Here is a 57,671-nt window from a genome sequence, read left to right on the forward strand (position 1 = left end):
GCCAAGAATGAAATCAAGAATGCCGACTTATCAGAAGCTAAGACTCTGATGGATAAGGCAGAACGTGATATCAAGTCGCTATATGATTTGATGGAAACTGAAATTGAAGCCAAAGACTATGTCAACAAGAACATCCAAAGTCTTCGTCGCAAAATTGATGAAGTGGCTGAAAATGGGCGTTATGCTGGCATTGAAGTAGACCGTATCGCGCAAAGCTATATTCTCCATGAGAATGAAGTGGATCAAATTGCTGATTTAAGCGATCAAATCCGCCATGAATATAACCGATTCAAAGACTTGGTGGCTGAGACTGAAGGGTCTGCAGTGGTTTATACTCAAGCTGAAGGTCGCATTAAGAAAATTCGCAAGCGTATCGAAGAAATTGATGAGCAAGTATTGGCAATTACCAACAAAATTGCTCAACTCAACACGCGTGAGAAGGATGCCAAGACTAACTTGGATGACTATGAATTAGCTCTACGCAATATTAAGCGTCGGATCGAGAAAAGTCATCTGCCTGGTCTCAGTGATTCCTTCTACGATCAGTTCTATCGTGTAACAGATCAAGTGGAGCACTTGGCTAAGCAACTCAACCGAGTTCGTATTGATATGGATGAAATTGAAAGCTTAGAAGATGAGTTAGAGCGTCACCTTGCTGCTTTAGAAGAAATGACAGAGTCAGTGGTAGACAGTGCTATGTTGACCGAATACATGATTCAACAGAGCAATCGATTCCGCTATGACTATCCTGAAGTGGATGCAGCAATCAAAGAGGCTCAATACCTCTTCCATCGGGAGTTTAAGTATCAAGAAGCCTTAGCGATTATTGAGAAAACCCTTAGACGAGTTGACCCAGATGCGCCGACTCAAGTACGTCGCATGTACCACCAAGAAAAGCGGAGCACTCAATTTTAGGATTGTTAAGTGCTAGATAGTTTAGAAACAAAAGGCCCAAGACACGTGTTGTCGGGCCTTTTTGCAAGAGGAGGAAAGTGATGATTTATCTGGATAACGCCGCAACTACCCGGATTCATCCCCAAGTCTTGGCTACCTATAGCCAGGTGGCTCAAGAATTTTTTGCTAATCCGTCGAGTGCTCATGGCCTAGGACGTAAGAGTCGACAACTTTTGGAACAGGCTCGTGCCCAAGTTGGTCAACTATTAGGTTATCATCCACAGGAAATCTACTTTACTAGTTCAGGCACTGAGGCCAATAACTGGGTCTTCCAACGGATTGTAAGCCAGGCCCACAAACGTCGGCCCGAGGCTAATTTGGTTCTAGTCAGTCCTTTTGAGCATCCTGCAGTTTTAAGCCAAAGAGACTATATCGAAAGTCAAGGTCTGACCTGGGCCACTTTGCCAGTGACTGACCAAGGGCAAGTAGATTTGGAAGCTATCCAGGCTAAGTTAGGACCAGAAGTTTTGCTGGTTTCCACCATGGCTGTCAATAATGAGATGGGGGCTTGCCAGCCTTTGGACCAGATGGCGCAAATCTTAGCAGACTATCCAAATATTGTCTGGCACGTCGATGGGGTTCAGGTAGTTACAACTGAATTGTCTCGGATTCAGCAGGCCAGAATTGATTGTTTGAGTTTGTCTAGCCACAAATTTCACGCGCCACGCGGGGTGGGGATTTTGGCCTGCCGCCAACGCGTAGATTTGGTTCCCCTTATGACGGGGGGAGGCCAGGAGCAGGGGCAAAGATCTGGGACTGAGAACCTAGCCGCCATTGTGGCTACTGCCAAGGCCCTACGTCTAGCCCATGGAGAACAAGGTCAGACACGTTCGCGACTTAAGGCCTATGGCCAGCAATTAGCTCAAGCCTTAAGCGCGCAAGGTTGGGTTATCTTTGCCCAAGAAACGGCAGCGCCTCATATTTTGTGCGCAGCTCTTCCAGGAATTCCTGGCGAGGTCCTGCTCAATGCCTTCGAGACCCAAGGTATCTATGTGTCAACTACCAGTGCTTGTTCCAGTCGAGTAAAATCTGACCATCACAGTTTGGCGGCAATGGGCGTACCCCAAAACTTAGCACAATCCGCCTTGCGCTTTAGCCTAGCAGCGGATACCAGTGACCAGGATATTGAAAAATGTCTAGTAGCCATTCCAAAAATTAGCCAACAATTTGAGAAAACACGAGGAAAATCATGAGTCAAAAACAAATTCTCATTCATTATGGCGAACTCTCAACTAAGGGTCGCAATAAAAAAATGTTTATTAATAAATTAGCTGAGCATATCCGTTACCGTACCCAGGATTTAGAGCGAATTAAGATTGTGCCTGAATACGACTTTATGCATTTGATATGGCAAGAAACGCCTTACCAAACAGTGATTGAACGGCTTGAGACAGTACCAGGTATTTCGCGCTTCGAGCCAGTCTATCGCGTGGACAAGGATCTGGACGCAATCAAAGCTCAAGCGCTGGCCTTGTTTGAAGAAGTGAAGCCAGCTGCTGGCAGTTCTTTTAGAGTCTTAGCCAAACGTTCTGATAAAACCTTTGCCTACGACACCATGGACTTACAGAGAGAAGTGGGAACTTGCCTAGGTTTAGCTTATCCAGATTTGGAAGTAGACTTCAAGACCCCAGATTACAAATTAACGATCAGTATCCAAAAGGCTGGCGCCTACCTAAGCCTCTTGTCCTACAAAGGGGTAGGGGGATTACCTTATGGAGCTAGCGGTCGCGCCTTACTCATGCTGTCTGGGGGGATTGACTCTCCTGTGGCAGGCTATCAGATGATGAAGCGTGGTTTGGAAATTGAAGCAGTTCATTTTGCCAGCCCGCCTTATACGAGCCCGCAAGCTCTGGAAAAGACCAAAAAATTAACGGCTCAATTGGCTCAATATGGTCGAAGCTTGACTTATCATTGCGTGCCTTTTACTGAAATTCAAGAAGAAATTAAGGATAAGGTTCACGATGATTTTTCCATGACCATTATGCGTCGTATGATGCTTCGGGTCATGGAGGCGCTAGTGAATCGTCAACAAGCTGATGCTATTGTGACGGGAGAATCCTTAGGGCAAGTGGCCTCTCAGACACTGAAGAGCATGCGGGCTATCAACCAAGTGACTTCCGTGCCGATTTTGCGGCCTTTAATTGCAATAGACAAGAACGATATTATTGCGCAGGCGGAAGCGATTGGGACCTATGAAATCTCCAATGAGCCATTTGAAGACTGCTGTACAGTTTTTGCTCCTAAATCACCACGTACCAAGCCCAAATTGACGTCCGTAATGGAGTTAGAAGCTCTCCTGGATGTGGAAGGATTAGTTGAGCGAGCGGTTGCAGGTACCCAAACTGAAGTTGTTGGCGCGGATTACGGCAAGGTAAGTAGCCCAGATTTTAGTCACTTACTATAGATTGTTTGATTGCAGCCTGGAGGTCTTGGACTTTCAGGCTGTGATTTTTATCTCTATGACACAAAGTGGGAATGTAAAGAGAAAGAAAACTTGTCCGTCTAGCTTTCAGTGACCCCAAAATACCCTTATGAAATGGGTCAGAATCATGACAAATTAAAGATAAGGAGATTAACTATTTCTTTTTCCATAGAACTTATGTTATCATAGTCTTGGACTTGAAGGAGTGATAGACATGCAGACGAGTGTATATGGTATGGCAGTACTATGTCTTCGTCTTATCATCCTAGGGATGAGTCTCCTCATTTTCCGGGGTGTGAACTGGAATCAGCTCATGCGCCAGAATGCTAAGCAAGGAGCCTACGCAGTTTATGTCATGGTTAGCCTTGCAGTGGGGCACTTAGTCGGGTCGTTTATGATTGAAATGACGGAATCCTTACAGAACTTATTGTTAGGTTTCCTTAAATAAGAGAGTGTATCCCTATTTGTTCGCTCCAAAACGAATAGGCGTAAGAATAGGAGAATTTTTGATGGAAGAGATTATTGTTCAAGGTGGTAATCGATTAGAAGGTGTAGTCAAAGTTGAAGGAGCTAAAAATGCGGTCTTGCCAATCTTGGCTGCGGCTATTTTAGCAGAAACAGGCAAGGTTAATTTGTCTAATGTGCCTGTCTTATCAGATGTCTTTACCCTTAACAACTTACTGACTGCAATTAACGTAAGTAATGAATTTGATCAAGAAAATAATGAAATGACTTTAGACGCAACCGGTCCTGTGTCAACCACAGCTGATTATGACTTTGTCAGCAAGATGCGGGCATCGATCGTTGTGATGGGGCCACTCTTGGCTCGCTTTGGTCATGCACGAGTGGCGATGCCAGGTGGCTGTGCCATCGGGACTCGTCCTATTGACCTCCATCTCAAGGGCTTTGAAGCTCTGGGGGCAAAAATTACACGCGCAGCAGGCTATGTCGAAGCACAGGCTGATAAGTTAGTGGGTGCGCGTATCTACTTGGACTTCCCAAGTGTGGGCGCGACTGAAAATATTATGATGGCAGCTGTCTTGGCAGAAGGTACTACCATCTTAGAGAACGTAGCGCGTGAGCCAGAAATTGTGGATTTAGCTAACTTCTTAAACCGAATGGGAGCCGATATTGTCGGCGCTGGGACGGAAACAATTAAGATTCATGGGGTCAAAGCCCTACATGGGACCTCCCATGATGTGATTCCAGACCGAATTGAAGCAGGTACCTTTATGGTGGCAGCCGCTGTGACCCAAGGCGATGTCTTAGTTGAAGGAGCTGTGTCAGAACACAACATGCCATTGATTAGCAAATTGCGTGAAATGGGTGTTGTATTCCATGAGTATCAAAATGGTCTTCGGGTCATTGGACCTAAGACTTTGCATCCAACAGATGTTAAGACCTTGCCGTATCCTGGCTTCCCAACCGATATGCAAGCACAAATGTCGATCGCCCAACTCTTAGCTGAAGGTTCAAGCTCCTTGACCGAAACAGTCTTCGAGAATCGCTTTATGCACTTTGAAGAGTTGCGCCGGATGAATGCCCACTTTACCATTGATCGCCAAAATGTGGTCATGGAAGGTCCTACCCAATTCTATGGTGCTAGCGTTAAGGCCACCGATTTACGCGCAGCTGCAGCCTTAATTATTGCAGGTTTAACAGCTGAAGGGGTGACCCGCGTTTCTGAATTGAAGTATCTAGATCGTGGCTACTTCCGATTCCATGAGAAACTCAAAGCCTTAGGTGCTAATATTGACCGGGTTAATAGTGCTCAAGTAGCAACGCCACAAAAGACTACGACTCTTGCATAGAGGGGGGTCTTAAATGGCTAAAAACGTCGGAATAGACTTAGGAACAACAAATGTTTTAGTGAATTTATACGGTAAAGGGATTATCCTGAATGAGCCTTCTGTCGTAGCCATTGATACACGCAGCCAAGAAGTCATTGCTATTGGCCATGAAGCCTATGAAATGATGGGCCGGACACCTGAATCCATTCAGGTTATTCAACCGCTAAAGGGTGGCGTCATTGCTGATTTTGATATTGCAGAAGCCATGCTTATGCTCTTTATGCAACGTTTGAATCTAACCTCTTGGTTTGCTAAACCCAATGTTTTAATTTGTGCCCCATCAAAGGTAAGCGAGATTGAACGCCTAGCCTTAATTGAAACTGTCGAACGTGCAGGTGGAGGGCGTATCTACTTAGAGGAAGAACCAAAGGTAGCCGGTGTAGGTGCCGGTATTGACCCGCTGAGCTCATCGGGTAGTATGGTCATTGATATTGGTGGTGGTACGAGTGACTTTGCAGTCATCTCTGCGGGTGAAGTAATTGCCAGTGAATCCATTAAATTGGCTGGCGATGACTTAGATCTAGCCATCATTCAATATCTCAAAGACAATTTCCACATTCTGGTTGGTGAACGTTCAGCCGAAAGCCTGAAGAAGGCGGTCGCGTCTGCTGTTCTCTTACCGGAGGAAGAAGTAGAAACCTATGATGTAAAGGGACGCGACCTCTTGACCGGCTTGCCTAAGTCAGTTAACGTCGATTCTAATATGATTTGTCAGGCTATTCGACCAATCTTGATTGAGATTGCCCGAGTAGCTAAGCGAGTCTTAGAAACAATCCCGCCTGAGATGGCCGCAGATGTTATGGAGAAAGGCATCCTCTTAACTGGGGGAGGCGCCTTAATCTATCACATGGATACCTTCCTGACAGATTTCCTTAAGGTCAGCGTCCTTAAGGCAGAACAACCCATGAACTGTGTGGCGATTGGGTCAGGCTTGATGTTAGATTTGATTCTCTCAGGTAAATTAGAACGTACCAACCCGACATGGCGCCAACGATTGAAGCGTCGCTTACAACGTATCAAACGTCGTATTTTAGGGTAGAAAGGAGTCCTTATGGCAGAAAAACTTATGAAAAAATCCGTCTGGGCCATTGTTGGCAAGACTTTATTACGGGTCATTATGTACCTGCTCTTACTTTTCTTGTTTTTTGTCATCGGGCTAATTATTGGCTATGCCATAATTGGCAAGGGCAACTTCTGGGAAGTGCTAAGCCAAGATACTTGGCGTCATATTATTGATCTAGTCATGAAATAAGACAGTCGTCCACTCCTTGGGAGTGGACGTTTTTGTATAAGTAAGCAAAGTAGTATTTCCCCATAGATGCCTATGTAGGGGGATAGGCAAGGATAGTATTACATGCTATAATAAGGGGAATGAGGAGGTGAAGTTATGTATCCATTTGATTGGCGGGAATTATTATTATATCTATTGCCAGTTATTTATGTTTTTTTGTTTGATCGTTTTTTCCGTGAAGCAATGTCCTCCTTTTCTTTTTACAAGTTTTCACTTGCTGAAATGCTCCTCCCCATGTGGTGGGTATTGATACATGGCTTCAGTAGTTTTATTTTTGGATTCAGTCTAGGACTTTTAACTCTCTATCTGACCTTGATTATTCTAGTAGTCCACCTCTACGACTACATTCGACGAATTGACGTTTTCAGTTACCGCCGCTACCTTCACCAGGCTAGTCGAGTCGTCTTCCTATCCTTTTCTAGCATGCTATTAGGGCTCATGCTCCTTCGCATTGCTAGCTTGTGGATCCTTTAGGGAAAATCCCCCACCTTTTTACCACTCCTTCCCACCTGGTAAAACCTTGATATAATAAGCTTTTTAAGCGCCGCTAGTTTTCTAGCGGGCTTTTTTTTATGAAATTTGCAAGAAGGAGTGGTGAAAAGTGGTGGAATGTGGTAGAATATGGGTAAGCTATCATGGGAGGTGTATGCAATCGTGTTAATTGGAGAATTTCAACATAATATTGATGCCAAAGGGCGATTGACTATGCCTGCTAAATTTAGGCCTGAACTAGGTGGCCAATTCGTGGTGACCCGGGGCTTGGATGGCTGTTTGTTCGGATATCCTATGGAAAACTGGGCCGTGCAAGAAGAAAAATTAAAGAAACTCAACCTTATGAAAAAAGATGCTCGGCAATTCGCCCGCTTCTTCTACTCAGCTGCCACTGAAGTAGAAATTGACAAGCAAGGTCGGATTAACTTGCCACAGACGCTTCTTGACTACGCTAAGATTGATAAGGAATGCCGTGTCATTGGTGTTTCTGATCGCATCGAAATTTGGAGCAGCGAACGTTGGGATGAATTTGTCGGTGACGCCGAAGAAAATTATGAAGCAATTGCTGAAGGTATGATGGATTTTGACCTGTGACGGAGTGAAGACAATGGAATTTAAACATGAGACGGTGCTTTTGCATGAAACCGTTGATGGTTTGGATATCAAGCCAGACGGCGTCTATGTTGATTGCACCTTAGGGGGCGCTGGTCATGCCCAGTATTTACTGGACCAACTAGGACCTCAAGGGCATCTCTATGCCTTCGACCAGGATATGACGGCTATTAACAATGCCAAACTTAAATTGGCTGACTATGTTGAAAAAGGCCAAGTTACCTTTATTCACCAAAATTTCCGTCATTTGAAGCAGGCTTTAGAAGAGCTTGGTATTGACCAAGTGGACGGAATTTACTATGACCTAGGAGTGTCTTCGCCACAACTTGATGTGGCCGAGCGTGGCTTTAGTTATGGACAAGAAGCCCGTCTAGATATGCGGATGAACCAAGAGCAGGCTTTAAGTGCCTATGAGGTTGTCAATGACTGGCCTTATGAAGACTTGGTGCACATTCTCTATCGTTATGGAGAAGAGAAGTTTGCCAAGCGTATTGCACGTGCTATCGAAGAAAGACGTGCTCAGCGACCTATCGAGACAACGACTGAATTAGCAGAAATTGTCAAAATGGCCATTCCTGCTGCTACCCGTCGTACGGGTGGGCATCCAGCAAAACGTAGTTTCCAGGCCATTCGAATTGCTGTCAACGATGAGTTGGGGGCGGTCGAAGATTCACTGGAGCAGGCGCTGACTCTTTTGAAACCAGAGGGGCGTATTAGCGTCATCACCTTCCATTCCTTGGAAGATCGTTTGGTTAAGCAATTATTCAAAGAAGTAAGTCAAGGGCCAGAAGTGCCTCGGGGTTTACCAGTTTTGCCTGGCCAAATGCAGTCGCCTTTTTGCTTGGTCAATCGCAAACCGATTGTAGCCAGTCCAGAAGAATTAGAGGCCAACAATCGTTCGCGGAGTGCTAAGTTGCGCATTCTCCGCAAGAATTAATAGAAAAGCAAGAATTAGAAACAGAAAGAAGGGATACCATTGGCTGAAACAGTAACAAGCGAACAATATTTTAAGCGCAGTTCCCAGGCTCGTTACCGCCAAGTGGCAAACCCAGAGCCGCCTTTAGCGACCAGTGCGGCAATTGATGACAGCCCAGCGTTAGGTGCGCCTGATTTAGTCAGTCGTCCTAGAGTGGGTAGTCAAACTAAAAGCAGAGTGGGTTCTTTGAGACTCAGTCCTTATGAGGTTTTCTTGCTCATGCTTACTTTTTTGGTTGTGGTGGGTAGTGTCTTTGTTAATCTCATGATGCAGTCCAAGACTCAATCTATTCAACGTTCTAGCCAAGAGATGATGCAACAAACCTTAGAGTTACAGAAACAGACAGATGTCATGCGTGATCAAATGACGGAACAATATAAATACGATAACATTAAACAAGCGGCTGAAAAGCAAGGAATGAAGGTCCGCCAAGATAGTGTGAAGGATTTGACCAAGCCATGAGTCAACCAAATAATCAAATGATTCAACGTAATCTCAGATTCTTGGCAATCCTCCTTGCTGGATTAGCAAGTATCGCGATTTTCCGTTTCGCCCAAATTAGCCTTTTCAAAACAAGTAATGGGCAGGATTTAACTGCCTACCATGAAACAGGGACCAAGAGAAGTAGTATTACCGAGGCAAGGCGGGGGAGTATCTTTGACCAACAAGGGAACCCTATTGCGATGGATACTACTTCTTATTCTCTTTTTGCGGTGCTTCGCAGCGATTGGGGCGACACTAACCTTGTCAAAGACCCTGATGTGACGGCAAAAACTTTGGCTAAGCATTTGGGCTTAGATCGCGATATGATTTTAGCTCAACTGACTCAAAACAATGTCTACCAAGTAGAGTTTGGGAATGCTGGTCAACATTTGTCATCTGAAACTAAAAAGGCGATTGAGTCCGAAAATCTACCAGGCTTAGTTTTTGTCAGCGAAACGACACGTAAATATGTTAATGATGTCTATGCATCTCACCTGATTGGCTATGCGACGGCAGCGGCTAAGGAAGAAGACCAACCTTTAAGTGCTCAAGTCCTAGAGGGTAAACTGGGCTTAGAAGCTGCCTATAATGTCAGTCTTAGCGGTCAAGATGGCAACCAGTCGTCGACTCGCCAATTAATTGGCAAAGATTTACATCTAACCTTAGACTCACGTCTACAAAACAAATTGGAAGAATTAATGACCCAATACCAAATGACTTACCAACCGGAAGCTTTGCAAGCCTATTTAGTGGAAGCCAAAACTGGTAAGCTAGTAGCAGCTTCCCAACGACCAAGTTTTAATCTCAATACTCGAGAAGGCATTGAGGCAGAATGGAAAAACTTGATGGTGGAAGAAGCCTATGAACCAGGTTCAACTATTAAGATTCTAACCATGTCGGTAGCTTATGATCGCCAACTCTATAAACCAGGTGAACTCTATCAATCAGGCTCTATCCAAGTCTACGACCAAGTGGTTAAGGACTATAACAAAGTAGGTTGGGGGCAGATTAGTTTTGAAGAAGGCTTGGCACGTTCTAGTAACGTGGCCATGGTCAATCTAGTTAACCGCATGGGAGACCAAGAGTGGGTCAAGAAGTTAGGCGACTTTGGCTTCGGTAAGGGAACTGACTTCGGTCTTGAAAATGAAACAACCGGTAACTTCCAATTTGACAACCCGGTTTCACGAATTATGAGTGGCTTTGGCCAAGGTTTCTCTGCTACGCCTATCCAACTCTTACAAGCCTATAGTAGTATAGGGAATCAGGGGCAAATGCTGAAAGTTCAAGTGGTTCAAGGATTGGATTCAGCAGGTGAATTCCAATCCCGAGTCTTAGGTAAGCCAATTTCCAAGGAAGCAGCCAATCATGTTCTCCAACTTATGGTGGACACGGTTGAGAAGCCCTATGGGACCGCAGTCTCCTTCCGTAACCCATATGTAAAAGTTGCGGCTAAGACAGGGACCGCCCAAATCGCAGATCCTAATGGTTCAGGCTATCTAACGGGAGCAAATGACTACTATCACTCAGTGGTAACTTTCTTCCCGGCAGATAATCCTAAATACATGCTCTATATGGCCATGAAGCGGCCGCAACAAGATCACGGGCTTCTTGGATCGCAGATTTTAGGTAAACTTTTTAATGACTATATCGAATATATTATGGTGAAACCATAAGAAGAAAGAAGGACATAGGATGCAAGTAGAAGACTTACTAAGAGCAGTTCCTAGTGGTCAATTGTATGGCCCAGAAATCAAAGGGGAAATCACGCAACTAGTTAACGATACACGTAACTTAGTGTCTGGTTGTGCCTTTGTTGCCATTAAGGGCCTACAATTTGACGGCCACACTGCTGTGGAACAAGTAGCAGCGGCTGGGGCTAAACTTATGGTGGTAGAAGTCCTGCCTGAAAATTGGCAAGACTACCCATTAAGCTTTTTCTTGGTTCCTTCAACTTTCCGAGCACAAGCCTTGTTAGCTAATCAGTTTTTTGGTCGGCCTACCGAGCATCTTAATGTGGTGGCAGTCACCGGGACTAATGGTAAAACAACCATTTCTAGTCTTATCAGTGATTTGCTCATGCAATTAGGGCATAAGACAGGGCTCATTGGGACCTTACATTATAAGGTGGATCAGACTTATTATCCATCCATCAACACGACGCCCAATGCCTTAGCTCTTCAGCAGTTATTTGCTGAAATGGTATCGGTAGGTTGTCAGGATGCTCTAATTGAAGCTTCTTCTCATGCCTTAGCCTTGGGGCGTCTTTGGGCAACAGATATTGACTGTGCCATCTTCACAAACTTAACTCGGGAGCACTTGGATTTCCATAAAACCATGGAAGGCTATGCCTATGCTAAGTCCTTGCTTTTTGCCCAACTAGGACAAAAGTTTGCGGGAGAGGGGCCAAGACTGGCTATTATCAATGCAGATGACCCTTATGCTTCCATTATGATGCAAGCAACTTCAGCGGATGTTTTGACTTATAGTCTTCAGGATTCTAAAGCCAGTGCCTATGCTGACCAACTAGCGGTTAAGGATGGTAACCAAACCTTCAGACTGCATTATCGCAATCAGACCTATCAAGTTGTTAGCCCTATGCTTGGCGCATACAACGTGGCTAACTTTATGGCGGCCTTTCTTTGCTTGGTAGACTATTACCATGTCCAACCTCAAACAGTAGTTGATTTAATGCTTAGCTTTGGTGGGGTTGAGGGCCGGATGCAAAGACTAGATTTAGGACAAGAATTCCAAGTGGTAGTCGACTTTGCCCACACACCAGATGCCATTGAACGTGTGCTTCAAGAGTTAAAGGCTCAGGAGCCTAAACGCCTAGTTACCATTATTGGACACAGTGGCGGTAATCGCGATAGTGGAGCGCGCCCGGAAATTGGGGACAAGGTCTTTGAATATTCGGATTGGATCATATTCACAGCTGATAATCCAAGGCATGAACCTGTGGCGAAAATTTGTGCTGAGTTAATTGGAAGTCACAATGAAGTGCCTTATAAGGTCATTGAAGATCGCAAGGAAGCCATTGACTATGTCATTTCTCAGGCGCAAGCAGGGGATTTATTGGTCTTTGCCGGCAAGGGTAGCGAGCCCTACCAGATTATTGGTGATGACAAGTTACCTTATGATGAAGTAACAGAAATTGAAGCGGCTGTTACCCGCCACTTTGGCTAGGAAGGCCGAAGAAATAATAAGCAGAGAGGAAGAGAGAGATGGAATTACTATTGCCAATGGCCGTGAGTTTTGCAATCACGGTAATCATTATGCCGTTCTTTATCGGCTACTTTAACTACCGAAAGATTGGGCAGACAACCCGTGAAGAAGGCCCTAAGTGGCATGAAGTCAAGACAGGGACACCTACCATGGGTGGGACGGTCTTTATCATGGCCATTTTAGTAACACTTCTAGGAGCTGCCACACTCTTGCGACTCTTAGACGGTGGTGTCTGGATGCTCTTGTTGACCTTCTTGTTATTCGGTGGGATTGGCTTTATCGATGACTTTATTAGTATCTTCCGCCATCAAAATGAAGGTTTGACGCCACGTCAAAAATTCTTAACCCAATTGATTTTTTCTGGTATTATCGTTTTAATTGGTCTCTTGAATAAGGTAGAATTAGCCTTCAACCTAGGACCTTTCCTTATCAGTAATGCCCTTGTGATTGGTATTTTCGCCTTTATCTGGATTACAGGTTTCTCCAACGCAGTCAACTTAACAGATGGTTTGGATGGTTTAGCAACAGGCTTAAATATTTTTGCTTATGGTGTTTATGGGGCCATGGCACTTAAGAGCAAGCAAACCTCCTTAGCCTTGATTTGTTTGGTGGTGGTAGGTGCATTAATTGGCTTTTTGTATTATAATAAAAAGCCGGCCAAGATTTTCATGGGGGACGTCGGTTCCTTGGCATTAGGCGCTGGTTTAGCAGTGATTTCGCTCCTAGTTAACAATCCTTGGAGCTTACTCTTAGTCGGGATTGTCTTTGTAGTAGAAACTGCCAGCGTCATGTTACAAGTAGCGTCCTTCAAGCTAACTGGTAAACGAATTTTCAAGATGAGCCCGATTCACCATCACTTTGAAATGAGTGGTTGGAGTGAACAAAAAGTTGTGACCGTATTTTGGCTCGTTGGCCTCTTAGCAGGGTTAGGCTATTATTTCATATTCTAATCAGATAAGGTGTGGAGTTTAATGGGACAAATGGGTCAAGATTTAAAAAATAAAAAAGTGCTAGTAATGGGTTATGCTATGACGGGACGCTCTGTCGTTGAATATCTCTTAACTCAAGGGGCACAAGTAACCTTAAATGACCGGGGAAATCTTCTAGAAGATTCGTCGGTCCATTTGCTTATGGACAGAGGTGTTAAGGTGGTAGATGGCGGGCACCCGCTAGAACTCTTAGATCAGGATTTTGATTTTATGGTCAAGAACCCTGGGATACCTTATCATGTACCTTTAATTGAGGAAGCCCAAAAACGAGGCTTGCCTATCTATACAGATATTGAGCTAGCTTCTTGGATTGCGCCATGTCCTATTGTGGCGGTGACAGGAAGTAATGGCAAGACCACCACGACGAGTTGGATTCATCAAATGCTAGCACACCGGCCACAAGGTCAGGCTCGTTTAGCAGGCAATATCGGGGTACCGTCACTTGTAACAGCTAACCAAGCAAGCCCTGAAGATGTAATCGTAATGGAAGTATCTAGCTTCCAATTGATGGGGACCGAGAAGTTCCGACCAAGCATTGCAGTTATGACCAACCTAACTTCAGCCCATCTGGATTATCATGGTAATCAGGAAGGTTACGAAGCTGCTAAATTCAAATTAGTGGCTAACCAAACAACTGCCGATTTCTGGGTCTATAATGTGACGGATTCAACCCTTCGTGCGCATGCTAATCAGGTTAAAGCCCAGCAGGTGCCGTTTAGTCATTTGCCAGCCAGCCCAGAGGTGCAGGCCCAGGGTGCCTACCGCCAAGGGGATGCTCTATATTTCCGCGGTGAGGAAGTAGCCAAAGTGTCACAAATTGGCGTGCCTGGTGACCATAACGTCCAAAACGCCCTGGCAGCAATTGCAGTGGCCAAGTTACTAGGCGTCTCCAACCAAGCTATTCAAGCGGAGTTGAGTGCCTATGCTGGCATGCCTCATCGTTTGCAACCTATTGCTAAATCAGCGGGTCGTATCTTCTACAATGACTCTAAGTCAACCAATATGGTAGCAGCTACTACTGCTCTTAAGAGTTTTACCCAACCAATCCGTTATATTGGTGGTGGTCTAGATCGAGGCAATGAATTTGATGATTTAATCCCTCACTTGGAGTATGTTGTAGAGGCCTTTCTCTATGGGGAAAGTAAAGAAAAAATGGCTAAGGCTTTCCGACAAGCTGGAGTGTCAGCCGTACATCTTTTTGAGAACCTAGATCAAGCAAGTCTAGCTGCATATGAAGCTGCTCAAGCGGGAGAAGTAGTCTTGTTCTCACCTTCATGCGCAAGCTGGGATCAATTCGCTAACTTTGAGGTACGAGGTCAGCATTTTGTGGACTTAATCCAGTCTTATCTGGCCGAAAAACCTTATAAGGACTAAAAGGGAGGTAGTCATGCATGGCTGAAATTAAACGTATTGTACTTTCAGGTGGCGGAACGGGTGGTCATATTTACCCAGCTCTCGCCCTCTATCAAGTCATTAAAGCTAAATATCCAGAAGTAGAGTGCCTCTATGTAGGTAGTCAAAAGGGCTTGGAGGCAGATATCGTCGCTAAAGAAGGTCTCGCCTTTCAATCAGTTGAGATTCAGGGTTTAAAACGATCTTTATCTCTGGAAAATCTTAAGACAGCTTGGCTCATGTTAACCAGTGTCCACAAGGCCAAAAAAATCTTACGAGACTTTAAGCCAGATGTGGTGATTGGGACAGGAGGTTATGTCTGTGCACCAGTCCTGTATGCAGCTAGCCGTCTAGGCATTCCAAGCTTAATTCACGAACAAAATAGTGTAGCAGGTGTTACCAATAAATTCCTTAGCCGTTTCGTCAATCGGATTGCGACTTGCTTTGAAGAAGTGAAAAGTGACTTTAAGGGGCAAGAAAGCAAGATTATTTTAACTGGGAATCCGCGTGGCCAAGAAGTAGTGGCTACACCTAAAATGGACACCATCCTTTCTGAGCAATTCCAGTTGGATGATCAAGTGCCAACCGTCTTGGTGTTTGGAGGTAGTCGTGGTGCGCCAGCCATTAACCAGGCGGCCATTGAAGCTATTCCATCCTTTGCTGGACAAGACTACCAAGTTATTGTGGCAACAGGTCGAGTGCATTATGATGAACTACGCCAAAGCCTCAAGCAAGAGCTGCCAGCTAACGTCCGTCTAGTGCCTTATATCGACAATATGCCAAGTCTCTTGCGCCAAATTAAGCTAGTGGTCGGTAGAAGTGGGGCAACTAGCTTAACGGAATTAACGGCATTAGGCTTGCCAAGTATTCTGGTGCCGAGTCCTTATGTTACCAACAATCACCAGGAGCATAATGCTATGGCCCTTGTGGACCATGGCGCCGCTCGCATGATTAAACAAGCAGATTTGACTGCGACTAGCCTAGTGGAGACCATCCAGGAACTGATGGCTGACCCAAAAAACCTAGAAAAAATGGCGCAATCAGCCTATGAATTAGGGATTCGTGACGCCTCTGATCGCTTGGTCAAAGTTTTAGAAGAAATCTGCAAGTAAGAAAAATAGAATCTAGAGAAAGGAGGGAAGTAATGGCTAATTATCGTCTGGATCAGCGTAGTCGCTATCAAGAAGATTACCAAGAGAACCGTCAAACGCTCAACCAACGCCGCCAACCTAGTCGGCAAAGAAGTCAAGGCAATCACCGCTTAGATGCGAATGGACAACCTGTTATGCGACCTAATCAGGATCGTCAGCGTCCTCGTACTTATCAGGAAGCGCCCTATGACTATGAAGAAGCGCAAGGAGTTCCTAATCAGCCTGGCTTTTCAGGCAGACGCCAAGGCAATCATCGGATTAGGTCCCACGCTGATCAACCAAGTCCAGCCTGGACCGATTATGAAGAGGACTATGAGACACGCGTCGTAACCAAGTCACGAGCGGGTAACTATCGCCAAACACCTCATCACACTTCCCTCCCTGATCAAGAAAAATCAAGTAAGGATTCTGGACAAGCAAGTTGGCCCAAGGGCAAGATGAAGCTCTTTTCCGTCTTTGTTGTCTTAGTTTTAAGTCTGGCAGTAGTGGGTTATCAACTCTTGCCGACACACTATGTCAATGCTGTTCAGATTGTGGGTAATCAGCGAGTGGATGGAGAAGCCATTGTGTCCGCCTCAGGCATTCGCGATTTTGACCGTGTTAAAGACATCATGGCTAAGCGCAAGTCGATTGAACAAGCCATTATGAAGGAGAATCCACTTGTCAGCAAGGTGACCTTACGTCGTCCTAATATGCAGAGTCTCCAATTAGAGATAGAAGAACATGCCATTGTAGCCAAGATTAAATCAGGAAACCAATGGATTGCAGTCTTAGATAATGGAACTTGGGGTGATTTTAGTGCCAGTGTGGCAGCTAAAGAAGCTGTCAACCTAGACCAATTGCCAGAACTCTTGGTTCATGCCCCATCAGGTCGAGTAACAGAGTTGACAACAATGTTGAAACAAACTCCGCCCGATATTCTCAGTCAAATTGAAAGTCTCAAGCTAGGTCAAGAGGCCAGCAAGAATAGTGCCTTTGAAGCTAAGATGCGGGACGGCAACCTGGTCAAGGCAGTACTACCAACCTTCAATCATAAGATGACCTTCTACAATCAAATGCTTAAAGAATTAGGTGATAAGAAGGGAACACTTAATCTGGAAGTGGGTGCCTACTTTACGCCATTTACAGGCCAACAACGGCCAGTAAGAGTCCAGTCTGGACAACAACCTTAATAGATAAACAAAAGCGAGGACTAAGTCCTCGCTTTTACTATATGCCCGTCTTCATAGTGTCCCGAGAGCTAGTTTGGGAAGGCTTTACTATGTGAATAAGAACTAACAGAGACAAATAAGGAAAAAATCTATATTAATTCTTTGTGACAGGCATTATTTCGCTTCATATCAAGGCCAGTATGTGATAGAATTATAGGGAGAGATTATATCTCATCCAGGGAGATCAAGCTTCCCTGTGAGAGGACAAAGGAGGGCTAACGCTTGTGAGAACCCCAGAAATTTTTGTTAGTTTAGATATTGGGACTACCTCAATTAAAGTGGTTGTAGCTGAGCACATGAATGGCCAAGTCAATATTATTGGCGTAGGTAACGCGAAGTCACGTGGCTTAAGCCGTGGCGTAATCGTTGATATCGATGAGACGGTCTATTCCATTCAACAGGCCATTGCGCAAGCAGAGCAAAAAGCACAAGTTAAAATAAATGATGTCATTGTCGGCGTACCAAGTAACAAGCTGATGATTGATAACTGTCACGGTATGATTGCTGTTTCCAGTGATACCCGTGAGATTACCGAAAAAGATGTTAATAATGTCATTATGGCTGCTAAGGTGCGGTCTGTTCCACCTGAACGGGAAATTATTTCCATCATTCCAGAAGAATTTATTGTGGACGGTTTTACCGGTATCCGCGATCCTCAAGGTATGATTGGGGTCCGGCTAGAACTCTATGCGCGCCTGATTACAGGTCCTAAGACCATCATCCACAATATTCGTCGTTGTGTGGAGAAGGCTGGACTCAACATTACGGAATTGGTGGTACAACCTCAAGCTATTGCAGAAGTAGCCCTAACTCCTGATGAACGTGAATTTGGGACCATCATTGTAGATATGGGTGGGGGACAAACCAGTGCCTCAATTATTTATGACAACCAATTGAAGTATTCCTTCGTTGACCAAGAAGGTGGCGACTTCGTCACCAAGGATATTTCCTTAATCCTTAATACTTCCTTAGAGAATGCAGAACGGATTAAACGTGAGTTTGGTTATGCGGTCTCTCGTCAGACTTCTGAAGAAGAATACTTCCCAGTGGAGACAGTTGGACGTAAGGAACCTGTTCGCGTAGATGAACGCTATTTATCGGAAATTATTGAAGCTCGTTTAGCGCAAATCTTTGAGACAGTTCGAGATGACTTGGAAGGGGTCGATGCCCTCGACTTACCAGGCGGTTTTGTTTTGACTGGTGGAGCGGCTTCCTTGCCAGGTGTCTTAGAATTAGCCCAAGAGTATTTTGGTCCTAAGGTTCGCCTCTATATCCCAGAGCAAATGGGTATGCGGAACCCAGTCTTTACGACAGCTATTGGCATGGTAGAATATGCTGCAGGCTTAGATGTTGTTCATCGCATTGCGCAAGGAACTTATCAAGCAGCAAGTGCACCACGTCAGGATCGTGGATATGAACGATCTTATCAAGAGCCTGTATCACAGGATGTAACGAATCAGCCAATGATGCCACCGCGTCAACAAGCACCTCGGCGTCCGGCAAGACCAGAGCGTCAACGACCGGTAGCAGAACCTGTGTCAGACTACGATGCATACTCCAATCTGGGAGGCTATGCTGCAGAAGAGCCAAACTATGTTCCAGATCCAGAGGCTGGGGTTAATTATGATAACCAAGTCCCTGTGGTAGGTAATGGGATTATCAGTAAAATTCAAGCATTTTTCAGAACATTTTTCGATTAAGATTCAGGAGGAACGATTTATGGAATTAGCATTTGATTCAATTAACGGCCGTGACGGCGCCGTTATCAAAGTCATCGGGGTCGGCGGGGCCGGCGGTAATGCCGTTAACCGTATGATCGCAGAAGGCGTCCAAGGGGTAGAGTTCATCGTAGCAAATACAGATACTCAAGCTCTCAAAGGCTCACAAGCAGAAACTAAGATTCAATTAGGCCCTAAGGTAACCAAGGGCTTGGGGGCAGGTTCAGTCCCTGAAGTCGGTCTTAAGGCTGCTGAAGAAAGTGAAGAACAAATCCGTACAGTACTTGAAGGCGCAGACTTAGTCTTCGTAACAGCTGGTATGGGTGGGGGGACCGGTACGGGTGCTGCTCCAATCGTAGCTCGCATTGCCAAAGAATTAGGCGCCTTAACAGTGGGTGTTGTGACGCGTCCATTCACCTTTGAAGGGCCTAAACGTGGCCGTTACGCCGCTGAAGGTCTTAAGAACTTGAAGGAAAACGTGGATACCTTGGTGACCATCTCTAACAACCGTCTCTTAGAAATCGTTGACCGTAAGACGCCGATGTTAGAAGCTTTTTCTGAAGCTGACAACGTTTTACGTCAAGGGGTACAAGGGATTTCTGACTTGATTACTGCGCCAGGTTACGTAAACTTGGACTTCGCTGACGTGAAGACAGTCATGAAAGATCAAGGGACTGCTCTCATGGGGATTGGGGTTGCTTCTGGTGAAAACCGTACAGCTGAGGCAACTAAGAAGGCTATTTCTTCTCCACTCTTGGAAGTTTCAATCGATGGGGCAGAACAAATCCTCTTGAACATTACCGGTGGTTCTGACTTAACCCTCTTTGAAGCTCAAGATGCTAGCGAAATCGTGGCCAACGCTTCAACTAGCGATGTTAACATCATCTTCGGTACATCTATCAATGAAAATCTTGGCGATGAGGTAGTAGTTACTGTTATCGCAACTGGGATTGATACTGAGAAGAATGCACCTAGCAAGATGGCTCAACGCCCAGCGCGCAACAATTATAATGCAGCGCCTGCAAGCAATGCGCCTGAATCAAGCCAACCAGCGGTGTCTGCAAGTAACGACATCGAATTGGTACCACGCGGTCGCGAGAGCGAACGTGACTTATTCAGTGACTGGGATATCCGTCGTGAACAAAACACTCGTGAATCTGCTCATGAGATGCCACAGCGGACTTTCCAACGTTCAAGTGACGTTAGCCGTAACCGTCAAGTTGATACAACGGAAGATAACGAACTTGATACACCACCGTTCTTCCGCAAACGCCACCGTGGCTAAGCTAAGTAACTAGTCGCAAGCATCATGGGCACGTAAGGCTACGCTTCTAGCAGCTAGCCAGCGTGCCCATAACTGTTATGGAAGAAAAAATGAGCGAAGAGGTAGAGCTATTATGCTGATACAATTTATTTCTTGGGCCTTTACTACTTACGAGACCCTCATTATTATTTGGGCCATCATGTCTTGGTTTCCTGATGCCCGTTACAGTGACTTAGGACGTTGGGTAGGTAGCCTAGTCGAGCCTTATGTTGAGCTTTTTGATCGCTTTATCCCGCCTGTAGGGGGCTTGAGTTTTTCAGTTATGGCGGCGCTGATGGTTCTCTACCTGGTTCAAAATTTCCTTATGCGATTGTTAGTTGGAGTGTAGTCCCATGAAAGAGGGTATATATCAACATTATCGTAAAGAGGAGCAGGCCTTTATTGACTATGTACTAGAACAGATGGCCTATGCGGCTAGTCGCTATTGTCCGGTAACTAGTTACTTTGTGACTCCGCGCGAAGCCCTGATTGCCCAGCAACTGGCTAATGGACAAGATGAAGTTCAATTAGCCTGCCAAGGCGGTTTGCCAGGCGCTGAACGTCAAAGACTGGTTTTTTATCCTCAGTATTATGATTTAGAAACTAGCGACTTCCAGATTCAAGCCTTGAAGATTCACTTTCCGCAGAAATTTGCTAATATTCGACATGGTTCTATCCTAGGTTCCCTCCTGGGGGCTGGCTTAGAACGCAACCGAATCGGGGACATCATTACCGATGGACAGGACTGGCAGGTACTAGTGGATGCCAAGATTGCGCCTTATGTTTGTCAAAATGTGACTAAAATGGGAAATGTCGGGGTAAGGCTTGAATATATCGAGCCTGATCAGGTTCTGTCGCCACAAGTCCTCTGGGAAGACCAGACGGTCATTACCACGTCATTAAGGCTTGACACTATGCTGAGTAAAGTCTATAATTTTTCTAGACAGCGTGCAAAAGAAGCCGTCTTAGGGGGCTTGGTCAAGGTCAATTATTTAGAAATTAATCGACCAGATTTTGAGCTAGAGGCAGGCGACTTTGTCTCGCTTAGGAAGTTTGGGCGTTTTCAAATCGATGCCGAGGAAGGGCTAACCCGCAAGGACAATATTCGTCTTAAGGTTAAAGTTCTAGTCGTCTAAGGAAGAAAGCAAGAGCAAAGGAGTGTGTGACATGCCAATTACACCAAACGATATTTTAACCAAAGAATTTAATCGCGAATTTAGAGGCTATGCGAAAGAAGAAGTCAATGAATTTCTAGATGAAGTGGTTGTTGACTATGAACGGTCTTTAGACCAAGTGGCTGGCCTTAAACGTAAGTTGGCGGAAGCTGAAGAGAAAATCAAGAACTTCGAGAAATTACAAGAATCCTTGAATAGCTCAATCTTGATTGCTAACGAAGCGGCTGAACGCCTCAAACAAAATGCGCGCAAGGAAGCAGAACTCATTATTTATGAGGCAGAACGTGAGTCTGATCGCATCATTGCTAATGCACATGATACCGTCAACCACTTGGCTAATGAAGTAGAACTCTTACGTCATAATGGACGCAACCTCCAATTCGAAATGCAACGCATGTTGACTCAACAATTGGATTTAATTAAGTCTCAAACTTTTGAACAGGAAATTGCTTTTGCAACACCTGCGACAGAAGATAGTCAAGCTGAAGAACGTAGTTCTGAGCGCGTGGCTGCCTTAGAACAAGAAGTGGAGACACAGGTTACATCTGACGTTGAAGAATTCGTCCATGAAACTCAAGGTGATGTAGAAGCTAAGGCAGCACCTGACAAGGATGACCAAGCTTCTGTTGAAAGTATCTTGGGCCAAACCATCAAAATTGAATTACCAGAAATGATGTAAGACCACTATCTTTTCTACACATCCCCAGCGATCTAGGAAGGGTGCAAGCCTAGAGTTCCCTGTAGAGTTGATAATCAGCTTACTTATAATGCCCGGTGAACTTTAAGTAGCCGGTGCCGCTTAAAGAGCGTTATCATGTAAGAGAATTTGTATGACTACAAATAAAATTGGGTGGTACCACGTTGCGACGTCCCGTTCTGGGGCGTCTTTTTATATTTTTTTTGTAGTTAATACTGTCAAGAAAGGAATATTGTCAATATGAAACTAAAAGAGACCCTCAACCTTGGTCAAACCGATTTCGCCATGCGGGCGAATTTGCCAACAAAAGAAGTTATCCTACAAAAAGAGTGGGAAGATGCGAATATCTATCAACAAATCCAAGCTAAGAATGCTGACAAGCCAACCTATATTCTCCACGATGGGCCTCCCTATGCTAACGGTGAAATCCACATGGGTCACGCCCTCAACAAGATTAGTAAGGATATCATCATTCGCTCTAAGTCTATGTCTGGATTCCGGTCGCCTTATGTACCGGGTTGGGACACACATGGTCTGCCAATCGAATCTGCCCTGACTAAGCAAGAAGGGGTTGACCGCAAGTCCATGTCTGTGGTCGAATTCCGCAAGCTCTGTCAAGAATATGCCCTACGCCAAGTAGAAGGTCAAAAAGCTGACTTCAAACGCTTAGGTGTGACAGGTGAGTGGGACAATCCTTACTTGACGCTAGCCCCTGAATACGAAGCGGCACAAATTCGCATTTTCGGCCAAATGGCAGCAAAAGGCTACATCTACAAGGGATTGAAGCCAATCTATTGGTCACCATCGAGTGAATCCTCCTTAGCAGAAGCCGAAGTGGAGTATGCAGATGTAACCTCTCCTTCTATCTATGTGGCCTTCAAGGTCAAAGACGGCAAAGGCATTGTGCCTGAAAATGCTGAGTTCGTAATCTGGACTACCACGCCTTGGACCTTGCCAGCTAGCTTAGGGATTTCAGTGAGTCCTGTGGCTAGCTATGTTCAAGTCAAAGTGGGAGACCGTCATTTCATCGTAGCCCAAGACTTGCTCGAGTCACTGGCTAAAACCCTCAACTGGGAAGATTACCAAGTAGAGGCTCACTATCAAGGTCAAGATCTTGATCGCCTCACTGCTTGGCATCCTTTCTATGAACGGGAGTCCCTACTCATGGTGGGAGATCACGTAACCCTAGATGCAGGGACTGGTTTGGTACATACCGCTCCTGGTCACGGGGAAGACGACTACCATATTGGTAAAGCCTATGGTTTAGATATTCTGTCCCCACTGGATAACCAAGGTCACTATACTCATGAAGCTCCTGGCTTCGAAGGTATCTTCTATGCCAAAGGGAACAAACTAGTAGTGGAATTACTCAAGGAAAAGGGTGCCCTGCTGTCTTACTCTGAATTTGTCCACAGCTACCCGCATGACTGGCGGACTAAAAAACCTGTTATTTATCGCGCGACACCTCAATGGTTTGCTTCTATTGATAAATTCCGTGAAGAATTGCTTAATGCGGTTGAAACACAAGTTAAATGGTACCATCCATCAGGTCAGCCACGTATCTACAACATGATTCGCGACCGGGGTGACTGGGTCATCTCCCGTCAACGGGCATGGGGTGTACCACTTCCTATCTTCTATGCTGAAAATGGGGAAGCGATCCTAACAGATGAAACCATTGAACATGTGGCAACCTTATTTGAAACACATGGTTCTAATGTCTGGTTCGAACGTGAGGCTAAGGACCTCTTGCCTGAAGGCTTCACGCATCCAGCTAGTCCAAATGGTAAATTCACCAAGGAAACTGACATCATGGACGTATGGTTCGACTCTGGGACCTCTTATGCAGGGGTTTTAGAAGCCAGAGATTATCTGACTTTCCCAGCAGACCTCTACTTGGAAGGGTCTGACCAATACCGTGGTTGGTTCAACTCAAGCTTTACCACTTCGGTTGCAGCTAAGGGCGTGCCACCCTATAAGGCGGTGCTGTCTCAAGGCTTCGTCTTAGACGGTAAAGGTAAGAACAAGATGAGTAAGTCATTAGGTAACGTTATTGTGCCGGCAGAAGTCATGAATGAACTTGGGGCTGATATTATCCGCCTATGGGTTCTCAGTGTTGACTCAGAATCAGATGTACGGATGTCTAAGGATATCCTCAAGCAAATTGCTGAGGCTTACCGTAAAATCCGGAATACCATCCGCTTTATGTTAAGCCATGTGTCAGACTTCGACCCAAGCAAGGATAGTGTGGCATTTGAAGACTTACGTCCAGTTGATCAATATATGACGGCTAAGTTCAAGCTTTTTGTTAACGATCTTTTAAATGCTTACGATAAGTTTGAATTTGCTAGCATCTATAAGAAGGTCATCAACTTCATGACGGTTGACTTATCTGCCTTCTACCTAGATTTTGCTAAGGACGTACTCTACATCGAAGCGCCAGATAGCTTGCCGCGTCGTCAAATGCAAACTGTTATCTACGGCATCTTACGTGACCTCTTGCCACTCTTAACTCCAGTCCTCTTACATACCATGGAAGAAGCTTGGAAGGAGTTACCAGGTGTTGAAGGTTTTGTTCAGTTAGCAGAATTCCCTCAAGCAGTTGATGGAACAGCTTACCAAGCCCTTGTGGATCAATGGAAACTCTTCTTCCACATCCAACAAGGGGTGCAAAAGGCCTTAGAGGAAGCGAAAAATGCTGAGCAAGATCCAATCAAGAAATCTTTTGAAGCAGCTGTAACCCTCTATGTCAATGAAGAACAAGCCAAGGCTTTGAAGGTCTTGAGTCAAGATTTAGATCAATTACTCATTGTCTCTCATCTAGACTTAGTGACCACGCCGGCACCAGATCACGCCTTAGTCTTAGACGATTATGCAGTTTCTGTTAGCCGCGCTCAAGGGCATGTCTGTGAACGCTGCCGGGCAGTTCGTCCGGAAGTGGGTACCATTGCGGAAGCACCAACCCTTTGCCACCGTTGCCACCAGATTGTCAAAACGCATTATCCTGCTTACTTTGAAGCAGAATAATAAAATAGTAAGTAAGAGCAACATTCCTTTCGGATGTTGCTTTTGCTTGAAATGGAGTATGATAAATGAGCAAAAAGCTTCAGTCTAAAGATGCCCTATATTTGGGGTCCATGCTTTTCGGTATGTTATTTGGGGCTGGGAACTTGATTTTCCCGGTTCACCTAGGACAAGAAAGTGGTGCTCAGGTAGGCCTAGCCGTGGTGGGGCTCTTGATTTCAGCCATTGGTCTGCCTTTCCTGACCATTCTCACTATGGGGATGTCTAAGAGTAAGAGTGTAACCGAACTAGCCAGTCGTGTCGGCAAAAAGTTCAGTGTGATTTTTACGGTCTTGCTCTATCTGGTAATTGGCCCTTTATTTGCGGTGCCACGCTTGGCAAGTACATCTTATACTATTGGGGTAGCCCCCTTTATCGAGTCGAGTCACCAGGGACATGGTCTTCTAATTTATTCCCTCATCTTCTTCCTAGTAGCGGGCTTTCTGTCCTTGAATCCGGGCAAGATTCTAGATTATATTGGCAAAATTCTTAACCCTGCCTTTTTACTGGTTTTAGGGCTACTCTTGACCCTGACAATCCTCAATCCAATGGGGCAAGCTGGGCAAATGATGGCCCAGGGGCGCTATGCTCAACAAGCAATGGCGACAGGCTTTCTGGAGGGGTATCAGACCCTGGATGTGCTAGCGGCCTTGGCTTTTGGGATTGTCATGATTCAAGCTATGAATCGTTTAGGGATTCAGGAGCCGGGCGAACTGGCTAGCGGCATGGTCAAATCCGGAGCCATTAGTATCCTCTTAATGGGCCTAATTTATGGGCTCTTGGCCTATGCTGGGGCGACTTCCTTGGGGCACTTCTCCTTGAGTGCTAATGGTGGGATTGCACTAGCTCAGATTGCTAATCACTATCTCGGTTCAGCAGGCAGTATCCTCTTGGCCTTAATTGTAATTCTAGCTTGCCTTAAGACAGGCGTAGGGCTCCTGACGGCTTTTTCGGAGGCAATGGTGGACCTATTCCCTAGTCTGGATTACAAGCATTACTTACTAGCGGTTAGCCTCTTGGCTACCCTTATCGCTAATGCCGGTTTGACTCAGATTATTGCTTGGGCCGTTCCGGTGCTCATGTTTCTCTATCCTCTGGCGATTGTCCTAGTTATGGTCACCTTACTGTGCCGAGGTCGGGCAATCGACAGCCTTTACTACCAATGGGCTATGGCACTGACAGGGATAGTGGCGCTAATCGATGGAATTCAAGCCATGCCAGAGCTAGCTTGGCTACTACCATTGAAAGCATTAGCTTCCACATTGGCTACTTATTTGCCCCTGAGTGGCCAGAGTCTAGGTTGGATTGTACCTAGCTTCTTGGGTTTGGCTATTGCACACTGGCAAGTGAGACGGAAAGTATCATAAAAAAATAAGTGAAAGAGTTTGGGCAAGCCCCAAGCTCTTTTTCTATATAAAAAAGAGGGCAGGAACCTAGTTCCTACCCAAATCCGTTAGTGCCGTTTGGTCATATAGATGTTTTGAACCCGCAATCTAAGCAGGTGGGCACCTAACGCCTAACCGCTGACTACCAAGTGAAAAGGCCTGTCATAAGTCAGCCGAGTTGGTTCCCTATATCTAAAGAAAAATGTTCGGTCAACACAGTGTATATGTCACGTACACCACAGATTTTCTATACTTTTATTATAGCACGACTTGCTAAATTTGCAAGTAAGCGCTCTTATTTTTTGAGGATTTCTTTAACTTTTTGGTAGTAGTGAGCCAAGGCTTCTTCATACTTACCGCTAGGGTCTGGCTGGAAGAATTGGCTGTGGGCTAATTCCTTAGGCAAATATTCTTGAGCTACGATATGACCAGGATAGTCGTGGGGATAGCGGTAGTCAAGTCCTCGACCCAACTTGTCTGCGCCTTGGTAGTGACTGTCTCGCAAATGGTCTGGGACTGGGGCGACTTGTCCTTGGTCAACTGCAGCCATGGCAGACTTGATAGCGCGATAGCTGGTGTTGGATTTTGGACTCAGAGCTAGGTCGATAACTGCAAAACCTAAGGGAATACTAGCTTCTGGAAGACCTAGCTTTTCAGCAGCTTGAATGGCAGCGACCGTTCGTTGCGTGGCAGCTGGGTGGCCTAGACCAATATCCTCATAGGCAATCACTAGCAGGCGACGGCAGGCCACCATCAGCTCGCCGGCAGTCAGTAATATGGCTAGGTAATAAAGGGCAGCGTCGACATCACTGCCGCGGATGGATTTTTGTAGGGCGGAGATGACGTCGTAGTGGGCGTCACCATTCTTATCTTGTTGAAGTCGGCGACGTCGCAAGCAATCACTGGCCACTGCCATGTCGATGATAATTTGCCCATTTTGGTCCGGTTGAGTTGAGAGGACTGCCAGCTCTAAGGCATTAAGGCTGGTCCGAATATCACCGCCCGAAACTTGGGCAAAATGTTCCAGAACACCATCCTGTACTTGTACAGGATACTTACCGAGCCCACGTTCTTGATCGGCTAAGGCCCGAGTCAAACCAAGGCAAACCTGCTCAGGACTGAGGGGCTTGAGTTCAAAAATTTGCACCCGGCTTCTAATAGCGGGATTGATGGCGATATAGGGGTTCTCGGTGGTCGCCCCAATCAGAATAATCCGACCGCTCTCCAGATGTGGTAGTAGGAAATCCTGTTTGGTGGTGTTTAAGCGGTGAATTTCATCCAAGAGTAAGATAAGGGTGCCAGAAAATTTGGCTTCTTCTACTACTTGTTCCAGTTCTTTCTTACCATCGGTGGCCGCATTCAGAGTTCGGAAGGCATAACGAGTCGAACCTGCAATAGCGCTGGCAATGGAAGTTTTGCCGATACCGGGCGGACCGTAGAGAATCATGGAAGTCAGGCGCTTGGCTTGCACCATGCGTTGGATAATCTTACCAGGGCCAACGAGATGTTCCTGACCTAGAATATCTTCCAGTTGACGTGGGCGCATGCGATAGGCGAGTGGTTGAAGCATGACAGGCCTCCTTTCAATCAATTATCTGCCTATTCATCATACCGCAAAAGGCCTGAGGAGACAAATCTTCTGACTAAACTTATGGATAGGCGAAAGGCTAGGAGTGTGCTATAATAAGAAGGAAAGTCTAGTCTGAGAGGAGGAGGCCAAGATGGCTATTTATCTTGATTATGCAGCGACAACACCTGTTCGTCCGGAAGTTGTCGAAGCCATCACAAGCTCCTTATCCCAACTTTATGGGAATCCCTCTAGCACTTATCAATTGGGCAAGTCTGCCAAGTATGCTCTCAATCAGGCTCGCGAGGCCATTGCCAAAGATTTGGACCTAGCCTCAGCTTCTTGCCTCTACTTCACGTCAGGGGCGACGGAAGCCAATAACTGGGCTATCTGGTCTCAGGCTCAAAGTGCTCTAGCAGTTGGTAAAGCTCGCCACTTGGTGGCTTTGGCTGTAGAACATCCTTCAGTGGATTTAGCGCTCAAGCGATTAGAAGAACAGGGCTGGACCATTTCCTGGATTCAACCCCAAGATGGGGAGAGTGACCAAGGCCTGATTGACCAATTTCTAGCGGCTAGTCAGGAAGATACTAGTGGCTGGGTAGCCATGGCGGTCAACAATGAAGTAGGCGCCATTTACCCTATTCCTGGCTTGGCACAAGAAGCTCGTCAGCGCGGTTATTTTTTCCATGTTGACTTGGTTCAAGGGATTACCAAACTGCCTTGGCAACTAGACCAGATAGCCACTTCTTGGAGCCTATCGGGCCATAAGCTGGGTGGGCCTAAAGGAATCGGCTTACTCTACTTCCAAGCATGGCAGGATCAACCAGGGCTGCAACCTTACTTGATAGGTGGCGGGCAAGAAGTTGGTATGCGAGCTGGAACTGAGAATCTAGCCTATATTCAGGGCTTGGCTCAAGCTATCCATCTATCTCTAGCAGAAGCGGAGCAGCGACAAGCGCATTTGGCAAACTTGGAAGCTTACTTCTTGGAGGAGCTAACTCGAGCAGGAATTGATTATCAAGTCAACCGTCCTCAGGCGCATCATTTGCCAGGCTTCCTTAATCTCTGGCTCAAAGGCCTCAAGGCTAGTCAGGTCTTAATCCATTTGGATTTGGCTCAGATCTATGTTTCGGCTGGCTCAGCCTGTTCGGCAGGTAGTCTAGAACCTAGTCGAGTCCTTAAAGGTTACTATCCTGACCAGGAAGACCGGCAGCGTGAAAGTATTCGTCTGACCATGGGTTTGGACGTGACGCAAGCGGACTTAGACCAAGTGGTCAAACAACTTGGCCTCTTAAAAGCAAGACAACAAAAGTAAACAAGAAAGGCGATGAATTATGGCATTCACCAAACAAGCAACCTTAAAAGGTTTTAACCGTACCTTCGAAATCAATCCAGCCTGCAAACCTTATACTTTGCGGGACAATGGCTTTACCGAGTCAACTGGCGGTAACTTTCAATACAAACGTCCTCTAGATAGCCACCATCGTGATGGCTTGGTGCTCAAGGTCTTGGTGAACAAGGACTTGAAGACCCTCAAAATCTCAACCGTTAATAACAAGGGTTTAACTGCTGTCGATGTGACCAAGTTAGCTCATAATGAAATGGTTGTGGAGAAGATTAACTTTATCTTTGACGGTTTTGTTGAGCGTAACGTTTTAACTGAAGTCTAGCCTAAGTGGGGAGAACGAGAGAGTGCTTTCGTTCTCTTCTTCTGTTATCAATTAAGCACATATGTCAGGATGCTCTGCCTTCCACGGAGTTATCCATAGAGAGAAAGAAAGGAAAAGAACAATGTCAACAAATGGAAAACGTGTCGTTTTGGGGATGAGCGGAGGCGTAGATTCTTCTGTTGCTGCCTTGCTGCTCAAGGAGCAGGGCTATGAAGTTATCGGCCTCTTCATGAAAAACTGGGATGATACTGACGAAAATGGCCACTGTACAGCGACTGAAGACTACCAAGACGTAGTCAAAGTCGCGGAGAAAATTGGAATTCCCTATTATTCTGTTAACTTCGAGAAAGAATATTGGGATCGGGTCTTTGAATATTTCTTACGCGAATATCGGGCGGGGCGTACGCCTAACCCGGATGTAATGTGTAACAAGGAAGTTAAGTTTAAGGCCTTCTTGGATTATGCTATGGAATTAGGGGCAGACTATATTGCCATGGGGCACTATGCTCGTTCGGAGCGAGATGAAAATGGGGTAGTCCACCTCTTGCGTGGCCTGGATAATAATAAGGACCAAACCTATTTCCTTAGCCAACTATCCCAAGCCCAACTCCAGAAAGCCCTCTTCCCGTTGGGCCATTTGCAGAAGTCTGAAGTCCGTGCCTTAGCAGAAAAGGCAGGCTTGGCGACTGCCAAGAAGAAGGATTCAACCGGTGTCTGCTTCATTGGAGAACGGAATTTCAATGAATTTCTTTCCAACTACCTACCCAATAAACCGGGCAAAATGGTGACCCTAGATGGTCAGGTCAAGGGCGAGCACATGGGGCTTATGTACTATACCATTGGCCAACGCCAAGGCTTAGGGATTGGTGGCGGTGGCACTAGCAATGAACCTTGGTTTGTCATTGGTAAGGATCAGACGACGCAAACTCTCTATGTAGGTCAGGGCTTCCATCATCCAAATCTCTATTCAGACTATCTGACGGCCAGTGAAGTGTCCTTTACAGCGCCTAATTTGTCGGATGTGCCAGAAGAATTCCGATGCACGGCTAAGTTCCGCTACCGTCAACAAGATATTGGAGTGACGGTTAAACTTAGCCAAGATAAGACTCAGGCGACTGTTATTTTTGATGAACCAGTCCGGGCCATTACACCGGGGCAGGCAGTGGTCTTCTATGATGGCCAAGAGTGTCTAGGTGGCGGGCTGATTGACGCGGCCTACAAAGAGGGGGTGCAACGTCAGTATGTCTAAGGCACAACTTCGTTGGACTGAAACGATTCCGCCTGTCCAAGACTATCTTGATTTGCGGATTGCCACAGGCTTGGGGGCTAAGCCCCCTCAAGAAGTGGCTGAACGTGCGCTAGCTAATTCCCTCTATATGATTTGTGCCTACCAGGGTCAGCGGCTCGTTTGTTTTGCCCGGATTGCTGGGGACGGTGCCTTATCTTATATCATCAATTCGGTCATGGTGGCACCTGAATTCCAAGGTCAAGGTCTGGGTAAGGCCCTGATGCAAGCTGTCTCGGATTGGCTCATAGCGAATGCGGATGCGTCTGCTTATGTCTGTTTGATGGCTAAGGAACCAGCCGACCGACTCTATCAGCAGTTTGGTTTTCAAGCTATTCCAGGCAATATTGGGATGCGCTGGTTGAAGCCCTAAGTCTCATTAACTAGAGTTAAGAAAGGAGGCCGCTTATGGCTGAGCAAATATGTTTGATTGGCGAAGTTGAATCGGTCTTCTTCGAAAACCCACAGAACCTTTATAAGGTGTTGCGGGTAAAGGTGTTAGAGTCGGACAGCGACCTAATAAGCGAGGACTATGTTACTTGTACGGGTCAATTTGCAGCCTTGCATTTAGATACAGCCTATGAATTCTTTGGCCAAGTGACCGTGCATCCGCGTTATGGCGAGCAATTTGCGGTTAGTCGCTACCAACAAGTAGCGCCAACCTCTGAGGCTGGCCTAGTAGAATTTCTTTCTAGTGCCCGCTTCACTGGGATTGGTAAAACTCTAGCCCAAAGGATTGTGGATCAGCTGGGATTGGAAGCCATTGATTTAATCTTGCAAGATCCTGACTGCCTCAAATCGGTCAAAGGCCTAACACCAGATAAACGCCAAGTGCTAGCCGAAACTCTGCGCCAACACCAAGGGACTGAACGCATCTTCTTGCAGTTAACAGAGTGGGGTTTTGGACCTAAGTTGGCGGATAAAATTTATCAGACCTTTAAAGATCAAACGCTGGCCACGATTGAGAACAATCCCTACGCCTTGGTAGCCAAGGTAGAAGGTGTTGGCTTCAATAAGGCTGATGCCTTGGCTGAGCAACTAGGTATTGAGGCTGACGCTGTCACACGTTTGGTGGCTGGTCTCTATACGGCCGTATCTGAAGTTTGCTTGCGGGCAGGGGACACCTATGTCCAGCGGCCACGCTTGCTGGCGCTTGCTACCAAGATTCTAGAACGTAGTCGGTCTTATCTGATTGAGGAAGAGCGCCTAGTAGAAGCTTTGGACTTGGCCATCTTGGAAGGGATGCTCTATTCCTTGGATCAAGGCATTATGTTGCCAAGTCTTTATCATGCCGAGATGGGAATTGTAGGTCGCATCAGCGACTTCTTCCAGTATGAAGAAGTGGAGACTTTCAGCAAGACAGAAATTGAAGACAAGCTGGATCAAGTAGCTCGTGAGACGGGAATCGACTATGATGAAACCCAACGCCAGGCCATGATCCTAGCCTTGCAATCGCCACTTTCAGTGATTACGGGTGGTCCAGGTACGGGGAAGACGACCTTGATACGTGGAATTTTGACGCTCCACCGCCTCTTGCATGGCTATCATCAGGGCGATGTTACCAATCCTTATCAGACTGGCCCCGTCTTGTTAGCCGCACCAACGGGGCGTGCAGCCAAGCGTATGCAGGAAATGACGGATATACCGGCTTCCACCATCCACCGGCTGATTGGTTTCAATCGTGAGACCACAGTGGAGGGCTTTGATCCGACGCCACTGGAAGGTCAGCTATTGGTAGTGGATGAAATGTCCATGGTGGATACCTGGTTGATGAATTGGCTCTGGATGGCCATTGGCTACCGAATTCAAGTTATTCTGGTAGGGGATAAGCATCAATTGCCTTCGGTCGGGCCAGGTAAAGTCTTTTCAGACTTGATTGAGTCTGGGGTAATTCCCACCATCAGTCTGACTAAAATCTATCGCCAAGCCCAAGATAGTTCCATCATTCAACTTGCCCATCAGATTCGCCAGGGGCGCCTACCGCAGAACCTAATGGAGAGACAGCCTGACCGTTCCTTTATTCCATGTAAAACCCAGCAAGTAGCTCAAGTGGTGGAACAGGTGGTGGGTCATGCCTTGACTAGGGGCTTTGATGCCAATACCTTGCAAGTTCTGGCGCCAATGTATAAGGGGCCTGCTGGTATTACAGCCCTAAACCAACTCTTGCAAGGACTCTTCAATCCGCCTAGCCGCAAGAAACCTCAACTAGAGTATTTTGACCAAATTTTTCGTCTGGGAGACAAGGTACTTCAGTTGGTCAACAATGCAGAGGAAGGCGTCTATAATGGGGACATCGGGAAAATCGTCGGTGTCTTCTCAGCGCAGGCGTCTAACAGCGGGAGCGAAGAGCTCGTGGTGGCCTTTGATGATGATAAGGAACTGACCTATCGACGGTCAGATTTTGACCAGTTGACTCTGGCCTACTGCTGTTCGGTCCACAAATCCCAGGGGAGTGAGTATCCGCTAGTTATTCTGCCTCTGGTCGATGCCTACTATCGCATGTTGCGTCAGGACTTGCTTTATACAGCGGTCACCCGAGCACAGGCAAGTTTGGTTTTGGTGGGGGACCCGGACGCTTATGTCCAAGCGGTTAGTCAGAATCGTGATCCACGCCGTACCAACCTGAAGGACCTGCTAGAAATTAAATTAGCTGGGCTGACGCAGGGAGAGAAGGTAGAGCAAGAGCTATCGTCAGGAGAGAGCCAAGTTTTAGGCCTAGATGCTGAAAAAGTTGAAGTTAGTGCAACAGACCAGGCCTCGCCTCAAGCTAGTCCTGCGACAAGTGTTTCGGTTGCGGTTCAATCAAGAGACTTGGCACCTAAGCAGCAAGAGTCCTTCCGCTTAAGTCAGGATTTGATCGACCAAATTGATCCCATGATTGGCATGGAGGGAATCAGCCCTTACGACTTTGAGAGTCAGCCTTGCTAAAGTCCTTTATTCTTAGCGAATAAGGGGCTTTTTTCATGCTTTGAGTTTGTGAAATAAACGCTACCAAGTGCAAAATAATTGTCTATTCTACTGAGCATGATATAATCTAGATATACTATATCCGAGGAGGAATGACCATGTCATTTACATTACCAGCCTTGCCATACGCCTATGATGCGCTTGAACCAGCTTTTGACGCGCGCACCATGGAAATTCACCACACCAAACACCACCAAACCTACGTTAACAACTTGAATGCAGCTTTAGAAGGCCATGCTGACTTGGCTGCTAAGTCTATCGAAGACTTAGTCGCTAACCTTAAGGATTTGCCTGAAAGCATCCAAACAGCGGTCCGCAACAATGGTGGGGGTCACTTCAACCACAGCTTTTTCTGGGAAAGCCTACAAGCACCAAGTGCAGAAGCAGCTATTCCTGCTGGTCTCAAGTCTCGCTTAGAAGCAGACTTTGGTTCTGTTGAAGCCTTCAAAGAAGCCTTTGCTAAGGCAGCAGCGACTCGCTTTGGTTCTGGTTGGGCTTGGCTCGTAGACCGTGACGGTCACTTAGAAGTCTTATCTACTGCTAACCAAGACACACCTTTAGAATTAGGGCTTAAGCCACTTTTAGGTTTAGATGTGTGGGAACATGCTTACTACCTCCACTATCAAAACCGTCGTCCAGACTATATCCAAGCCTTCTTCTCAGTAGTCAACTGGGATAAGGTAGCATCACGTTTGGGCTAATATTCGACTAGCGCATAGACAAGCTGAGACTTAGGTCTCAGCTTTTTTGTATTTAAGTTGAAAGTAGCGAAAAGTATGTCTAACTAGCTAGCAAACAAGTTGAGGGGAGTTTTAATATGATACATTTGTAGGTCAGTCAAACTCTTTAGCACATTCCAACATTAAGTGTTTGCTTTTCAAACATTTTAGGTTTATAATAAACATCTAAGGAGAAAGGAGTGCCCCATGAATAAGCAAGAACGTATGTTGGAAATTGTTCGTTTAGTCAATCTATCTGGGACAGTAATGGTCAATGATTTGATTGAAATCTTACAGGTATCAGATATGACAATTCGTAGAGACTTAGCTAGTCTAGAGCAAGAAGGTCAATTAACTCGGATTCATGGAGGCGCCAAAAGTAATAGCCGACTGTCTTTTAATGAACTGTCTCATGAAGAGAAACATCATCAAAATATGCAGGCCAAGCGCTTAGTAGCTCAGAAAGCTCTGCAACTCATTGAAGAAGGGGATAGTATTTTCTTAGGCCCTGGGACCTCTGTTGAAGTCTTAGCGGAGGAGATACACTGTCGGCGCCTACAAGTAGTAACCAATTGTTTGCCTATCTTCCATCTGCTATTTAAAAAACGGACGGATACCTTTAAAGTGATTCTCTTAGGCGGGGAGATGCGTGAACGAACCCAGGCCTTTGTTGGTGAGATGACCAATCATATGCTAGGAGAAATATACTTTAATAAGATGTTTTTCAGCGGCAATGGTGTAAAAAATGGTCGTGTACTGACTTCGGACTTCAATGAAGCACAAACACAACGTTTGGCGCTTGGACGTTCTAATGCCACTTATTTATTGATAGATGATTCCAAGTTGGGTAGGGAGGATTTTACTTCTATCTGTAATTTAAATAGTTTAACGAGTGTCATCACGGACTTGGATTCTGATAAGGTTCAGCAAGAAATCAAACCTTATACATCCGTTATTGTTTGATCAAATCTTTAGGTAGTCTCTGGCTACCTCTTTTTTTTGCATAAAAATGTTTGAAACGAACAAAATATGTGTTGACATCAAACTCATAAAGGTGTATATTATGTTTGTAGAGAACAATATCTGATCTCGACAAGGTTTGCAAACAAGAATTCGCTAGAGTGTAAAGGAGTAGATGAGAGATGGCAGTTGTACTAGGTGCTGACTTAGCTGGCACTGAGTTAAAAGATGTGGTAAAAGACTATCTAGTCGCTCAATCATTTGAGGTAATCGATGTTAGTCAAGAAGGACAAGACTTCGTTGATGTGACTTTAGCAGTGGTTGCAGAGGTCAACAAAGCAGAGGATAACTTAGGTATTGTGATTGATGCATACGGCGCAGGTCCATTCATGGTTGCCACTAAGGTCAAGGGAATGATTGCCGCCCAAGTATCGGATGAACGATCAGCCTACATGACACGTGGTCATAATAATTCACGGATTATCACGATGGGTGCAGAAATTGTAGGGCCTGAAGTGGCTAAGAACATTGCAAAGGGATTTGTTAACGGTCATTATGATGGTGGTCGTCATCAGATTCGAGTAGACATGCTGAATAAGATGTGCTAGAGAGGAGTATGGAACATGAAAATTGCGATTGGTTGCGATCACATCGTCACTGATATTAAGATAGCTGTCTCAGACTATCTTAAGTCTAAGGGTCATGAGGTTTTAGACTTTGGGACTTACGACTTCACTCGGACACACTATCCTATCTACGGTAAACGTGTTGGTGAGGCGGTTGTCAGTGGTCAAGCAGATTTAGGCGTCTGCATTTGCGGGACAGGTGTTGGGATTAATAACGCTGTTAATAAAGTTCCAGGTGTACGGAGTGCTTTGGTGCGGGACATGACAACAGCCTTATATGCCAAGGAAGAACTCAACGCAAATGTCATTGGTTTTGGGGGCAAGATTATTGGTGAGTTATTGATGTGTGACATCATTGATGCCTTTATCGCGGCAGAGTATCATGAAACACCAGAAAATAAGAAACTCATCGCCAAGATAGCAGCAGTTGAGTCAGCCAATAAAGATTATGCTGACCCTGATTTCTTCAAAGAATTCTTAGAAAAATGGGATCGCGGCGAATACCACGATTAATCTTAGTTAAGTAAAACAGACATAAAGAAAGGTGAATTTCAATGGTATTATCTGCAAATAAACAAGCTTTTATGGAGAAGTTAAGTGACCAAGAAGGCATTATTTCAGCCTTAGCTTTTGACCAACGTGGGGCTTTAAAACGCCTTATGGCCAAATTTCAGGAAGCTGAGCCTAGTGTTGAGCAGCTAGAAGAATTAAAAGTCCTAGTTGCCCAAGAGCTAACACCTTATGCTTCTTCTATGCTCTTAGATCCTGAGTATGGGCTAAAGGCTATTCCATCCTTGGCTAGTGGCACAGGCTTATTATTAGCTTATGAGAAGACAGGCTATGATACAACCTCAACCAAACGCCTCCCTGATTGCCTAGATGACTGGTCAGCTAAGAGCCTCAAGGAAGAGGGAGCAGATGCAGTCAAATTCTTACTCTATTACGATGTGGATGGGGATCCTGAAGTTAATCGCCAAAAGCAAGCTTATATTGAACGGATTGGCTCCGAGTGTCTAGGTGAAGATATTCCTTTCTTCTTAGAAATTCTAGCCTATGATGAAAAAATCACAGATGCGCAAAGCCCTGAATACGCTAAAGTGAAACCTCGCAAGGTCATTGAAGCAATGAAGGTATTTTCTGATGAGCGCTTCGCCATTGATGTTTTAAAGGTTGAAGTGCCAGTCAACATGGCTTATGTTGAAGGATTTGGTGACGGTCCAGTGCTATATTCCAAAGAAGAAGCAGCAGGTTATTTCTTGGAACAAGACCAAGCGACCAACTTACCTTATATCTTCCTCAGTGCCGGTGTCTCAGCGCAACTCTTTGTCGAAACTTTACGTTTTGCTAAAGCTTCAGGTTCTCGCTTTAACGGTGTTCTCTGTGGCCGAGCTACTTGGGCAGGCAGTGTTCAACCTTATATTGAAAATGGACCTGAAGCGGCTCGTGAGTGGCTAAGAAAAGAGGGTCATCGTAATATTGTTGAGCTTAATGAGGTGCTTAAAGAGACAGCCACCTCTTGGAAAAATCGCTAAATATATCTAAAGTTTGCTTGCCTCAAACTATTGGGGCAAGTGAACAAAGATAAACATAATTTGTCTGAATATTGCAAACCCTTACAATTAGTGTTACCATTAAAGAAAATATAGGATGTCTTTAGGAGGTATTATAATGAACAGAGAAGAAATTACCATGTTGGGTTTCGAAATTGTCGCATACGCTGGTGATGCACGTTCGAAATTGCTAGAGTCCCTAAATGCTGCACGGAGTGGAGATTTTGCCCGTGCTGAAAGCCTTATTGAAGAAGCCAATGAGTGTATTGTTGAGGCCCACCATGCCCAGACTAGCCTACTGGCCAAGGAAGCTGCTGGTGAAGATCTGGCCTTTAGTGTTACCCTAATGCATGGTCAAGACCACCTCATGACGACCCTGTTGTTGAAGGATATGATGCAACATATGCTAGAGCTCTATAAGAGAGGAGTATGATCGAATGAATGCGATTATTAATCAAATTGAAAAATGTAAACCCTTTTTTACCAAGTTATCACGCAACATTTATCTCCGCGCCATTCGTGATGGTTTCATAGCTGGGATGCCAGTTATCTTGTTCTCCAGTATTTTTATCTTAATTGCCTATGTACCGAATGCTTTTGGTTTCTTTTGGCCAAAAGAGATTGAAGATTTCTTAATGAAGCCTTATAACTTCTCCATGGGGATTTTGGCGATGCTAGTAGCCGGTACGACGGCTAAATCATTAACGGATTCCGTCAACCGCGATATGGAACGGACCAACCAAATTAACTATATGTCGACCCTCTTGGCTTCGATTATTGGATTACTCTTATTGGCAGCTGATCCACTTGAGAAGGGCTTTGGGAAAGGTTTCTTAGGCACTCAAGGCTTGCTAGCAGCTTTCCTTGCTGCCTTTGTAACAGTAGCCATCTACAAGGTCTGCGTGAAAAACAATGTTACCATTCGAATGCCTGAAGAGGTGCCACCTAACATTTCTCAAGTCTTCAAAGACGTTATTCCATTTACCTTGTCTGTAGTAACTCTCTATGCATTAGATATTGTAGTGCGCCATTTTAGTGGAATGAACGTAGCTGCGTCAATCGGTGCTTTATTCGCTCCACTATTTTCAGCAGCAGAAGGTTATGTTGGGATTACCATTATCTTTGGTGCCTACGCCTTCTTCTGGTTTGTTGGGATTCACGGCCCATCTATCGTTGAACCTGCTATTGCTGCCATTCTCTACGCTAATATCGATACTAACCTACAGTTGATGCAAGCAGGGCAGCATGCTGATAAAATCTTGACTTCTGGGACACAGATGTTCATCGTGACCTTCGGGGGAACTGGGGCAACTTTCATCGTGCCATTTATGTTCATGTGGCTCTGTAAGTCTAAACGCAACCGTGCTATTGGACGCGCTTCTGTTGTGCCAACCTTCTTTGGGGTTAATGAACCCATCTTATTTGGTGCTCCATTAGTCTTGAACCCTGTCTTCTTTGTTCCATTTATCTTAGCTCCAATCGTTAACGTATGGCTCTTCAAATTCTTCGTGGATACCTTAGGCATGAACAGTTTCTCTGCTACCTTGCCATGGACTACGCCAGGGCCTCTAGGGATTGTGCTTGGTACCAACCTACAAGTCTTAGCTTTCGTCTTAGCCTTTGTCTTGATTGTGGTGGACGGCCTTATCTACTACCCATTCCTCAAGGTCTATGACGAGCAGATTCTGGCCGAAGAAGCATCGGGTCAATCTTCTAATGACGATCTCAAGAGCAAAGTAGCAGCTAACTTTAATACTGCTAAGGCAGACGCAATTCTTGAAAAAGCTGGCGTTGACGCCAAGTCAGAAGTAACTATTACGGAACAAACCAATGTCTTGGTTCTCTGTGCCGGCGGTGGGACAAGTGGTCTTCTAGCCAATGCTTTGACCAAGGCAGCCAAAGAATATGGTGTACCTGTAACGGCGGCTGCTGGTAGCTATGGCGCTCACCGTGAGATCTTACCTGAGTACCAATTAGTTATCTTAGCACCTCAAGTGGCTTCTAACTATGAAGACATGAAAGCCGAAACTGATCGTCTTGGCATTAAGTTAGCTAAGACGGAAGGGGCACAATATATTAAATTAACGCGTGATGGGCAAGGAGCTCTAGATTTCGTAAAACAACAGTTTGAATCCTAGGAGGCGTTCTCTATGACCAAGACATTACCCAAAGACTTTATTTTCGGAGGAGCCACTGCCGCCTATCAGGCGGAGGGGGCTACCCATACTGATGGCAAGGGGCCAGTAGCATGGGATAAATACTTAGCAGACAATTATTGGTATACAGCTGAACCGGCAAGTGACTTCTACCATCAATACCCAGTTGACTTGAAACTGGCTGAGGAGTTTGGTGTCAATGGTATCAGAATTTCAATCGCCTGGTCACGTATTTTTCCAGAAGGTTATGGAAAGGTAAATCAAAAAGGGGTCGATTTCTATCATCGCCTCTTCCAAGAGTGCCATAAGCGACACGTTGAGCCTTTTGTAACTCTGCATCACTTTGATACCCCAGAAGCATTACACTCAAAAGGGGACTTCCTTAACCGAGAGACCATTCAGCACTTTGTTGATTATGCGGCATTTTGCTTTAAGGAATTCTCAGAGGTTCGTTATTGGACAACCTTTAATGAGATTGGGCCAATCGGTGATGGTCAGTACTTGGTGGGTAAATTCCCTCCGGGTATTCAATATGACTTCGAGAAGGTCTTCCAATCACATCACAATATGATGGTGGCTCACGCCAAGGCAGTTAGCCTCTACAAGCAGTTAGGCTACCCCGGTGAGATTGGTGTGGTACACGCCTTGCCAACGAAGTATCCTTATAATCCTGAAAATCCTGGGGATGTTCGAGCTGCTGAGCTTGAGGATATCATCCATAATAAATTTATCTTGGATGCTACTTACTTAGGGCATTATTCGGAAGCAACTATGAATGGCGTTCACCACATTCTAGCCGTCAATGGTGGTCAGTTGGATCTCAGGGAAGAAGATTTCGAGTGTCTGGAGGCAGCAAAAGACCTCAACGATTTCCTGGGCATTAACTATTACATGAGTGACTGGATGCGTGAATTTGAGGGAGAAACTGAGATTACCCACAACTCTAAGGGCGATAAAGGTGGCTCTAAATACCAAATTAAGGGTGTCGGCCGTCGTGAGTTTGATGTCGATGTTCCGCGAACCGATTGGGATTGGATGATTTATCCAAAAGGCCTCTACGATCAAATCATGCGAGTTGTAAAAGATTATCCTAACTATAAGAAAATCTATATTACCGAGAATGGTTTAGGCTATAAAGATGAATTCGTGGATGAGACGGTCTATGATGATGCGCGTATTGACTATGTCAAACAGCATCTGTCAGTCTTAGCTGATGCCATTCAAGATGGGGCCAATGTCAAGGGCTACTTCATTTGGTCTTTAATGGATGTCTTCTCCTGGTCTAATGGTTATGAGAAACGCTATGGCCTATTCTATGTAGATTTCGAAACGCAGAAACGCTATCCTAAGAAGAGTGCTTACTGGTATCGCGACCTGGCACAGACTTTAGAAATTAAATAGAGAATTTAAATAATTCTTGTTGAGCACGCACCAGACATTTCATGGATGTCTGGTGCGTGCTCTTTAATTGAGAATGAAAACGTGGTGATTCAACTTTTTTCAAAAGGACCTCACCACTTGAAAACACGAACAAATTTTCGTATACTAGAGGAGAAGTATGACAGGGGAGAGGAGGGGCATCATGCGCTATGGGATTTTAGAGTTTAAGGATCCGGTGCCGGACACATCACGTAAGATACTGCATGTGGATATGGATGCCTTCTATGCCAATGTCGAGGCGCGGGATAATCCAGCAATTGCTCACAAACCTATTGTGATTGCCAAGCATCCTAAGTTAACCGGTGGTCGGGGCATCGTCTCTACTTGCAACTATAAGGCGCGCGAATATGGTATTCATTCGGCCATGACGGCGGCTGAAGCCTTCAAACGCTGTCCCCATGCGGTCTTTATCGCGGGAGATTGGTCCCACTATCAGGAAGTGTCTCAGCAGATTCGGGCAATTTTTGCCCAGTACACGGATTTGATTGAACCCATGTCCCTGGATGAGGCCTACTTGGATGTGACTCATAATAAGCTAGGCATTCAAAGTGCGACCTACTTAGCCCAGCGTATTCAGGCCCAGATTAAGGCAGAACTCAACCTAACCTGTTCGATTGGGGTGTCCTATAACAAGTTCCTGGCCAAAATCGCCTCTGACTACCGTAAGCCCTTTGGCATTACGGTGGTGACACCTGATCAAGCCTTGGAATTTTTAGATGACCTACCCATTGATAAGTTCTATGGGGTGGGGCGACAGTCGGTGCCTTATTTTCACCAGAGGGGGATTATGACAGGGGCGGATTTGCGAGCAATTGAATTAGAAGACCTGATTGAACATTTTGGTAAAATGGGCAAATCTCTCTACTACAAGGTGCGGGGGGTCCATGATGCGCCGGTCCAGCCCCATCGTGAGCGCAAGTCCATTGGTAAAGAAACTACCTTCATTCAGTTTCTAGCGGAAGAAGAGGGGGTTCTAGATGCCTTAACCCAGCTGACTAAGCGGGTGGTGGCAATCTTAAAGGCCAAGAATTTCCACGCCCAGACCGTAACGCTTAAGATTCGCTATGATGATTTCGAGACCTTAACGCGTCAACTATCCTTGGGCTCTCCTAGCCAAGATGTGGAGGTGATTAGCCAAGCGGTGCAGGAACTCTGGGAGCTGCACGGTCATTTGCATAAGACTGTCCGCCTACTAGGTGTCTCAACGGCTGGGCTAATCCAGCTCGATAAGGTCAATACACAATTATCTTTTGAAAAAATGTAAAACAGGTCTGTTACTTTTTAAAATAACTGTTATAATATGAAGTATAACAGTTATTTTTGTGTCTAAAGAGAAGGTGACGATATGGCAACCAAACATGATCTGATTATCCAATACATTGAATCCCTCCCCATCGGGGATAAAATCTCGGTTCGAGGGATTGCCAAGCATCTCAAGATGAGTGAAGGGACGGCCTACCGGGCTATTAAGGACGCCGAAGTACTAGGGATTGTCTCGACCATTGAGCGGGTTGGGACTATCCGCATTGAGAAGAAGCAAAAGTATTCGCCGGAAATGTTAACCTTTGGTGAAGTGGTGCAGATTATTGAAGGGGAGGTCCAAGGTGGCAGCCAAGGACTGACCCAACACCTGTCTAAATTCATCATTGGGGCCATGACCAAGGACGCCATGGAGCGTTACTTTACCGATGATTCCCTGATTATTGTGGGGAACCGGGAAGATGTCCAACTCTTTGCCCTGGAAAAGGGCGTGGCGGTGCTCATTACCGGGGGCTTTAAGGCCAGTGACCAGGTCATTAGTTTGGCCAATGAACGTAATTTGCCAGTGATTTCCACCACCTTCGACACCTTTACGGTAGCGACCATCATCAACCGGTCCATGGCGGATCAGATGATTAAGAAGGAAATCATGACCATTCGGGATATCTACACACCGCTATCCCAGGTGCCACTTCTAGCGCCAAGTGATTCGGTAGCTGACTTCAATCGCTTGATGGAAGAAACGGGCCAGAAACGTTTCCCTGTCTGCTATAACCAACGTTTGATTGGGGTGGTGGCCGCTAAGGATGTCCAAGGTAAGCAAGAGTCCATTCAGTTGGAGCGGGTCATGACCAAGAATCCGGTGACTGTTAAGACGCATATGTCGGTGGCCAGTGTCTCGCATAAGATGATTTGGCAGGATATCGAGATGATTCCGGTGGTAGAAGATAATCTTCAACTGCTTGGGGTGGTGACGCGTGAGGAAGTCTCCAAGGCCATTCAAGTGGTCCAACAGCAACCGCAAATGGTGCATACCTTTGAAGAAGACATTACGGCCCAGTTAGAAGAGGCCAGTGAAGTCACGGACTATGATTTCCAAGCCTTCGTACAACCTCAGATGATTGGCAACTTTGGGACGATTTCCTATGGGGTTCTGACTGAACTGATTGCCCAAGTGACGGATCGCAAGGTCTTTGAGTTGACACATCTCAACAGTGTTATCGAGAAGATTGACCTTCATTATTTCAACCTCATCCAAATCGGCAATGAAATTCAATTTAAGGGTCATGTCTTCAACCACAACCGTCGGGCGGCCCTAACCCAGGTGGATGTTTTCCACGAGAATAGTCTGGTGGCCAAGGCCATTATTACCAGCCAAATGATTGAACGTAACTAAGTTTAGCGAGTAAGGAAGTAGGAAACTACTATGTATATTGAACATCACGAGGCACAAGCCCTCATCCAATTAATTCAAGCAGCCCAAACCATTATCATTCACCGCCATGTGAGGCCTGATCCGGATGCCATCGGCTCCCAATTAGGACTCAAGTCGCTGATTGAATCGACTTTCCCTGACAAACGCGTTTTAGCAGCCGGCACGACGACTCAAGGGCTCAAGTGGATTGGCTCCATGGACAAGGTGACAGCCGCCGACTACCAAGACGCTTTGGTTATTGTCTGTGATACTGCCAACCAACCCCGGATTGACGGAGATCATTATGACAAGGGTGCGACTTTAGTCAAAATTGACCACCATCCTCCGGTTGATGACTACGGGCAACTTCAAATTGTCCACCCCATTGCCAGTTCTACCTGCGAAATCATTGCTGAAATCAGTCGCCACCTAGGTGACCAGCTACCTATGCATGATCAGGCCGCGCGCCTACTCTATACTGGTATGGTGTCTGATACGGCTCGCTTCCTCTATGAGTCAACCACCTCACGGACCTTGGAAGTCGCCGCTTGGCTTAAACAATATGACTTCTCATCCTTTGAGATTAGTGACCGTTTTATGCGATTGAGTTTTGAAGAAGCCAAATTCCAAGGACATATCTATGAGACCATGTCCATTAATGAAGCAGGTATCGCCTGGGTGACTATTAGCCAAGAAGACATTAAGGCTTTTGGTATTAGTGAAGAACAAACTCAGATTGCGGTGACCTTGCCGGGTCGTATCGAAGGCGTCATGTCTTGGGTCATTTTCGTTCAACAAGAAGGCAATGGCGACCACTATCGTTGCCGTATTCGTTCCAAAGGGCCTGTCATCAACGGGATTGCAGCCAATCACGATGGCGGTGGCCATCCCATGGCTAGTGGCGCTAATGCCCACAGTTTAGCTGAGCGACAAGCCATTGTGGAAGAGTTAACGCAAGCTGTTCTAGCATATCGCCAAGAGATTGAGCAAGAAGTTTAACATGATGAAGAAAACCCATTATATCATATATGATATAATGGGTTATTTGTGTCTGAAAATGGAGCCAGTGGTCCACTCGACGGAGTGGACCACTGGCGCGTCAAGAAAGTAGCCGATTGCCTCAAAAACGCCACAAAACCCCAGAGCCAGTGGACCACTTTTCAGAGTAGACCACTGGCTCAAAGACAGCAAAAAAGAGTTTAGGCTCAAGTCCTAAACTCTTTTTCTATCTTATTTAAGGAGCCATTCAAAGCCGTCGCGGGCTAAGAGGTCATCGGCTTCTTGAGGGCCATGACTGCCAGCTGGATACTGGGCTAGTGGTGTCTCAGTATCGGCAGTCCAATAGGCTTGAATATTATCCAAGAATTTCCAGGCAGCAGCTACTTCACACCATTGAGTAAAGTGTTCGCGATCACCTTGACTAGCTTCGAAAATTAAGCGGGCGTAGTCATCTGGACTTTCTGCCAATTCTTCTGAATTGTAGCGGAAGCTAAGTGGCACGCGATGGCTATCCTGGCTGTAGCCAATGGCTTTGGTGTTGAGCCAGAGGGTATAGCCCAGGTCAGGAGCGATTTCAATGCGGAGATGGTCGCCTTCCAAGCCGTCTTGAGTCGGACGATAAAGGACATCCACCATGGTCGCCTTCTGATTGAGGCGCTTGCCGGTCCTTAGATAGAAAGGAACACCTTCCCATTCTGGTAAGTCGAGCGTCACTTTGGCTGCAAAATAAGTCTCCGTACGGGAAGCAGAATCGACGCCGTCTTCTTCTAGATAGCCCTTGAGGTCGCCTTGAGCGCTGTATTGGCCACGAACTACACAAGCTTGGCATTCTTGAGCGTCAGCGTAGTGATGTAGGTTGGCTAGGCTACGATATTTAGCTGCCTGAATATCTGCTGTTTGGTTGGAGGCAGGTTCTGCCATGGTCAGCAGGGCGAGTAGTTGGAGCATGTGGTTTTGAACCATATCGCGGCTAGCGCCAGAATGATCATAGTAGCCCGCTCGTTCTTCAACCCCTACCATTTCAGGCAGGGAAATTTGGATGCTGGCAATATGATCCTTATTCCACGTATGACGGAAAAGTTGGTTATGGAAACGCAAGTGGTAGAGGGCTTGAACCAGTTCTTTACCCAGATAGTGGTCAATACGGTAGATTTGCGATTCATCGAAGGCTACATTGAGTTTGTCTTGCAATTCTTGGGCAGAAGCTAAGTCGTGCCCGAATGGTTTTTCGATAATGAGGCGGTTAAAGCCTGATGCCAAAAGACCTTGCGATTTAATATGCTCAGCAATAATAGGGAAGAAGGTGGGGGACATGGACAGGTAGAAGAGGCGATTACCTTGGGTTTGGTAAGTAGCATCGAGCCGGTCCGCCAATTGCTTGAGCTGGTCATAGTGTTCGGTATTTTGAACATCATGGGATAGGTAATAGAAGTGGGAGGCGAATTCCTGAACGTGGTCAGGGCTAAGCGCCTGAGCGCCTACACTGTCTATAATGACTTGACGGAAATGCTCATCAGACCATGGACGACGGGCAGTCCCAATCAGAGCAAAATTCTGAGATAGACGGCCACTGCGATAGAGTTGGTAAATAGCAGGGTAGAGCTTGCGGAAAGCCAAGTCACCCGTTGCCCCAAAGAGGGTTAAAAGGATAGGTTGTTCTTTCATGGGATACCTCCAATTCATTCACTTGTATTATAACCTATCAGTCCTAGATTAGACAATGTAGGTGCTTGGAACAAGCAACTTTTTTGTGGCAAAGTTCCTCTTGCGAGAAAAGGGTGGACTGGGTATAATAAAGGAACACATGGCACAGAGACCTGTGACATTATATGATTAGCAAAATCATGTTATAAGGAGGCCTTTCGCCTATGAAAGATTTTTTGACAACTACTCAGTCTGCGCCACCTGCCATTTCCTTTGGCTGGTTCTTGGTCATTGTCGGACTTTTGGTCGTGCTCGGTTGGACTAGCTTACGAAAATATGGCGATCCTGCCTATGTTAAGACCTTCCGAATTATGCAAATTATCCAGTTGACTGTTCTCTATACTTGGTATGTGGTTTATTCCCTGCCTATATCAAATAGTTTGCCACTTTATCATTGTCGTCTAGCAATGTTTGCCCTGGTTCTATGGCCAGGCAAATCGCGTTTCAAGCAATACTTCGCCTTGCTAGGGGCTAGTGGTGCCTTCTTCGCCTTGGTCTATCCGGTTTTCGATCCCTATGATTTCCCGCATGTTACCAGTTTTTCTTTCTTAGTGGGACACTACGCCTTGTGGGTCAATGCCCTTATCTACCTCTTCAAAAATTATCAACCTAATCTACTCAAGCGCTGGCAATTGGCAGTTATCACTTTGGCGATTAATGCCGGTTTAGTGCTGGTTAATATACTGACAGGTGGCAATTATGGCTTGCTCAGTGAACCACCTTTTATAACGGGTAGCCCACTCTGGGTGATTTATTTAGCAGTCAGCTTGGTCTTAATTGTGGCCCTACTTGTAGCAGACTTCCTAGTGGCCAACTGGAAGGCCAAGCAAGCCTTAAGACCTCAGGAAATTTATCTTGAAAACTAAGTTTCAAGCACCTAGTTCGCTAGGTGCTTTTTATATGGCTTTAGAAGTGGTTGATTGGCTTACTTATAAAATATGTATAAAGCCTTAAACCTTAAGCAATCCTACTAGCCTAAGGCTTTAGGGATAGGCTATAATAAAAGAAGTGAAAAAGGCCTGCAAAAAAAATGCGACAGCTAGGCTTTTGGTCTATATATATAAGGAGGGGTATGATGAGGGCAGAACTTATTTCAGTTGGAACAGAACTTTTAATGGGTTATGTGGTCAACAGTAATGCGAGTGATATTGCTAAGCAATTATTAGCTATTGGTATTGGTACCTATTATCAGCAGACAGTAGGAGACAACTGGGAACGTATGACCCAGGCCTTAGCGCTAGCGCATTCGCGTTCAGATCTAGTCATTTTAACTGGTGGTTTGGGTCCCACTCATGACGATATTACCAAGCAAGTGGTGGCGGCCTTTGTTGGGACAACCTTGGAAGAGGATCCGCGCCAACTGGCTAAGTTAAACCAGCATTTAGCTCATGAGGGGCGGGAATGTGTGCCAATTGACTTGCTGCAGGTTCTTACTTTGAAAGGGGGCAAGGCCCTGTGGAATGCCTATGGCTTAGCATGTGGTTCTGTCTACCAACATGAAGGGGTGACCTACATTCTCTTGCCTGGTCCTCCTTATGAGATGAATCAAATGCTCAAGCAAGAAGTCCTACCGGATTTAGCTAAACAGTTAGGTAAGCAAGAGGCCATGGAGTCACTCTATCTTAATTTCTTTGGTATTGGGGAATCCAAACTAGCCCAAATTTTGGCCCAACCAATTGCAGAGCAAAGCAATCCTACCCTAGGTCTCTATGCCAAGCCACGTCATATCGCGGTGCGTTTGACAGCCAATGCTGCGACCTCTCAAGAAGCTCATGCTCTTAACCAGGCCTTGGCTCAGGAGCTTATTACCCTGGCTGGCGATTATTATATGGGGCAGGGAGAAGACTTTGATTTCGCGGGTTATGTTTTAGGTAAAATGGCAGAAGGAGGTCAGCGATTAGTAAGTTTAGAGGGCTTTACCTATGGTCAACTAGCTAGCCGTTTACGTCAACAAGATCCTGAGGCGTCGGTTTATCAGCGAGGCTTTATTCAAGAAGTGACAGAAGCAAACTTAGAAGCGAGTTTAGCCTCTCTTGGCCAGGGCATCGAACAAGGCACTTTCTGCTTGGTCAACTATTCGTTAGATCAAGATCAGGCAATGCTGCTTTTAGTTACACCGTCAGGCCAACGCCTAGAGCGACCGGTTTACCTAGGCCAGCGACCTTACGAGGTTCAGGCTAGCATTGTCGTCTATGAAGCTTTAAGCCTTTTACATAAGCATTTAAGCTAAAATAAAAGAATCAGAACAAATGTTCTTGTTTTGCTTGCTTTTTGTCGAGATTTTAGGTAAACTATAGAAGAGTTCAGAAAGAGGAGATGTTAAAGAATGAATGAAGACCGCAAAAAAGCCCTAGATAAGGCCCTAAAAGATATTGAAAAAAGCTTTGGTAAGGGCTCCATCATGCGTCTGGGTGAAAAAGTCGACACCAAAATTTCGACCATTCCGTCAGGTTCCCTGGCTTTAGATATTGCTTTAGGGGTAGGTGGCTATCCACGAGGCCGAATTATTGAATGTTATGGTCCAGAGTCTTCTGGTAAGACTACTGTGGCCCTCCATGCAATTGCCGAAGTACAAAAACAAGGAGGCTTGGCTGCCTTCATTGATGCTGAGCATGCCTTGGACCCAGATTATGCTGCCGCTTTAGGGGTTAACATTGATGAGTTACTCTTGTCCCAACCAGATACAGGTGAACAAGGCTTGGCTATCGCCGATGCCTTGGTAACATCAGGGGCGGTTGACATCATCGTCATTGACTCGGTTGCAGCCTTGGTACCACGCGCTGAAATCGATGGGGAGATGGGGGATGCCCATGTTGGCTTACAAGCCCGTCTCATGTCCCAAGCGCTTCGTAAATTATCCGGTAACGTTAATAAGACCAAAACCATCTGCTTCTTCATCAACCAATTGCGTGAAAAAGTAGGGATTATGTTTGGGAACCCTGAGACGACACCAGGTGGTCGTGCCCTCAAATTCTACTCAACTGTTCGTTTAGAAGTGCGTAAGGCTGAGTTGATTAAGAACGGTAGCGAAGTGATTGGTAGCCGTGCAAAAATTAAGGTTGTTAAGAACAAGGTGGCGCCACCATTTAAGGAAGCCCTAGTGGACATTGTCTACGGTAAAGGGATTTCTAAGGTGGGTGAGCTAGTTGATATGGCAGCTGATTTAGATATTGTCAACAAGGCAGGCTCTTGGTACTCCTACGGCGAGGCTCGTATTGGGCAAGGTCGTGAAGCTGCTAAACAATACCTCTTGGACAACCCAGAAGTACAAGCAGAAATCGAAGCACGTGTTCGGGCTCACTATAAGATTGGCGAAGCACCTGAGACTAATGAAGAAGCTCAAGTGGCTTTAGGTGGACTTTTCCAAGAATAAGATAAAAAGGATGTGGCCGGAAGTCTTCTAGCCACATTTTTTCAAAGGCAAATAAAAAGTCCGCCAGATGGCGGACTTTTTAAATAGTTAGACGCTAGCAACTTCCAATGGTTTGCGATACTTTTTAAGCCAAGTCTGGTCTAAGACGAAGGCAGCAATACCTAAGAGACTGACAGCTAAGCCGATCCACACAGGCATTGGGAAGTAGTGAAGGGTAATGGTGTGGTCGCCCTTCTTAATTGGAATAGCCAGTAGGGTGTCATTCAAGACTGAGATGCCTTGGACAGGTTGGCCATTATCTGTAATGCGCCAGTGCTTGTCGTAAGGGATGGTGAAGAGCAGATAGCCTTCTTCTTGTTCTGTATTAATGGTACCCGTAATCTTATTGTGTTTGAAGCTCGTTACTTTAAAGAGATGGTCCTTCTTGCTAGCAATCATAGCATCATAGCGTGCCTTATCAAACTCGTAGAGTTTTGGTAGGTTAGCTTTCAATTCTGGTTTTTCAAGACGAACCTTGAGTTCTTGATTATCCTGAATTTTCTTGTAGGACGCGTTAGTGATTTGGCGATAGGAGAAGGTCCCATAGAAGTGGTAGGCCTCACTGTTAAGATCCAGCTTGGTCTTCTCGCCATCATATTGGCTAGGTAGAGTGAAGTAGTAAGGATTTTCGCTAGTTGTATTGAAGCGGAAACTGAAGTAGTGAGATGACTTAGATTTTGTCAGATCACTGTTGCTAGATTCGCTATTACGTGAGTAGGTTAAGTAGTCACCATCGCCACGGTTAGTAATGGTCACATTGACGGGCGCTTCTTCCTCGAGTTCGTGCTCGGTAAAGTAAGGTTGGCCCGCTCCCTTATAGTCAACTAGACTAAGTAAGTATTCTTGGTTTTGAATAGGTTGGTGATTCACCAAGGGGTTACTTTCAGAAGTTAATTGATTAGAGACTTCAATCCCCAAACCTAAACGTTCCGTGTTTTCGTGGACAACATAGCGAGGTTGACTATCAATGGTCGGATAAGCCTGAATATCCAGATCAGTTGCCACTTGGTAAAGTTTATATTGATCAGGATTGGTATTGGCTGCTGTATCCTTGGAAGGATCCAAGAGGTAACGGATATTGAAAAGGTCGTCGGTGAAGAGAGTCCCGTTAGTATATTCTACGACCCCAGATGTTTGAGGAAGACCTAAATAGCCAAAGAGCTTAGGTGCGTTGGCATCTATGGTGGAGCCAAAGTGGTTCATGCCATTGAAATGGGTATACATAGCTTCGTTCTTAGAACGCTGATAGGTGGTATGAATTCGGTAGAAGTCATCAGACGGGTTTCGGAGGCCGGTAAGTGACTTATCTAAAATCGCCACATAGTCGTTAAACTTAGAAAGTTGAACATAGCTTAATTCTTGGAGAATCAAGGCGCCATTAGTGAAAATCTCGCAGGCTACAACCGCAAGTAGGGCTACCTGCATGAGCTTAGGATGGAGAAATTCGAAGTGAAGGACCAAAATAATCATGAGAGCGAAGATTAAACTTAAGAGTAGATTAGCTTCAATCTTGGTTGCACCCAGGTTACTAAGATCAAGGTTGAGGGCATTCAACTTAAGGAATTTATAGTCTGACATCCGTCCGTAGTAATAATAGGTGTAGACCGTGACACTCACAATCATCAGGATGCTCTGCCAGTAGGCCAAGGCCTGACGGCGATTTTGGAAGGCTTTGAGGGCCAGAATGATGAAGAAGAAGGTGGTCAAGAAGGAGAAGCGGAAGTGGTACCAGATTGGGAACTGGCCACCGTGCCACAAGCGGTCAAAGATCTTGAAGTGGAAACCTAAATAGAAAGGAATCAAGACCACGATGGCCGCGATTTTTTCTTGCCAACGAATCTTGCGGATGAAGAAGTAGTAGACTACGAAGAGACTGACTAAGATAGAAGAGTAGAGGTTTGGCGAACCTTTCTTAATCTCGTCGAAAACGAAGGAGCCAAGAAAAAGTTTGGAACCAATCGCCTCTAGATTATGAGCCACATCCCAATTCCAGTCGGTCTTGGTGTGGGTTGCTTTACTGCTGAGCAAGGCCATGAAAGTGGGGATCAACATCATGGCACTAATGGCAGCTCCCATCAGGGACTGGATGACGAAGTCACTATAGTGTTGGATAAAGGATTTAATCGTCACCTTAGGGAACTTCTCGAAGATGACATAACCGGCATAGAAGGCTAGGAAGATACACATCATAAAGCCAATGTAGTAGTTTGAAATCAGGCTGACGGCCAACATAATGACATAGAGCTTGCTGCGACGTTGAGTCATGATGCGGTCTAGACCTAGCGCAATCAGTGGCAGGAAGACTAAGACGTCAAACCACATGATGTTGAGCATATAGGTAAAGGTATAGCTCATTAAGGCATAGGCATTGGCAAAGAGGCTGCCCATAACCGTATTGGTATGATATTTTTTGCGAGCAAAATAGAAGAAGGTCAGGCTGGCTCCTGCCAATTTGAGATAAGTTAAGAGGGTAACTGCTGCAGCCAGATGTTGTTCGTCGAAAAGCAGTAAAATCAGGTTGAAGGGACTCATAAGATAATAGGCCCAAACTCCAATCATCTCTCCGCCGTAGCCTTTTTGGAAGCTGTAGAGGAATTGTTCCGGCGTTTGAGTCAGGGTCTGGCGAAAGAGACTGAAAAAGTCAATATATTGTTGGCCCAGATCGATGGTTAGCATGGAATTGGAGCCAAAAGGGGTAAATCCTTTGAAGATGGCTAAGCCCATTAAAATAAGTGTGGTTAGGCCAAGGTTAAGTAGATAGGGTTTATAGCGGGCCAAGCGAGGCATGGCATGCTGGTTCACGTGCTGGCTCATAAATACCTCCAAATTTTCTAGCATTCTTATCTATTCTACCAAATTTTGACTTTAATAGCACCTTTTAATGAGGCGGCTTTTTAGCTTTTTTTATGGATTTATGATGAACTATTATCTTTTAATGAATTCTTTTGGTATAATAGAGAAGCTTAGAATATTATGAAGGGAATGGAGTGCTGAAATGCCACGTTATAAGTTAAAGAAACCAAAGAATAAATCCCATATTCCCTTTCGTTTGAACCTTCTATTAATGATTTCCTTTTTATGTTTTGCGGCCCTTTTCGTACGCTTGGGCTATATCCAACTCTATAATGGGCAAATGTTCAAACGAATGGTTGAACGGACCGAGTCCACTACTTCGACAGGTTCTGTGCCACGAGGGATGATTTACGATAGCAATGGGAAAATCCTAGTCGGCAACCAGCCAGAACGTGCAATCCTTTATACGCGGGATAGTGATTCTAAAGTCCAAGCCAAGGATATTATTGCGGTGGCTCGACGTTTAGCCTCTTTAGTTGATGTTCCAACGCAAGAAGTAACCGAGCGGGACCGGAAAGATTATTTCGTTGTGACTAACCCTGATACCGTCAATGGCCGTTTAACAGCTGAACAACGCAAATTAGCTGGTTCAGAAGCCTATGAGGCTCAACTAGCAGCAGTAACTGAAGATGATATTCAATATTCAGAGTCCGAACTTAAGATAATTGCCCTTTTCAAACGTATGAATAGTGCTTTCTCGCTTTCAACAGTTACCGTCAAAAATAAGAATGTAACGCCTGATGAAATTGCTCGGGTCAGTGAACATTTAAGTGAATTGCCAGGTATTCAGATTGGGACGGATTGGCAACGGGTCTACCCACAAGGGGAAATGATGCGTTCTATCTTGGGTCAAGTATCTTCAGAACAACGCGGTCTCCCAAGTGAATTAGCCTCAATGTACCTAGCTCGTGGCTATGCCATGAATGACCGGGTAGGGATCAGTTATCTAGAAAAACAATACGAAGACGTTTTACATGGTGCAAAGTCGGTATCTAAGATTGTAACCGACTCTTCCGATGATGTCTTGGCTAAACAAGTCGTCTACGAAGGCTCCAAGGGTGACAACTTAGTCATGACCATGGACATCGATTTCCAGAAGAAATTAGAAGAGATTGCCGAAAGCTCGCTTAAGAAAATTGAAAACCGTGGTTTGAACGATCGGGTTTACATTGCAGTGCTTAACCCCAATAATGGGGATGTTTTAGCTCTGGTTGGTAAACGATTCAAATACAACCAAGCGACCGACTCTTATGATTATGATACTATCGAAGATGACACCTTGGGGACTCTCAACACCTCCTATGGTATGGGGTCTTCGGTTAAGCCTGCCATGGTGGCTATGGGTTACATGTCGGGCGCGCTCAGCCTAAATAATAATACCATCTTGGATGAACCAATGAAGTTCCAGGGCTCTGCTGAAAAGAGTTCCGTCTTCAACCGTACGGGTCAAGTCAATATTAATGATATTGAAGCCTTGCAAAAGTCTTCCAACATCTACATGATTAAGACCGCCATGAGAATGGGTGGACAGAACGAATATACTAAGGACGGTAAGTTGGATATCGATCCTAAGACTTTGGATACCATGCGTGAGTACTTTGCCGAGTTTGGTTTAGGAACTAAAACTGGGATTGATATTCCGAGTGAGTCTGTTGGTTACTTACCTGAGTCAAAACAATTGGTTAATATCTTGTTCTTGTCTTTCGGACAGTTCGACTTGTATACGCCACTACAACTAGTTCAATATGCCAGTGTCCTTGCCAACGGTGGAGTTCGTTATGCACCACGTTTGGTTAAGGAAATCCGCAATACAGATGCCAATGGACATCTAGGTGGAGTAGAAACGACAATTGAACCTAAGGTCATGAACGTAGTGCCAGTTGAAAAAACTGTTATGGATCGCATTCACGAAGGGATGTATCAAGTTTCCCATACAATGGACGGGTCAGCTCATTACCTCTTCATGAATTACCCTATCAAGGTTGGGTCTAAGACAGGGACGGACGAAGCCTTCTATGCTGGCCCAATCCAGTATGCCGCCAATAATCCAGTGACTAATGCCACCTATATCGGTTATGCGCCTTATGATAAGCCTGAAATTGCGGTCAGCGTGGTCTTACCTTATCTACCAGCTGACGCAACCGGTCGTGATTCTACCCGAATTGCCCGGGATGTCATGAATGCTTATTTCGAAACGAGAGAAGCAACGCGCTCAACAATTGAAAGTTACAAACCAAACCAACCATAAGCTGGAGGGGCTGGAACCTAAGTTCCAGTCCCTTTTTTGGACTTTAGCTACTATTAGTTTACTCGTAAGAGACCAAAATTAGGTGTCTACTTGTTAACTATTTATGTAAGCTCTATAAAAAATGAGTGCCGGCGTATATTTTTGTGCCTAACTTTGTTATAATAAAAGAGTAGTATTGAGATGAAGGAGGCGGGTTAGTTGCCACAAGCATTAATTATTTATGCAAGCTTGACCGGAAACACTGAAGCCTGTGCAGATATTCTGGCAGAAGCCCTAGAAGGACACGGGGTTGAGGTCACCCTGCATGATGTCATGCAAGCCGAGGCAGCAGACTTTGAAGACTATGACTGCTGTATCGCGGGAGCCTATACCTATGGTGTGGACGGTGTCTTGCCTGATGAAATGTTAGACTTTTCTGAAGACTTAGGGCAATTAGATTTATCAGGTAAGGTCTTTGGGGTCTTTGGTTCTGGGGACGAGTTCTATGAAGTCTTCTGTGGGGCAGTTGATACCCTGGAAGAACAATTCAAGAAAGCAGGAGCTCGCCAAGCTGGCGCTAGCGTCAAGGTTAACCTCTACCCGGAAGATGAGGCCGTGACCGAATTAGAACGTCTGGCTCAAGATTTAGCCGACGCTTTAGCTGACAATTAATAATAAGATAGATACAAGGAGGAACTTATGACTTTAGCGAATTTTGATGAATTATTAGCCAAATATGCCCATCTCTTAATCAAGAAGGGCTTGAACGTGGGGACGGGGGATTATGTCCACATCAATACCGATGTGAACCAAATTCAATTGACTCACCTCTTGGTCAAGCAGGCCTATGAAGCAGGGGCAGCCAATGTTGCGGTTGATTTTTCTGATGATACCTTAACCCGTCTCAAATACGAATACGAAAGCACAGAAACCTTGTGCGAGGTACCTGACTATGCTGTAGCCAAAGCAGAGTACTTCTTGGAAAAACGTGCTAAGCGCCTGGCCTTACGCTCAACTGACCCTAACAACCTATCTGGCTTAGACGCTCAGAAAATTAGTGCGTCACAACGTGCCTTGCGTTCGGCTATTGCCCATGTGTCAACCGCCATCCAAGCCAATGAAGTGAGTTGGTTAGTAGCGGCAGGGGCTGCACCAGCTTGGGCGGCAGTCGTCTTTCCTGACTTAGGCTCAAGTCAAGAGCAAGTAGATGCATTATGGGAAGCTATCTTCAAGGCCAACCGTATCTATGCTGATGATCCAATCGCGGCTTGGGATCAACATGTTGCAACCTTAGATCAGAAAGCCAAGTTCTTGAACGATACACAATTTGATGCCCTTCACTATACTGGGCCGGGGACTGACTTAGTCTTGGGCTTACCTAAGAACCATGTCTGGGAAAGTGCGGGCTCCCTTAACCGTAAAGGTGAGATCTTCATTGCTAACATGCCAACTGAAGAAGTCTTCACAGCACCTGATTTCCGTCGAGCTGAAGGCTATGTTTCGAGCTCTAAGCCATTGGCTTACGGTGGGACAGTCATCGAAGGCATGAAGTTTACCTTCAAGGACGGCCAAATTGTGGAAGTATCAGCTGAAAAGGGGGAAGAAACGCTCAAACGCCTGGTAGAAGAAAATGAAGGGGCTCGTGGCCTGGGGGAAGTTGCCCTAGTTGCCCATAAAACACCTATTTCTCAATCAGGTATCACCTTCTTCAATACCCTCTTCGACGAAAATGCCTCCAACCACTTAGCAATTGGGCAAGCCTATGCGACTTCGGTTCAAGGCGGGACTGACATGAGCCAAGAAGAGTTGGCGCAAGCCGGTCTCAACCGTTCGATTGTCCATGTTGACTTCATGATTGGGAATGAACATATGGATATTGACGGAATCAAGGCGGACGGGACACGTGTTCCTATCTTCCGCAAGGGCGAATGGGCCTACTAAGCTAGAGAGGATGTAGAAGATGCCGACACACGATGCAAGCCAAGACCTTAGCCGTAAGATTAATCGGCGCCTGACCCGTAGTGGTTGGGTCTATATGCTAGGCCTAGTGGCTTTCCTCTTTGTAGCCATCTACGCCTTCAATCAACTCTTTCAATTGCCGATGAAGAAGAAGACGGCCGAAATTGAAAGTCTCAATAGTCGTATAGAAGAAATGGAGTCACGTCTAGAACAAGTAGAGGCTAGCCTCTCCATTGAAGTACCTTCGGAATAGGCCTTAAGCCATCAAACTTCATGAAAAGGAGCAAGGGAAATGGTAAAAGTTAAGAAAGCAGTCATTCCTGCTGCAGGTTATGGGACGCGCTTCCTACCGGCCACCAAGGCTATGGCTAAGGAAATGTTACCTATTGTGGATAAACCAACCATTCAATTTATTGTGGAAGAAGCCATTGAAGCAGGGATTGAAGATATCCTAATCGTCACTGGTAAGAGCAAACGTCCCATTGAAGACCACTTTGACTCTAACATTGAATTGGAA

Annotated in this window: 51 protein-coding genes and 1 other RNA gene (2 of these 52 running past the window's edge); 48 read left to right on the forward strand and 4 right to left on the reverse strand. The window is 45.6% G+C overall.

The annotated features are described in order from the left end of the window. From RWO08_RS01065 to brnQ, 24 genes are all read left to right on the forward strand, one after another. On the forward strand, positions 1–915 hold the 3' portion of the coding sequence (locus RWO08_RS01065) for a septation ring formation regulator EzrA (RefSeq protein ID WP_314211049.1). The gene continues 804 nt to the left of window position 1, outside the view; 915 of the gene's 1,719 nt are visible here — the last part of the coding sequence; its start codon lies beyond the left edge, outside the window; its stop codon occupies positions 913–915. An 80-nt stretch (positions 916–995) separates the two neighbouring features. Beyond that, positions 996–2,147, forward strand: a complete 1,152-nt coding sequence (locus tag RWO08_RS01070) for a cysteine desulfurase family protein (RefSeq protein WP_314211050.1) — start codon at positions 996–998, stop codon at positions 2,145–2,147. After that, a complete protein-coding gene (gene thiI / locus RWO08_RS01075) occupies positions 2,144–3,358 on the forward strand; it encodes a tRNA uracil 4-sulfurtransferase ThiI (protein ID WP_314211051.1) in 1,215 nt (404 codons plus the stop codon). Before RWO08_RS01070 ends, thiI begins: the two co-directional genes overlap by 4 nt. A gap of 232 nt (positions 3,359–3,590) precedes the next feature. Continuing rightward, positions 3,591–3,824, forward strand: coding sequence for a DUF1146 family protein (locus RWO08_RS01080; RefSeq protein ID WP_023390954.1), 234 nt, complete (start codon positions 3,591–3,593; stop codon positions 3,822–3,824). Between the two features lie 61 nt (positions 3,825–3,885). Continuing rightward, positions 3,886–5,187 carry a UDP-N-acetylglucosamine 1-carboxyvinyltransferase gene (murA, locus tag RWO08_RS01085; protein WP_291429135.1) on the forward strand — a complete coding sequence of 434 codons (1,302 nt, stop codon included), beginning with the start codon at positions 3,886–3,888 and terminating at the stop codon, positions 5,185–5,187. Positions 5,188–5,200: 13 nt separating this feature from the next. Further along, entirely contained in the window at positions 5,201–6,265 is a 1,065-nt protein-coding gene (locus tag RWO08_RS01090; protein ID WP_023390952.1) for a rod shape-determining protein, read from the forward strand. Positions 6,266–6,277: 12 nt separating this feature from the next. Then, positions 6,278–6,478 (forward strand): DNA-directed RNA polymerase subunit beta, encoded by a 201-nt coding sequence (locus RWO08_RS01095; RefSeq protein WP_291429138.1) that lies wholly within the window; start codon positions 6,278–6,280, stop codon positions 6,476–6,478. Between the two features lie 135 nt (positions 6,479–6,613). After that, a complete protein-coding gene (locus RWO08_RS01100; RefSeq protein WP_070755324.1) occupies positions 6,614–6,991 on the forward strand; it encodes a hypothetical protein in 378 nt (125 codons plus the stop codon). Between the two features lie 180 nt (positions 6,992–7,171). Then, the gene (mraZ, locus tag RWO08_RS01105) at positions 7,172–7,603 is read left to right on the forward strand and encodes a division/cell wall cluster transcriptional repressor MraZ (RefSeq protein ID WP_070755665.1); all 432 of its coding nucleotides are present in this window, start codon (positions 7,172–7,174) and stop codon (positions 7,601–7,603) included. A 13-nt stretch (positions 7,604–7,616) separates the two neighbouring features. After that, positions 7,617–8,558: a 16S rRNA (cytosine(1402)-N(4))-methyltransferase RsmH gene (gene rsmH, locus RWO08_RS01110; RefSeq protein ID WP_314211052.1), complete on the forward strand. Its 942-nt coding sequence runs from the start codon at positions 7,617–7,619 to the stop codon at positions 8,556–8,558. Between the two features lie 39 nt (positions 8,559–8,597). Next, complete coding sequence (locus RWO08_RS01115; protein ID WP_314211053.1) at positions 8,598–9,059, forward strand: hypothetical protein; 462 nt, start codon at positions 8,598–8,600, stop codon at positions 9,057–9,059. Beyond that, on the forward strand, positions 9,056–10,753 hold the full coding sequence (locus tag RWO08_RS01120) for a penicillin-binding protein 2 (RefSeq protein ID WP_314211054.1): 1,698 nt from the start codon (positions 9,056–9,058) through the stop codon (positions 10,751–10,753). The genes RWO08_RS01115 and RWO08_RS01120 overlap by 4 nt, the downstream gene beginning before the upstream one ends. 19 nt (positions 10,754–10,772) lie before the next feature. Further along, entirely contained in the window at positions 10,773–12,263 is a 1,491-nt protein-coding gene (locus RWO08_RS01125; RefSeq protein ID WP_314211055.1) for a UDP-N-acetylmuramoyl-L-alanyl-D-glutamate--2,6-diaminopimelate ligase, read from the forward strand. Between the two features lie 38 nt (positions 12,264–12,301). Continuing rightward, positions 12,302–13,252, forward strand: coding sequence for a phospho-N-acetylmuramoyl-pentapeptide-transferase (gene mraY / locus RWO08_RS01130; protein WP_070755329.1), 951 nt, complete (start codon positions 12,302–12,304; stop codon positions 13,250–13,252). A gap of 21 nt (positions 13,253–13,273) precedes the next feature. Then, positions 13,274–14,665: a UDP-N-acetylmuramoyl-L-alanine--D-glutamate ligase gene (gene murD / locus RWO08_RS01135; RefSeq protein ID WP_314211056.1), complete on the forward strand. Its 1,392-nt coding sequence runs from the start codon at positions 13,274–13,276 to the stop codon at positions 14,663–14,665. Between the two features lie 17 nt (positions 14,666–14,682). After that, entirely contained in the window at positions 14,683–15,795 is a 1,113-nt protein-coding gene (murG, locus tag RWO08_RS01140; RefSeq protein WP_070755331.1) for an undecaprenyldiphospho-muramoylpentapeptide beta-N-acetylglucosaminyltransferase, read from the forward strand. Positions 15,796–15,827: 32 nt separating this feature from the next. Beyond that, positions 15,828–17,006, forward strand: a complete 1,179-nt coding sequence (locus tag RWO08_RS01145; protein ID WP_314211057.1) for an FtsQ-type POTRA domain-containing protein — start codon at positions 15,828–15,830, stop codon at positions 17,004–17,006. A 263-nt stretch (positions 17,007–17,269) separates the two neighbouring features. Continuing rightward, positions 17,270–18,745: a cell division protein FtsA gene (gene ftsA / locus RWO08_RS01150; RefSeq protein WP_291428915.1), complete on the forward strand. Its 1,476-nt coding sequence runs from the start codon at positions 17,270–17,272 to the stop codon at positions 18,743–18,745. Positions 18,746–18,764: 19 nt separating this feature from the next. After that, entirely contained in the window at positions 18,765–20,048 is a 1,284-nt protein-coding gene (ftsZ, locus tag RWO08_RS01155) for a cell division protein FtsZ (RefSeq protein ID WP_070755334.1), read from the forward strand. Between the two features lie 112 nt (positions 20,049–20,160). Beyond that, positions 20,161–20,415 (forward strand): YggT family protein, encoded by a 255-nt coding sequence (locus RWO08_RS01160; RefSeq protein WP_070755335.1) that lies wholly within the window; start codon positions 20,161–20,163, stop codon positions 20,413–20,415. A 4-nt stretch (positions 20,416–20,419) separates the two neighbouring features. Further along, positions 20,420–21,202 (forward strand): RNA-binding protein, encoded by a 783-nt coding sequence (locus RWO08_RS01165; RefSeq protein ID WP_070755336.1) that lies wholly within the window; start codon positions 20,420–20,422, stop codon positions 21,200–21,202. Positions 21,203–21,233: 31 nt separating this feature from the next. Next, complete coding sequence (locus RWO08_RS01170) at positions 21,234–21,920, forward strand: DivIVA domain-containing protein (RefSeq protein WP_314211058.1); 687 nt, start codon at positions 21,234–21,236, stop codon at positions 21,918–21,920. A 258-nt stretch (positions 21,921–22,178) separates the two neighbouring features. After that, entirely contained in the window at positions 22,179–24,965 is a 2,787-nt protein-coding gene (gene ileS / locus RWO08_RS01175; protein WP_314179986.1) for an isoleucine--tRNA ligase, read from the forward strand. 65 nt (positions 24,966–25,030) lie between these two features. Continuing rightward, a complete protein-coding gene (brnQ, locus tag RWO08_RS01180; protein WP_314211059.1) occupies positions 25,031–26,368 on the forward strand; it encodes a branched-chain amino acid transport system II carrier protein in 1,338 nt (445 codons plus the stop codon). Between the two features lie 76 nt (positions 26,369–26,444). Here the strand turns inward: brnQ and ssrS are convergent. Both ssrS and RWO08_RS01190 read right to left on the reverse strand, forming a co-directional pair. Next, positions 26,445–26,634: non-coding RNA, 6S RNA (gene ssrS / locus RWO08_RS01185), on the reverse strand. Positions 26,635–26,681: 47 nt separating this feature from the next. Then, entirely contained in the window at positions 26,682–27,956 is a 1,275-nt protein-coding gene (locus RWO08_RS01190; RefSeq protein WP_314211060.1) for a replication-associated recombination protein A, read from the reverse strand. 151 nt (positions 27,957–28,107) lie between these two features. Between RWO08_RS01190 and RWO08_RS01195 the strand changes: the two genes are divergently transcribed. The 16 genes from RWO08_RS01195 (at position 28,108) to RWO08_RS01270 (ending at position 44,999) form a co-directional block, all read left to right on the forward strand. Then, positions 28,108–29,268, forward strand: coding sequence for a cysteine desulfurase family protein (locus RWO08_RS01195; RefSeq protein ID WP_314211061.1), 1,161 nt, complete (start codon positions 28,108–28,110; stop codon positions 29,266–29,268). A gap of 19 nt (positions 29,269–29,287) precedes the next feature. Then, positions 29,288–29,623 carry a hypothetical protein gene (locus RWO08_RS01200; RefSeq protein ID WP_023390931.1) on the forward strand — a complete coding sequence of 112 codons (336 nt, stop codon included), beginning with the start codon at positions 29,288–29,290 and terminating at the stop codon, positions 29,621–29,623. Between the two features lie 121 nt (positions 29,624–29,744). Beyond that, complete coding sequence (gene mnmA / locus RWO08_RS01205) at positions 29,745–30,872, forward strand: tRNA 2-thiouridine(34) synthase MnmA (protein ID WP_311465144.1); 1,128 nt, start codon at positions 29,745–29,747, stop codon at positions 30,870–30,872. Continuing rightward, entirely contained in the window at positions 30,865–31,281 is a 417-nt protein-coding gene (locus RWO08_RS01210; protein WP_314211062.1) for a GNAT family N-acetyltransferase, read from the forward strand. Before mnmA ends, RWO08_RS01210 begins: the two co-directional genes overlap by 8 nt. A 35-nt stretch (positions 31,282–31,316) precedes the next feature. After that, a complete protein-coding gene (locus RWO08_RS01215; RefSeq protein WP_314211063.1) occupies positions 31,317–33,836 on the forward strand; it encodes an ATP-dependent RecD-like DNA helicase in 2,520 nt (839 codons plus the stop codon). 137 nt (positions 33,837–33,973) lie between these two features. Continuing rightward, positions 33,974–34,576: a superoxide dismutase gene (locus RWO08_RS01220; protein ID WP_035363867.1), complete on the forward strand. Its 603-nt coding sequence runs from the start codon at positions 33,974–33,976 to the stop codon at positions 34,574–34,576. A 225-nt stretch (positions 34,577–34,801) separates the two neighbouring features. After that, complete coding sequence (locus RWO08_RS01225) at positions 34,802–35,557, forward strand: DeoR/GlpR family DNA-binding transcription regulator (RefSeq protein ID WP_303885795.1); 756 nt, start codon at positions 34,802–34,804, stop codon at positions 35,555–35,557. A 179-nt stretch (positions 35,558–35,736) separates the two neighbouring features. Next, the gene (gene lacA, locus RWO08_RS01230) at positions 35,737–36,162 is read left to right on the forward strand and encodes a galactose-6-phosphate isomerase subunit LacA (RefSeq protein WP_303885796.1); all 426 of its coding nucleotides are present in this window, start codon (positions 35,737–35,739) and stop codon (positions 36,160–36,162) included. A 15-nt stretch (positions 36,163–36,177) separates the two neighbouring features. Further along, the gene (lacB, locus tag RWO08_RS01235; protein ID WP_306486011.1) at positions 36,178–36,693 is read left to right on the forward strand and encodes a galactose-6-phosphate isomerase subunit LacB; all 516 of its coding nucleotides are present in this window, start codon (positions 36,178–36,180) and stop codon (positions 36,691–36,693) included. Positions 36,694–36,734: 41 nt separating this feature from the next. After that, positions 36,735–37,712: a tagatose-bisphosphate aldolase gene (gene lacD / locus RWO08_RS01240; protein ID WP_314211064.1), complete on the forward strand. Its 978-nt coding sequence runs from the start codon at positions 36,735–36,737 to the stop codon at positions 37,710–37,712. A 136-nt stretch (positions 37,713–37,848) separates the two neighbouring features. Further along, positions 37,849–38,163, forward strand: coding sequence for a PTS lactose/cellobiose transporter subunit IIA (locus RWO08_RS01245; protein ID WP_291430521.1), 315 nt, complete (start codon positions 37,849–37,851; stop codon positions 38,161–38,163). A 4-nt stretch (positions 38,164–38,167) separates the two neighbouring features. Next, complete coding sequence (locus RWO08_RS01250; protein ID WP_314211065.1) at positions 38,168–39,868, forward strand: lactose-specific PTS transporter subunit EIIC; 1,701 nt, start codon at positions 38,168–38,170, stop codon at positions 39,866–39,868. A gap of 12 nt (positions 39,869–39,880) precedes the next feature. Further along, the gene (gene lacG, locus RWO08_RS01255; RefSeq protein ID WP_306486014.1) at positions 39,881–41,287 is read left to right on the forward strand and encodes a 6-phospho-beta-galactosidase; all 1,407 of its coding nucleotides are present in this window, start codon (positions 39,881–39,883) and stop codon (positions 41,285–41,287) included. Between the two features lie 181 nt (positions 41,288–41,468). Further along, on the forward strand, positions 41,469–42,590 hold the full coding sequence (gene dinB, locus RWO08_RS01260; protein WP_070755346.1) for a DNA polymerase IV: 1,122 nt from the start codon (positions 41,469–41,471) through the stop codon (positions 42,588–42,590). A gap of 81 nt (positions 42,591–42,671) precedes the next feature. After that, positions 42,672–43,982: a DRTGG domain-containing protein gene (locus RWO08_RS01265; RefSeq protein WP_314211066.1), complete on the forward strand. Its 1,311-nt coding sequence runs from the start codon at positions 42,672–42,674 to the stop codon at positions 43,980–43,982. Positions 43,983–44,012: 30 nt separating this feature from the next. Beyond that, positions 44,013–44,999, forward strand: coding sequence for a bifunctional oligoribonuclease/PAP phosphatase NrnA (locus RWO08_RS01270; protein ID WP_314211067.1), 987 nt, complete (start codon positions 44,013–44,015; stop codon positions 44,997–44,999). Positions 45,000–45,230: 231 nt separating this feature from the next. Here RWO08_RS01270 and zwf read toward each other — a convergent pair whose 3' ends face one another. Further along, positions 45,231–46,664: a glucose-6-phosphate dehydrogenase gene (gene zwf / locus RWO08_RS01275; RefSeq protein WP_314211068.1), complete on the reverse strand. Its 1,434-nt coding sequence runs from the start codon at positions 46,662–46,664 to the stop codon at positions 45,231–45,233. Between the two features lie 203 nt (positions 46,665–46,867). On the opposite strand from zwf, the gene RWO08_RS01280 reads away from it, so the two are divergent. The 3 genes from RWO08_RS01280 to recA all read left to right on the forward strand — a co-directional run bounded on the left by RWO08_RS01280 (position 46,868) and on the right by recA (position 50,076). Continuing rightward, entirely contained in the window at positions 46,868–47,569 is a 702-nt protein-coding gene (locus RWO08_RS01280) for a TIGR02206 family membrane protein (protein WP_314211069.1), read from the forward strand. Positions 47,570–47,778: 209 nt separating this feature from the next. Then, complete coding sequence (locus RWO08_RS01285) at positions 47,779–48,933, forward strand: molybdopterin-binding protein (protein ID WP_314211070.1); 1,155 nt, start codon at positions 47,779–47,781, stop codon at positions 48,931–48,933. A 96-nt stretch (positions 48,934–49,029) separates the two neighbouring features. Next, the gene (recA, locus tag RWO08_RS01290) at positions 49,030–50,076 is read left to right on the forward strand and encodes a recombinase RecA (protein ID WP_070755352.1); all 1,047 of its coding nucleotides are present in this window, start codon (positions 49,030–49,032) and stop codon (positions 50,074–50,076) included. An 87-nt stretch (positions 50,077–50,163) separates the two neighbouring features. Here the strand turns inward: recA and RWO08_RS01295 are convergent, their stop codons facing one another. Next, the gene (locus RWO08_RS01295) at positions 50,164–52,929 is read right to left on the reverse strand and encodes a YfhO family protein (protein WP_314211071.1); all 2,766 of its coding nucleotides are present in this window, start codon (positions 52,927–52,929) and stop codon (positions 50,164–50,166) included. A 181-nt stretch (positions 52,930–53,110) separates the two neighbouring features. Between RWO08_RS01295 and RWO08_RS01300 the strand changes: the two genes are divergently transcribed. The 5 genes from RWO08_RS01300 to galU form a co-directional block, all read left to right on the forward strand. Then, positions 53,111–55,216: a penicillin-binding protein 2 gene (locus tag RWO08_RS01300; RefSeq protein WP_314196626.1), complete on the forward strand. Its 2,106-nt coding sequence runs from the start codon at positions 53,111–53,113 to the stop codon at positions 55,214–55,216. A 198-nt stretch (positions 55,217–55,414) separates the two neighbouring features. Then, positions 55,415–55,867 (forward strand): flavodoxin, encoded by a 453-nt coding sequence (locus tag RWO08_RS01305; RefSeq protein WP_070755354.1) that lies wholly within the window; start codon positions 55,415–55,417, stop codon positions 55,865–55,867. Between the two features lie 27 nt (positions 55,868–55,894). Further along, positions 55,895–57,136, forward strand: a complete 1,242-nt coding sequence (locus RWO08_RS01310; RefSeq protein WP_314062797.1) for an aminopeptidase — start codon at positions 55,895–55,897, stop codon at positions 57,134–57,136. Positions 57,137–57,155: 19 nt separating this feature from the next. Next, complete coding sequence (locus RWO08_RS01315; RefSeq protein ID WP_023390911.1) at positions 57,156–57,407, forward strand: hypothetical protein; 252 nt, start codon at positions 57,156–57,158, stop codon at positions 57,405–57,407. 39 nt (positions 57,408–57,446) lie between these two features. Further along, positions 57,447–57,671 carry the beginning of a UTP--glucose-1-phosphate uridylyltransferase GalU gene (galU, locus tag RWO08_RS01320; protein WP_314062801.1) on the forward strand. It continues 648 nt past the right edge of the window, so only the first 225 of its 873 coding nucleotides appear in the window; it begins with the start codon at positions 57,447–57,449; its stop codon lies off the right edge, out of view.

Origin of the sequence: uncultured Abiotrophia sp., assembly GCF_963520105.1 — a bacterium.
Classification (GTDB): Bacteria; Bacillota; Bacilli; order Lactobacillales; family Aerococcaceae; genus Abiotrophia.

Excerpts from the sequence above, each read along its gene's own strand:
- RWO08_RS01125 (WP_314211055.1), top strand. The coding sequence starts at position 10,773 with ATGCAAGTAGAAGACTTACTAAGAGCAGTTCCTAGTGGTCAATTGTAT.
- RWO08_RS01200 (WP_023390931.1), top strand. The coding sequence starts at position 29,288 with ATGGCATTCACCAAACAAGCAACCTTAAAAGGTTTTAACCGTACCTTC.
- RWO08_RS01120 (WP_314211054.1), top strand. The coding sequence starts at position 9,056 with ATGAGTCAACCAAATAATCAAATGATTCAACGTAATCTCAGATTCTTG.
- RWO08_RS01285 (WP_314211070.1), top strand. The coding sequence starts at position 47,779 with ATGAGGGCAGAACTTATTTCAGTTGGAACAGAACTTTTAATGGGTTAT.
- ileS (WP_314179986.1), top strand. The coding sequence starts at position 22,179 with ATGAAACTAAAAGAGACCCTCAACCTTGGTCAAACCGATTTCGCCATG.
- RWO08_RS01225 (WP_303885795.1), top strand. The coding sequence starts at position 34,802 with ATGAATAAGCAAGAACGTATGTTGGAAATTGTTCGTTTAGTCAATCTA.
- dinB (WP_070755346.1), top strand. The coding sequence starts at position 41,469 with ATGCGCTATGGGATTTTAGAGTTTAAGGATCCGGTGCCGGACACATCA.
- RWO08_RS01090 (WP_023390952.1), top strand. The coding sequence starts at position 5,201 with ATGGCTAAAAACGTCGGAATAGACTTAGGAACAACAAATGTTTTAGTG.
- RWO08_RS01220 (WP_035363867.1), top strand. The coding sequence starts at position 33,974 with ATGTCATTTACATTACCAGCCTTGCCATACGCCTATGATGCGCTTGAA.
- RWO08_RS01250 (WP_314211065.1), top strand. The coding sequence starts at position 38,168 with ATGAATGCGATTATTAATCAAATTGAAAAATGTAAACCCTTTTTTACC.
- RWO08_RS01170 (WP_314211058.1), top strand. The coding sequence starts at position 21,234 with ATGCCAATTACACCAAACGATATTTTAACCAAAGAATTTAATCGCGAA.
- RWO08_RS01210 (WP_314211062.1), top strand. The coding sequence starts at position 30,865 with ATGTCTAAGGCACAACTTCGTTGGACTGAAACGATTCCGCCTGTCCAA.
- RWO08_RS01270 (WP_314211067.1), top strand. The coding sequence starts at position 44,013 with ATGTATATTGAACATCACGAGGCACAAGCCCTCATCCAATTAATTCAA.
- zwf (WP_314211068.1), bottom strand. The coding sequence starts at position 46,664 with ATGAAAGAACAACCTATCCTTTTAACCCTCTTTGGGGCAACGGGTGAC.
- RWO08_RS01300 (WP_314196626.1), top strand. The coding sequence starts at position 53,111 with ATGCCACGTTATAAGTTAAAGAAACCAAAGAATAAATCCCATATTCCC.
- mnmA (WP_311465144.1), top strand. The coding sequence starts at position 29,745 with ATGTCAACAAATGGAAAACGTGTCGTTTTGGGGATGAGCGGAGGCGTA.
- RWO08_RS01195 (WP_314211061.1), top strand. The coding sequence starts at position 28,108 with ATGGCTATTTATCTTGATTATGCAGCGACAACACCTGTTCGTCCGGAA.
- RWO08_RS01280 (WP_314211069.1), top strand. The coding sequence starts at position 46,868 with ATGAAAGATTTTTTGACAACTACTCAGTCTGCGCCACCTGCCATTTCC.
- murD (WP_314211056.1), top strand. The coding sequence starts at position 13,274 with ATGGGACAAATGGGTCAAGATTTAAAAAATAAAAAAGTGCTAGTAATG.
- RWO08_RS01165 (WP_070755336.1), top strand. The coding sequence starts at position 20,420 with ATGAAAGAGGGTATATATCAACATTATCGTAAAGAGGAGCAGGCCTTT.
- murG (WP_070755331.1), top strand. The coding sequence starts at position 14,683 with ATGGCTGAAATTAAACGTATTGTACTTTCAGGTGGCGGAACGGGTGGT.
- RWO08_RS01100 (WP_070755324.1), top strand. The coding sequence starts at position 6,614 with ATGTATCCATTTGATTGGCGGGAATTATTATTATATCTATTGCCAGTT.
- RWO08_RS01310 (WP_314062797.1), top strand. The coding sequence starts at position 55,895 with ATGACTTTAGCGAATTTTGATGAATTATTAGCCAAATATGCCCATCTC.
- lacD (WP_314211064.1), top strand. The coding sequence starts at position 36,735 with ATGGTATTATCTGCAAATAAACAAGCTTTTATGGAGAAGTTAAGTGAC.
- RWO08_RS01295 (WP_314211071.1), bottom strand. The coding sequence starts at position 52,929 with ATGAGCCAGCACGTGAACCAGCATGCCATGCCTCGCTTGGCCCGCTAT.
- RWO08_RS01070 (WP_314211050.1), top strand. The coding sequence starts at position 996 with ATGATTTATCTGGATAACGCCGCAACTACCCGGATTCATCCCCAAGTC.
- mraY (WP_070755329.1), top strand. The coding sequence starts at position 12,302 with ATGGAATTACTATTGCCAATGGCCGTGAGTTTTGCAATCACGGTAATC.
- lacG (WP_306486014.1), top strand. The coding sequence starts at position 39,881 with ATGACCAAGACATTACCCAAAGACTTTATTTTCGGAGGAGCCACTGCC.
- thiI (WP_314211051.1), top strand. The coding sequence starts at position 2,144 with ATGAGTCAAAAACAAATTCTCATTCATTATGGCGAACTCTCAACTAAG.
- rsmH (WP_314211052.1), top strand. The coding sequence starts at position 7,617 with ATGGAATTTAAACATGAGACGGTGCTTTTGCATGAAACCGTTGATGGT.
- RWO08_RS01215 (WP_314211063.1), top strand. The coding sequence starts at position 31,317 with ATGGCTGAGCAAATATGTTTGATTGGCGAAGTTGAATCGGTCTTCTTC.
- RWO08_RS01315 (WP_023390911.1), top strand. The coding sequence starts at position 57,156 with ATGCCGACACACGATGCAAGCCAAGACCTTAGCCGTAAGATTAATCGG.
- RWO08_RS01160 (WP_070755335.1), top strand. The coding sequence starts at position 20,161 with ATGCTGATACAATTTATTTCTTGGGCCTTTACTACTTACGAGACCCTC.
- lacA (WP_303885796.1), top strand. The coding sequence starts at position 35,737 with ATGGCAGTTGTACTAGGTGCTGACTTAGCTGGCACTGAGTTAAAAGAT.
- lacB (WP_306486011.1), top strand. The coding sequence starts at position 36,178 with ATGAAAATTGCGATTGGTTGCGATCACATCGTCACTGATATTAAGATA.
- RWO08_RS01265 (WP_314211066.1), top strand. The coding sequence starts at position 42,672 with ATGGCAACCAAACATGATCTGATTATCCAATACATTGAATCCCTCCCC.
- RWO08_RS01095 (WP_291429138.1), top strand. The coding sequence starts at position 6,278 with ATGGCAGAAAAACTTATGAAAAAATCCGTCTGGGCCATTGTTGGCAAG.
- RWO08_RS01245 (WP_291430521.1), top strand. The coding sequence starts at position 37,849 with ATGAACAGAGAAGAAATTACCATGTTGGGTTTCGAAATTGTCGCATAC.
- recA (WP_070755352.1), top strand. The coding sequence starts at position 49,030 with ATGAATGAAGACCGCAAAAAAGCCCTAGATAAGGCCCTAAAAGATATT.
- brnQ (WP_314211059.1), top strand. The coding sequence starts at position 25,031 with ATGAGCAAAAAGCTTCAGTCTAAAGATGCCCTATATTTGGGGTCCATG.
- murA (WP_291429135.1), top strand. The coding sequence starts at position 3,886 with ATGGAAGAGATTATTGTTCAAGGTGGTAATCGATTAGAAGGTGTAGTC.
- RWO08_RS01190 (WP_314211060.1), bottom strand. The coding sequence starts at position 27,956 with ATGCTTCAACCACTCGCCTATCGCATGCGCCCACGTCAACTGGAAGAT.
- ftsZ (WP_070755334.1), top strand. The coding sequence starts at position 18,765 with ATGGAATTAGCATTTGATTCAATTAACGGCCGTGACGGCGCCGTTATC.
- RWO08_RS01145 (WP_314211057.1), top strand. The coding sequence starts at position 15,828 with ATGGCTAATTATCGTCTGGATCAGCGTAGTCGCTATCAAGAAGATTAC.
- RWO08_RS01080 (WP_023390954.1), top strand. The coding sequence starts at position 3,591 with ATGCAGACGAGTGTATATGGTATGGCAGTACTATGTCTTCGTCTTATC.